Genomic DNA, 57,671 nt, shown 5'->3' on the forward strand with positions numbered 1-57,671 from the left:
TCTGATAATTGAATAAAATTAGGTAATGATTTCATATATGAGTGAGAATGTCGGCCAGAATAAATTATATCTTGCCATTGTTTTACCATACCTAGAGCGCTGTTATTTAAATTTAAAATTAGTATTGGTAGTGTATATTGCATCGCAGTAGATAATTCTTGTATATTCATTTGTATACTACCATCACCTGTGATACAAATAACAATTTCATCAGGAAACGCTAACTTAACGCCTAATGCTGCTGGTAATCCAAACCCCATAGTACCTAAACCGCCTGAATTGATCCACCTTCTTGGTTTATTAAATGGGTAGTATAATGCTGTAAACATTTGGTGTTGCCCAACATCAGATGTGATGTATGCATCACCTTTAGTTAAGTACCATAATGTTTCTATTACACATTGTGGTTTAATTTTTGTACTTTTTTTATCATATTTTAAACTATTTTGTTTTTTCCACTTATGAATACATTGCCACCATTTTTCTAAACGATGGTTTATAATAGACTTCTTATTTTGATATAAGAGTTTAAGCATATTTTTTAATATTTTTCTTGCATCACCGACAATTGGTACATCAGCTCTGACAGTTTTTGATATTGATGTTGGATCAATATCTATATGTAAAATTTTTGCGTTTGGACAATATTTATTTAAATTATTTGTAGTACGATCATCAAAACGGGCACCAATCGCAAAAATTACATCAGAGTGATGCATAGCCATATTAGCTTCATATGTTCCGTGCATACCTAACATATTTAAGTTTTGTGTATGTTTACCTGGGAATGCACCAAGTGCCATAAGTGATGTTGTGACTGGAATATTTAAAATTTCTGCTATTTTTGTTATCTCTTGCGAACTATTCGAAGATATAATACCTCCACCAATATATATAATTGGTTTTTTAGCATGTAATAAGATATTTATTATTTTTTTTATTTGACCTTGGTGGCCTTTTATTACTGGGTTGTATGATCGGATATAAACAGTTTTAGGCCAAGAATAAATTTTTTTATTATTTTTACTTAAAATATCTTTTGGTAGATCAATTACTATCGGTCCTGGACGACCGGTATTAGCTAACCAAAATGATTTTTTAAAAATTACAGGAATATCTTCAGTTTTTGTAACTAAAAAGCTATGTTTAACAATTGGTCTAGAAATGCCAAGCATATCGCATTCTTGGAATGCGTCATACCCAATTAATGCAGAATCTACTTGACCAGAAATAATTACCATAGGGATAGAATCCATGTAAGCTGTAGCAATTCCTGTAATTGCATTTGTCGCTCCAGGTCCTGATGTAACTAATACGACCCCTGTTTTTCCTGTTGATCGCGCATATCCATCAGCCATATGTGTTGCGCCTTGTTCATGTCGAACTAATATATGCTTGATATAAGCATTGTTTTTTAATGCGTCATAAATATCTAATACTGCTCCTCCAGGATATCCAAAAATATATTCTATTCCTTGATCAATTAATGAACGAATTACCATTTCTGATCCTGATAATAATTCCATTATATCTCCTTCTATTATAGAAATTAATATGTAATATTACGTATCGTATATTAATATTTTTTTTATAATTATAATAAATTTTTTATCTTCCTTGATTGTAGGGAATATTTTAATTGTTCAGATCCATTATTTTTTTCGGATCTGAATATATGTATGAATTTTATTTAAGGTCACGTAATAATTGATTGATTTCTATTTTTTTTAAAGTTTTAGTATTGACTTGTTTTACAATAACGGCGCAGTATAAGTTATATTTTTTGTTTTTAGCTGGTAATGTACCTGGTACAACTACAGATCCTGCGGGAACTCTACCATATATTATTTCATCTGTTTTTCGATTGTAAATTTTTGTACTTTGTCCAATATATACACCCATTGAAATTACTGATCCTTCTTCTATAATAACTCCTTCAACAATTTCTGATCTTGCTCCAATAAAACAATTATCCTCAATAATAGTAGGATTATTTTGTATAGGTTCTAATACCCCGCCTATTCCAACTCCTCCAGATAAGTGTACATTTTTACCGATATATGCACAAGATCCTACAGTACTCCATGTATCGATCATAGTTCCTTCATTTACATATGCACCAATATTAATATAGGACGGCATGAGTACAGTATTTTTAGCGATAAACGCACCTTTTCGTATTGTTGCTGGTGGTACAATACGAATATTGTTTTTTTTTAATTCTTCTTTAGAGGTATTTTGATATTTTAAATCAATTTTATCGTAAAAAGTATTTTTTAAACCGGTAGTGATTTTATTTTTTTTGATACAGAAATATAATAAAATAGCTTTTTTTAACCATTGATGTGTTATCCAAGTGCCGGCGCTTTTTTCTGATATTTTTAATATTCCACAGTCAAGAAGATTAATCGCTTGTTCGATTGCATTATAAGTTTTAGTATCAATATTTTTATTATTAAGTTGATTTTTTTTTTCAAATGCTTGCTCAATAATTCGTTTCAATTCTTCCATAAATATTTGCTCTATTTGTATTTAACCGTGATATAAAAAGATATATAATAATTTTTTATTTTTTTTTATTAAAATATATTTTTTGTATTTTTTCATTTTTTCTTTTTGTTAATATTTCACAACCATTTTCAGTTACAAGTACAGTATGTTCATATTGTGCAGATAAACTGTAGTCTTTTGTACAAATTGTCCAATTATCGTCCATACAAAATACTTCTTTATTTCCAGCATTAATAATCGGTTCTATAGTAAATATCATACCTGGTTTAAAAAAAACTTTATTTTCATGATAATTATAATGTAAAATGTACGGTTGTTCATGAAATGTCGTACCAATACCATGCCCGCAATATTCTTTAACAATGGAAAATGGTGTTGTATTGACATAGTTTTGTATTGTTTGTCCAATAATACTAATTGGTAGACCGGGTCTAATTACTGGAAATGTTCTATATAGACTTTTCTTTGCAACTTGACATAATTCATATGCTATCTTGTGTGTTTTTCCTACAATAAACATTTTTGCTGTATCAGCATAATATTGATTTTTTATTACTGTTACGTCGATATTGACAATATCTCCGTTATTTAGTTTTTTATTTTTATTTGGAATACCATGACAAGCGATTTCATTTACTGAAATACAAATAGAACTTGGAAAACCAAGATAACCTAAACAACCTGGTATTGCTTTTTTTTGAATGATATAATTATGACAAATTTGATTTAATTTTTCAGTTGTGGTACCAGGTATAACGTATGGTTCTATTTTTCTTAATACTTCACCTGCTAAATAGCCAGATATTCGCATTTTGTTAATTTCTTGCTGATTTTTAATATGAATATTCATTTTTTTTGCTATATTGGTTTATTCAAGTATATTTGTATCGTTAAAATATTAAAATTGTTTTACTATCTGTGATAAAATATAATTTATAATAAAATATATATTCAATAAATTAATTTTTTATCATGTATTCTAAATATATTCATTTCTATTTATTATGATTAGATTATTGATAATAATATATTATTAATATAAAATATATATTATTATTTTTTTTTGATCAATCTATTATAACTACAATATCTATATTTTTAAACTTATAGGAGCGAGAATCGTTAAGATGATTTCTATTCATGATATGATAAAAGCGGGTGTGCATTTTGGACATCAAACACGTTATTGGAATCCTAAAATGAAACCATTCATTTTTGGTGTGCGTAATAAAATACACATTATTAATTTAGAAAAAACAATGTCTATGTTTTATACTGCTTTATTAGAATTACGGAAAATTCATTCTCGTCAAGGTAAGATTTTATTTATTGGGACAAAAAAATTTGCTAGTGATATTATTAAAAATATAGCAATTAATTGTGATCAGTTTTATGTTAATAAAAGATGGTTGGGTGGTATGCTGACAAATTGGAAAACTGTTCGTCAGTCTATTCAGCGTTTGAAGGATTTAGAAGGACAAGTACAAGATGGTACATTATCCAAGTTAACTAAAAAAGAAGGTTTAATTAGAATGCGAGAATTACTAAAACTAGAAAATAGTTTAGGTGGTATTAAACATATGGGCGGATTACCTGATGTAATTTTTATTATTGATGCACATCATGAACGCATTGCAATTCAAGAAGCAAATAATTTAGGTATTCCAGTTTTTTCTGTTGTAGATACCAATTCTAATCCGGATGGTATTGACTTTGTAATTCCTGGTAATGATGATGCAATGCGTGCTATAACCTTGTATTTAAAAACAGTGTTTAATTTTATATCTACTAAACATGAACAACGTAATAATAATACTTCAATTGAATATATAGATTAGTCTGAAATATCATGATTTAGTATTTTTATTCTATATTGGATTAGATATTTGATTTATAATACATGTGTTTTAATGTTAATAAAAAGGAAATATGTTATGCATATTACTACTGATCTTGTAAAAGAATTAAGATTAAAATCAGGAATTGGTATTATGGAGTGTAAAAAAGCTTTAATTGCTGCTCATGGCGATATTAAAAAAGCTATTATTATTTTAAAAAAAAATGGACAGATTAAAGCAGAAAATAAAATTACGAATATTGCTTCTCGAGGTGTAGTTGCGACATATGTTATAAAAAACAAATATGCATATATGATAGAATTGAATTGTGAAACAGATTTTGTTGAAAAACATCCGGATTTTTTAAATTTTTCTTCAGAAGCGTTACTTTATATACATAAAAATAAGATTAAAGATATATCTATATTACAGGCATTATTAGAAGAAAAGCGTATTATGTTGGTTTCCAAGTTTGGTGAAAATATTTTAATTCGGAGATTTTGTTTTATTGTCGGTAAATATATTGAATGTTATGTGCATAGAAATAAAATTGGTGTATTAGTACAATCAAACTCTAAAAAAGTGGATGTTATTAAAAAAGTTGCTATGCATATTGCAGCTAATAATCCTGACTACTTATCGCGTCATGATATACCTGATGCAATTATAGAAAAAGAGCGTAATATACAATCAGAAATTACTGCACGTTTAGGTAAACCGTTATCTATAGCAAAAAAAATTGTTAATGGCCAAATAGAGAAATTTATTGATAATATATGTTTATTAGAACAAAATTGTGTGTTTGAAGTTAATCAGAAAATTAAAGATTTTATTAGTATACATGATACAAAAATTTTACAGTTTATTCGATTTGAATTAGGTGAAATGATTTAAATATATTTTTTAAATACATTATTATAATGATCAATTTTAAAATTACAATTTATAAATATGAAATTTATATATAGACGTATTGTACTTAAGATTAGTGGTGAGGTTATTAAAAGTTTTAATAATAATCAATTTTCAACTTGCATTATACGTGATATTATTCAAGATATTCAGTATTTAGTGAAGCATGGTATTCAGATTAGTATTGTAATTGGGGGAGGTAATTTATTTAGGGGTGCTACTTTATCGAAATTTGGTATTAATAGAGTAACAGCAGATTATATTGGTATGTTATCAACAGTAATTAATGGACTATTTTTGAAAGAACTTTTTAATAAAGTCAACATATCTTCTTGTTTAATGTCATCTCTATGTATCAATAGTATTTGTCAACCGTACAATTTAGATCAAGCATTAGAGCATTTATCGAATTCGGTAGTAATGATTTTTTGTGGCGGAATTGGTCAACCTTGTTTTACAACAGATTCTGTTGCATGTTTAAAAGCTATTGAAACTCGATCTGAAATTATTATTAAAGGGACAAAAGTAAATGGTATATATTCAAAAGATCCAGAATATAATCAAGATAGTATTTTATATCACCAATTAAATTATAATGATGTTTTGAGATATGAGTTTAAAGTGATGGATTTGACAGCATTTATATTAGCTAGGGATTATAAGATTCCTATTTATATATTTAATATTGGACATAATCGAGCATTAAGACGGATTTTACGTGGATGTAATGAAGGTACTATTATTAATGATAGTATGAAAGATATATCATGATGTAATATATTAATTTTATAAGATAATAAAAATATAATAAATTTTTAGGTGAATGTTATGCATAATAGTATATTACATGATACAAGAAATCGTATGGAGAAATGTTTATCAATTTTTCAGAACAATATTAATAATATGCGCATTGGTCGTGCATCTACTGGTTTGGTAGATAACATTTGTATAGAATATTATGGTGTAAAAACACCATTAAAAGAACTGGCGAATATTACAATTGAAAATTCCAATACATTAAAAATTGCTGTTTTTGATAGAAATATTTTAAATGTTGTGGAAAAAGAAATTTTTCATTCAAAATTAGAAGTTACACCATTAGTGCATGATCATGTTATTAGAATCATTATACCATCTTTAACTGAAGAAAGGCGGAAGAAACTTTGTAAACATCTTCAATCTGATGCAGAACATACGCGCATTAGTATACGTAACATGCGTCGTGATGCAAATGATAACTTAAAAAATCTTGTTAAACAAAAAGTTATTACAATTGATATTGAACGTATGACACAACATGAAATACAAGCCTTAACAGATAAATATATTAAGCAAATTAATAATTTCTTTATTAAAAAGAAAACTGAAATTATGCGCGTGTAACATGAGGTATTAACGCATTATCATAATTTTATTTTGTATTATGAAAAATAAATTATTATAATAAATTTTATTTGTTATTTTAAATATTATACTACTTGATATGTAATTGTATCATGAAAATATTTATAATGAGAATGTTATTAGCATTTGTATTGTGTTTTTATAGTGCGGTTGGTATTGCTGAAAATAAAAATAGTATTAAAATAATACAATTTGTAGGTTTACATAATATTTCAAAATCTGAAGTATTACATAACATGCAGATAAATCAAGACCATACAATGACTGCAAACGAGATTCAAGATAATACTGCTAAGTTACTTGCTATGGGGGTTTTTAGTGATGTTATAGTTTCTGAATTAAATGATAGTATTGTATTTAAGTGTGAAGAAAATCCAATAATTTCTAAGATTACTTGTATTGGTAATATGCAAATTAATCAAAATATTATTTTTGATCAGTGTAAAAAAAATAATATAAAAATTAACCATATATTTAATAAAAATTCGTTAAATATATTGCAGAATAGTTTACAGAAATTATATGAGAAATCTGGTATTGATGGTACTAAAATTAATATTTCGTATCAATTAGTAAGTAGCAACACAATGATTTTACAAATTCAGATTTTAGAAGGTGTGTCAAAATTATTAGATACTATTAATATCATAGGCAATAATCATTTTTCTAGTTATAAAATTATATCCTTATTTACATCTTATCCAAGCTTTTTTCAAAGACATATACTTCATAATAAAAAATTTGATAATGCGATTTTTTCTAGAGATTTAGAGGCGTTAAAACATTTTTATTATGAAAATGGCTATATTGATTTTAATATTACAGATGTGAAATTTTTACCTTCGAAAAATAAGAAAAATATTGTAATTAATATTACAATTGATGAAGGAGAACAATATGTTTTATCGTCTTGTAGAACTCGTGGAAATATAGAACATTATGATTCTATCTTTAAAGATGAATTAGTTAGTATAAAGCTGGATTCAAAATATAATTTGTACGATATTATTGATATTAAAAATCGCATTCAAAATACATTTTTTAATCTTGGTTTTTTAAAATGTCAAATTGTAATACATACTGTTGTAGATAAACAAAATAAATGTGTTAATCTATATTTTGATACTGACTTAGGTTCAAGGTTTATTATTAATAAAATTGATATTCAAGGTAATACATTTACAAAAACTGAATTTTTACATCATATTGTCAATAAAATATCATTAGGTCAGTATGCTAATTTACAGTTAATTAATCAAGGTAAATATGATCTTGAAAATACCGGTTATGTTCAAAACGTTACTATAAATTATAAAATCTTGCCTAATTCTATCGATAAAGTTGATATCATATACATAGTACAAGAAAAGAAAACGAATAGTTATCATGTAAATACAGGTTATAATATTACTGATGGTATGCATTTAAAGTTACAGTTTAGACATAATAATTGGTTTGGGTGTGGTATTGATACTATTTCGAATCTTTTTCATAGTCATCATAAGAATAATATTGATTTCATACTTCAACATCCAAATATAGTGCATGATGTTATTTTGAGTCATCGTATTTTTTATAATACGATTAATATTCCTGATAAAAAATATTTTGATTTATTAAAAAAGAATTATGGATTTGAAGAAAATATTACGTTTTTGAAATTAAAAAACCATATTATTACAGTGAACGTCAATTATAATCAAGATGATTTTGCGCATGTACAGAATGCTATATCCAAAAAACAGGTTTATGTTTATAAACTACATCATAGTGTTCACAAAACACATTATTCATCAAATTCACATATGATTATTTCATATTCTTGGTTATATAATACTATACCGAATGTACATTTCTCACATTGTGGTAAGAAAGTTTTATTTTCAGGAAAATTTGTATTTGAGAATAATAATAGAAATTTTCATCAAGAGTTGTTTACTTATGAGGAATATTTTAAGGTATTTCATAGTGTAAAATATGTATTACATACTTATTTGAGTAGTGGAATTGAGTTTCCAATGAATACCACATGTGCACCATATTATGAAGGTTTTCATATGCAAGGTGTAAATAATATACGTGGATTTGTTGATAATAGTATTGGATATAAAGCTATTCTTATATGTAAAAATCACGATGTCAATTATCATGGTGATAATACCATAAAACATGATAACAGTATTCTTTTTGGAGGAAATAGTTTTATTATAGGAAAATTAGATTTAATTGTACCAAATTTTTTTATTTTTATTGACAAGTATGATAAGTTTTTCCAAACTTCTTTATTTCTTGATGTTGGTAGTATTAAGAATATTGTTTTGAAAAATTCTTTAGATAATATTTTTAAGCAATTTTATCATTATCATAATATTGATAATAATTTGCATGCTTCAACAGGTATAGAAATAGTTTGGGATTCTGTTTTTGGTCCTATAGATTTTTCGTATTCATATCCACTGATTTATAATATTGGTGATTTATTGAAATCTTTTCAATGTCATATGCATTATCGACAATAAAACAATTATCATATTATAAATTTTTTTATAATGATTAAAAATTTATAAAATATATTGATCAATATGAAACAAATTTTAAAGTTAATACCGCATAGGTATCCATTTTTATTAATTGATCGTATTAAATCATATAAATATGATAATAGAATTAAAGTTATTAAAAATATTACTGTAAATGATCCTTGGTTACAAGGTCATTTTCCTAATAAATTTATTTTTCCAGGAGTTTTAATGTTAGAATCAATCGCGCAGTCTGCTATTATTCTAGCATTACTTCAACATCCCGAGCATCAAAATAGTAACGGATTATATTGTATGACAGGTATTAATACTGTAAAATTTAGAAAAATAGTTATTCCAGGTGATCAATTATTGATCACCGTTCATATCCTGAAAGAATATAAAGGTATGATTTTTTTTCATGGTACTATTTATGTAAAAAATAATCTTGTTTGTTGTGCAGACATTACATGTAAATATATTTTGAATATGTAATACAAATAATTAATATGCATATAAATATGTATTTTTTACAAATTTATTGTTTGTATTGAAATTTAATGATATTAATTGTAGATGTATAGCTATTATGAAACCAAAATTTATTCATTTAAGTACTCGTAGTGATTATTCAATTACGAGTGGTTTAAATAAACCACAAGAACTAATTAAACAGGCTTATAAATTAAAAATGCCTGCTTTAGGTATGATTGATGATGGTAATTTTTATGGTGTAATAAAATTTTATCAATGTGCTTTGAAATATGGTATTAAACCAATTATTGGAGTAAAGTTTAAAATTAAATTTAATTTTACTAGTAGTCAAGATTCGGTAATTAATATTTTAGCGGCGGATGATATAGGTTATAAAAATCTTATTATTTTAATATCTAAAGCGCAATTTAAAAAAAACAAAGATATTAATGTACGTAATAATGATATTACAATATATCAGCATTGGCTCGTTCGGTATAAAAAAGGTTTAATTATTTTGTCTGGAGGGTATTATGGTGATTTTGGAAAATATATTATTCAAAAAGATCAGCATACTATAAATTTATTTTTAGATTTTTATAATACTTATTTCGATAATTTTTATTATTTAGAGGTACATCGAAGTAAAAGAATATATGAAGAACAGTATATACAATATGCAATACAAATTTCAAAAAAAAGAAATATCCCTATTGTTGCCACTAATGATGTTTGTTTTATTCATCAAAATGATTTTGATACTCATAACATTCGATTAGCAATTGACCAAAAAGTAACAATAAATACTAAAAAAAATGATTTTTTTTATAGCTCACATCAATATTTAAAAAATGAAGATGAGATGTGTGCTTTATTTAGTGATATTCCTGAAGCGTTGCAAAATAGTGTAGAAATTGCTAAACGCTGTAATGTTGTTATTTCTACTGGAAAATATTTTTTACCCAGTTATCCAACTGGTAACATGTCTGAAAAAGATTTTTTAGTTCTAACGAGTGTAACAGGTTTAAAAGATCGATTACGTATTTTATATCCAGATATACAACAAAGATCTATTATGTTTGCTAAATATAAAAAACGGTTGTTAATGGAATTAAAAATTATCAATGATATGAATTTTCCGGGATATTTTCTAATTGTTATGGAGTTTGTACAGTGGGCTAAAGATAATAATATACCCGTGGGTCCTGGTAGAGGTTCTGGGGCGGGTTCTTTAGTTGCTTATGCTTTAAAAATCACTGAAATTGATCCTTTAAAGTTTGATTTAATTTTTGAACGATTTTTGAATCCTGATAGAAAATCAATGCCGGATTTTGATATCGATTTTTGTATGGATAAAAGAGATTTGGTAATCGAGCATGTTTCTACGTTATATGGATCAGATAAAGTATCGCAAATTATTACATTTGGTACAATGTCTGCTAGAGCAGTAATTAGAGATGTCGGTCGTGCTTTAGGTTATCCTTACGGTTTTGTAAATAAAATTTCTCAATTAATACCATTAGATATTGGTATTACTTTAAAAAAATCTTTATCTAAAAAATTAAATTTAATTAAATTATATAAGAGTAATGTTGAAGTTAAACGTTTAGTAGATATCGCTCAGACATTAGAAGGTGTCATTAGAAATACCGGAAAACATGCTGGTGGTGTTGTTATTTCGCCAAATAAATTAATTAATTTTACTCCTTTAGAATCTGATAATAATGTTTGTATTACTCAATTGGATAAAAATGATATTAATTATGTAGGATTATTAAAATTTGATTTTTTAGGGTTAAAGACATTAACTGTCATGTATGCAGCTATTAAGTTGATTAATACGTTTTTAAAACGTAATAATACTAATCGTATCAGTCTGGACATGATTCCCTTAAATGATAAAAACAGTTTTCAATTATTGCAGACTGGAAATACTATTGCAGTATTTCAATTAGAATCATATGGTATGAGAGATTTAATTATAAAATTAAAACCAGACTGTTTTGAAGATATTATTTCGTTAATTGCGTTATTTAGACCTGGTCCTTTACAGTCTGGAATGGTAGAAAATTTTATTAATCGTAAACATGGAATAGAACCTATTTTTTATCCTGATGAAAATTGGCAACATATTTTACTAAAACCAATTTTAGAATCAACATACGGTGTTATCTTATATCAAGAACAAGTAATAAAAATTGCACAAGTATTATCAGGTTATAAATTATCTAAGGCGGATATTTTACAACGAGCTATGTCTAAAAAAAACACTCAAGAAATGGCAGAACAGAGATTAGATTTTCAAAAAAATGCTAAAAATAATGGTATATCTTATGAATTTTCAAATAAAATATTTGATTTATTAGAGAAATTTTCAGGGTATGGTTTTAATAAATCACATTCAGCGGCATACGCTTTAATTTCTTATCAAACTTTATGGATGAAAGCAAATTATCCCCCAGAATTTATGGCAGCGGTTATGAGTGCTGATTTGGATAACATCAAAAAAATAAATATATATATTCAAGAATGCTTACGTATGAATATAAAAATTATTTTTCCAAATATTAATATTAGCAAATATTCTTTTATAGTGAATGAAAATCGTAATATTGTGTATGGTTTAGGAGCTATTAAAGGCGTTGGTAAATCTGTTGTAAAAGCAGTACTTGATGCTAGGAAACGTATTGGAAAATTTAATAGTTTTTTTGAGTTTTGTGCTAGTATACATTCAAAATTTATTAATAAACGAGTGTTAGAAAAATTGATTTTATCTGGTTGTTTTGATTGTTTTGAAGTTAAACGATATAAATTAATGCAATTTGTTTCACAAGTAATTAAGTTTTCTGATCAATATGATAATTTTAAGAGTATTTATCAATTAAATTTATTACACTCAATTGAACAAGAACGCATATTTTTAGAGCGTGCTTTTAAAAAAACAAAAATATGTTCATGGTCTGATAAAGAAACATTAGATCGTGAAAAAGATGTGTTAGGTTTTTATTTAACTGGGCATCCTATCAATACGTATCTTAAGGAATTAAATTATTATATTCATGGATTTGAAATAAAAAATAGTTCAAATAATAATTTTAGTTTAGTAAAAGTATTTGGTATAATATCTGCTATTAGATTCAAATTAACTAGAAAAAATAAAAATATTATGTTTGCAGAAATTAGTCATCCAATATATGATATTGAGGTGATAATTTTTGATAATTTAATGAAATTATATATTAAACATATGCATAAAGGGAATATTGTTATTGTATTCGGAAAATTACTTTTAAATAATTCAATAAGAAAAATTCGGTTAATTGCTAATTCTATTATGAGTTTAGATGAAGCCAGGAATCATTATGTGAAAAAATTAGTATTAGTGATTCATCAGGATATTTTTCACGAACGTATTTTAGATAATATTAAAAACTATATTATACCTTGTGTAGGTGGTCATATCCCGATTTATATTCGTTATAATATCAAAAATAATCAATCAAATTTTAAATTACATAATCGGTGGAATGTTGTTATTAGTGAAGTTTTAATATACAAATTAAAATCTGTATTAGGTAAAAAAAATGTTTATTTTTGTTTTTAATATTTATTGTATTGAGTATTGTAAATTTTATTAATAATAAAATTTTTTATTTGATTGATATGTATAATAATTTTATTTTTAATATTCTTACGTTGTTGATATTCAACGGTATTATACTTGATAGTATTATTATTAATAATAATTATATTAGGAATACCAATTAAATTAATATCAGAAAATATAATACCTGTTTGTTCGTGCCGATCTTCTAATAATACATCTATATCAGTTTTGAAGTCATAATATAGTTTTTCAGATATTGTTTTTATTTTTTTACATTTATTGATGAAAATTGGTATAATTACTACTTGAAATGGAGCAAGTGCATCTGGCCAAATAATGCCGTATTTATCATGGTTTTGTTCGATAATAGCGGCAATTAATCTACTGACACCAATACCATAACAACCCATATGTACTAATTTATTGATTTTAGTTTTATTTAGTATTTTTAAATCAAAAATTTTAGAATATTTTACACCTATCTGAAATATATGTCCTATTTCAATACAATTTTTGATTTTATAATTCTTTTTTATAGTTTTATTATGATGTATAATATCTTGTACTTGTATATATGTGATATTTTGGTTGATGAAATCTCTTGTATAATATATTTCATTAATTAAGGTAATAGGTATAATTTTTTTTAAATATAGAATATGAGTATCTATAATGATTGGAAGAAATGTTTTTTGTAGTTTTATTTTTCTAATAATTTTTTGTATTTCTAATTTATCTGGAAATATTATTTTTTTTATTTTATTATTGAAAATATTTTTTTTAATAATTTTTTTTATATTGATTGTATGATCTCCTCTAATTATGTATCCAATAAATTTATTTTTTTGATCATCAGGATTCTTTATAATATACATTTTTATACATTTTTTTTTCATTAAATAAAAAATTTTATTTAATTCATGTATATTTTTTTGATACATATGTTTGATATATATATTTTTTTTATAAAAAAAATTTTTTATAATATAATTTTTTGAAAGCAGAGTCATATTTTTTATACAATTGTGTTGTTTATGTAATATAATTTTGTCTTCTCCAAATTTTGATAGTGCTTGAAATTCGTGTGAGAAACTACCTCCTATAATTCCACATTCTGCTTGAACAGCATGAAATTTTATATGCATTTTATTAAAAATTTTTTCATATGTTGCATACATGCGTTGGTATACTTTTTTTAACGAATTAGAATTTTTATGAAAAGAATACGCATCTTTCATAATAAATTCTCGAGATCGGATAATTCCAAATCTAGGTCTAACTTCATCTCTAAATTTTGTTTGTATTTGATATAATACTATTGGTAGTTTTTTATATGATAAAATTTCTTTTTTAACAAATTCTGTTGCTATTTCTTCATATGTTGGACTTAATATAAATTGATTATTATGTCTATCATGTAATTGAACTAATTCTTTTCCGTATTGGGAGAATCGATTGCTTTTTTTCCATAATGTTGCTGGTTGTAATATCGGAAAACATATTTCTATAGCTCCTGCAAGATTCATTTCATATCGGATAATTTTTTTAATATTTTGTAATACTTTCAATCCGTTTGGTAACCAGATATATAATCCGGTATTTACTTGTCGTATTAATCCTGCTTTTAACATGAGTTGATGACTAATAGTATCAATATTTTTTGGAATTTCTTTTAATGTATATAATACATACTTACTTGTGCGCATATTTTCATAACGTGTTGAGTTTAGTTTATTAAGGTTAAAGTATAATTTATTTTTTTTATGTAATTAAAGTTATTATTATTTGAAAAACATATTTTGTAATAAGAGGCATTAAAAAATGCAATCAGATGTACAAGAAAAAACTGAAAAACCAACAGATTATCGCATACAACAAGCTAAGAAAAATGGTTTGATTAATTATTCTCGTGAATTTAGTTCTTTTTTAATATTCATTTCTGGAATGAGTATTAGTTATGTTTATGGTTGGAATATTGTCATGTTGTTTATTAAATTAGTAATTTTTCATTTATCGTTTAGTCATTCTATTATCCAAAATAATTTTTTTTTTCAACCTATTATTACATTAAATATCATTGTTCATATTATTGTTTATTTTTTTTATATATATTTTATTGCACTGGTTATTACTTATATTATATTTAATGGTTTTGTATTAAAATTAAAATTTATTAAATTACGTATTTTGAATATTAATATTTATCGCTGTATAAATAATATTTTTTCATATGATTTATATATTAATTTTTTAACAATATTTTTTAAGATAGTAATAATTTGTTTAATATATTTTTTTTATTTAAAATATTTTTTTTTAAAAATTATGAATTTAATTTTTTTACCTAATGATTTATTTTTCCAAATGAGTTTAAATATTATATTAAGTTTTATTCTATTTGTATTAATTGGTTTTATTCCCATCGTTGTTTTTGATATTTTAAGGAATAAATTTAGATATTATAATCATTTACATATGACTTATCAAGAAATTAAAGATGAATATAAAGACAATGAAAGTAAAAAAGATATTATTAATATCATAAAGAATAATATTCATCGATAATATAGAATATATTTTATAATTTTTGATATAACACTTATTTCGTATTTTATGATATACATTATATTAGTAATCATAATGTCATTCTATATTGATAATATTTGGCGTAATTATCATTTTTAATGATGCGTATAAGATTAAATGTTACTTAATGAGTATTAACATTATGCTTAATATTTTCAGTTTTGTTAGAACAGTTTATGTTTTATTGAAAATAAAATGGCAGGCGTGGATTGGACCTGTTATGATTTTTATGATTTTATCTATGATGATCTTACCCCTGCCTGCATTTATATTAGATTTATTATTTACATTTAATATTACGATGTCAATCGTAGTATTAATGGTATCATTATTTATACATAATACTTTAGAATTTTCAGTATTTCCCACATTATTATTATTTTTAACTTTATTACGTTTATCCTTAAATATTGCTTCAACCAGGATTATTTTATTAAAAGGGCATACAGGATTATACTCTGCTGGTCATGTAATTGAATCATTTGGTTATTTTTTAGTAGAAGGAAATTTTTCAGTTGGAATAATCATATTTATGATTTTAGTAATTATTAATTTTATTGTTATTACAAAAGGCGCGGGTCGTGTTGCAGAAGTAAGTGCGCGATTTATGTTAGATGGTATGCCTGGTAAACAAATGGCAATTGATTCTGATTTAAATACTGGTTTAATTAATGCACAACAAGCAAAAATACGTCGCATACAAATAGCACAAGAAGCAAATTTTTATGGTGCAATGGATGGGGCAAGTAAATTTGTTAGAGGGGATGCTATTGCTGGAATTTTAATTATGATTATCAATATTGTAGGTGGATTAATTATTGGTATGATTGAACATAATATGAAATTTTATGAAGCAAGTAAAATTTATACTTTATTAACTATTGGAGATGGATTAGTTGCACAAATACCAGCATTAATGATTTCAATAGCATCCGGGGTGATTGTAACTCGAGTTAGCACCAATCAAAATGTTAGTGAACAAATGATTGAACAAATTTTTTATCATCCCCAAGTTTTTATTTTAAGTAGTTTGTTTTTAGTGATTTTTGGATTAATTCCAGGTATGCCTAATTTAATATTTTTATTATTTTCTTTTATATTAATGATTGTTGCATGTTTTGTATATTATTTAAAATATATAGTATTACATTCATCTATTTCATATCAAACAGAAGATACTGCTCGCCAAAGCATAAAAAATATATCTTGGAATAAAGTTAGATTAGAACATGTAATAAAAGTTGAATTAGGTTTATTATTATCTGCAATGATTAATATTGATAATCGTAATAATTTATTTATTCATATGATAGAATTACGAAAAAAATTTTCAAAAAATATTGGTTTTTTACCTGATATTATATATATTACTAATAATAATTTACCTAACTGTAATTATCGAATTTTAATTAAAGGCGTGGAATATGGTACAGGACATGTATTTCTATATAAATTTATCGCTTTTGGCACAAAATATGTGACTAACGTTATAACGGGTTTACCAATTGTGAATTCGATATTTACGGAACAGGTGCTATGGATATCACCTAATATGTATCATATAGCAAAAAAAGAGAAATATAATATCATGTATCCACAATATATAATTATTATACATTTAGAACGTATTATGTTAACTTATACTCAGGATTTATTTGGCAGAAATGAAGTGCAAAAATTATTAGAGTGTATGACTTTAAAAATGCCAAAATTAATCGAAGAATTAATACCAAAAACTATAAGTATAACTTGCTTACAAAAAATATTACAAAATTTGTTGTTAGAACGTATACCAATCCGTGATATGAGAACTATTTTAGAAACGTTAATTGAACATTCTACACTTTATAAAAGTGCAGATGAGTTAACTAGTGTAGTACGTGTATCTTTAAGAAAATTTATTACACAACATTTTTTTACTAATCAAGATGAAATATATGTTATAGGATTAGACAGTGAGTTTGAAAATTCATTAGTTAAAATGATGCAATCTGGAAAAAGTTTTATTGAACCTATAAATATCATGTTTTTTAATAATGTTAGTCAAGCTATTGAAAAACAAAATTCTATTCATGCTCCGTTAATTGTCTTGGTAAAAAATATTATTCGTTGTTTTGTATCATCTAGTTTTCGTAAATACTTTCCAAATCTGATTATATTATCTGATTTAGAAATATCAGATGATAAAAAAATAATCATTACTTATTTAATTAAATCAGATAAATAATATATGATACAGAATTTATATACAATTAACAGTTTTAATACCTAAAATTTTTAAACCCAATTTAATTGTTTTTGCTACTAAAAAAGATATTTTAATTCTACTTTTCTGAATTGCGATTGTTTTTGCATGAATAATAGAATATTTTTCATAAAATATTGAAAATAACGAAGCTAGTTGAAAGAGATATGAACATAAAACATGTGGTGTACCATATTTCTTAATATGTTTAATAATATCTGTAAATTGTAATATTTTAATTGCTAAATTAGTTTCAACCTCTGTTGTTAATATTATTGTTGTGTAAATTTTTAATGGAGAAAATCTTGATTTTTTTATAATTGATTGAATTCGAGTGTAGGTATATTGTATGTAAAGCGCTGTATTCCCTTGAAAAGATAACATACAATCCCAATCAAATATGTAATTTTTTTCTCTATTTTTTGAAAGATCAGCATATTTAATTGCGCTAATTCCAATAATTTGTGATAAATATGATACTTTATTTTTTCTAAGATGGGGTTTTTTTTGTTTGATTATTATTTTTGATTTTTTAATTGCTTTTTGTATAAGTGTATTTAATTTAATTAGTTTTCCATTTCTTGTTTTAAAGGGTTTATTTTCTTTTGTTAGAACCATACCGAATGCATGATGCTCTAATGTAGAGTTTTCTGTTATATATCCAGCTTGTTTCCCAATTAATAAAATTTGATTAAAATGTTGTCTTTGCCGGATATCTGTGTAATAAATTATTCTATTTGCAAGTAATGTATTAATACGGTATCTTAGACATGCTAAATCAATCGTGGCGTATAAAAAAGTAGTATTTTTATTTTGTATAATTACTCCCATGGGTTTTCCATGCTTATTTTGAATATTATTTAAATATATAATAATTTTTCCATTTTTTTCATGCGCTATATTTTTTTTTTTTAGTTCTAATATCATTTCTGGTAAAAATTTAATATAAAAACTTTCACCGATAATATGTTTGTCATTTAATTGTACATTTAATAATTTATATATTTTATTATTTTCTTTTATTGTAATTTTTATAATTGTTTTCCATATTTTAATATATTTTTTATAGTTCTGTTGTAATAATAGTAAACATTGATTTGATTTTTTTTGAAATTCAGGATTTTCATCATATAATTTTTTAGATTCTTGATAAAATTTTTCTAAATTTTTTAATGATATATTGATATTGTTATATTGTTTATATTTTTTTTTTAAAAATGCAATTAACATACCAAATTGAGCGCCCCAATCACCTATATGATTTACACGTATTACATTATGTCCTAAAATCTCTAAAACACGTGCCATAACATCGCCTAAAATTGTTGATCTTAGATGTCCAACGTGCATTTCTTTGGCCATATTTGGAGATGAATAGTCAATAACAATATTTTTTTTTTTTTCTTTTAGTAATCCCATATTTTGAGAGTATATAATATCTTCTAATTTTTCTGATAACCATTCCTGTTTTAAAAAAATATTAATAAATCCTGGATGTGAGTATTGTATATCTTGATATATTGTATTTTTTTTTATAAAAAATATTATTTTATTTGATAAGTTTTTGATATCATGGTTTAAAATCTTGGCAATATTCATCATGCCATTAATTTGATAATGCGCCATCTTAGATTTTAAGCTAATTTTAATGTTATAAAGGTATTTTTTTGGTATATTAGCATGTAATGCGGATTGCATAATATCCTTTTTTATAATTTTTGTAATATTCATATTCGATTTACTAAAAATTTATTCAATAATTTAATTGTAATACATGTAATAAAATATTATGTTTAAATAAATTAAATAATGATTTTTATAATATTATTATATTAATATGTGACTTAATCTGTTTTATATATATGTTTAATAAAAAATATAATAAATGTGTTGACATATTTTTGTAATCATGTAATATGTATCTTATAAGTTAGTTGAAGACGCTCTTTAAAAATTAATCAGATAATTCATGTGGGCACAAAAAATTAGTTGCCAAATGTAATTTTACCAAAATTTTTGGTAAAATACCATGTTTTTCAAGTTTCAAACTACTATTTAATAATGGTAGTTACGAATTGAAGAGTTTGATCATGGCTCAGATTGAACGCTGGCGGCAAGCCTAACACATGCAAGTTGAGCGGCAGCGAGAGAAAGTTTACTTTCTTGTCGGCGAGCAGCAAACGGGTGAGTAATATCTGGGGATCTACCTAAAAGAGGGGGATAACTATTGGAAACGATAGCTAATACCGCATAATGTTGAGAAACCAAAGTAGGGGACTAAAATTTTTTAAAATTAGCCTTACACTTTTAGATGAACCCAGACGAGATTAGCTTGATGGTAGGGTAATGGCCTACCAAGGCAACGATCTCTAGCTGGTCTGAGAGGACAACCAGCCACACTGGAACTGAGACACGGTCCAGACTCCTACGGGAGGCAGCAGTGGGGAATCTTGCACAATGGGCGAAAGCCTGATGCAGCTATGCCGCGTGTATGAAGAAGGCCTTCGGGTTGTAAAGTACTTTCGTCAGGGAAGAAAGAAAAATAGCTAATAACTGTTTTTTTTGACGTTACCTGAAAAAGAAGCACCGGCTAACTCCGTGCCAGCAGCCGCGGTAATACGGGGGGTGCAAGCGTTAATCGGAATTACTGGGCGTAAAGAGCGCGTAGGCGGATTATTAAGTTAGGTGTGAAATCCCTGAGCTCAACTTAGGAACTGCATTTAAAACTAATATTCTAGAGTCTCGTAGAGGGAGGTAGAATTCCAGGTGTAGCGGTGAAATGCGTAGATATCTGGAGGAATACCCGTGGCGAAAGCGACCTCCTGGACGAATACTGACGCTGAGGCGCGAAAGCATGGGTAGCAAACAGGATTAGATACCCTGGTAGTCCATGCCGTAAACGATGTCAACTTGGAGGTTGTTTCCTTGAGAAATGGCTTCCGAAGCTAACGCATTAAGTTGACCGCCTGGGAAGTACGGTCGCAAGGCTAAAACTCAAATGAATTGACGGGGGCCCGCACAAGCGGTGGAGCATGTGGTTTAATTCGATGCAACGCGAAAAACCTTACCTGGTCTTGACATCCATAGAATTCTTTAGAAATAAGGAAGTGCCTTAGGGAACTATGAGACAGGTGCTGCATGGCTGTCGTCAGCTCGTGTTGTGAAATGTTGGGTTAAGTCCCGCAACGAGCGCAACCCTTATCCTTTTTTGCCATCGGTTCGGCCGGGAACTCAAAGGAGACTGCCAGTTATAAACTGGAGGAAGGTGGGGACGACGTCAAGTCATCATGGCCCTTACGACCAGGGCTACACACGTGCTACAATGGTACATACAAAGAGAAGCTACTCTGCAAAGACAAGCAAATCTCATAAAGTGTATCTTAGTCCGGACTGGAGTCTGCAACTCGACTCCACGAAGTCGGAATCGCTAGTAATCGTGAATCAGAATGTCACGGTGAATACGTTCCCGGGCCTTGTACACACCGCCCGTCACACCATGGAAGTGAATTGCAAAAGAAGTGAGTAGTTTAACCTGTAATGGAGAACGCTTACCACTTTGTGGTTCATAACTGGGGTGAAGTCGTAACAAGGTAACTGTAGGGGAACCTGCGGTTGGATCACCTCCTTAAATAAAATTGTAACTTATTTTTATGTGCCCACATGAATTACTTGATTAAAACAGCTAAAACAGGCTTATAGCTCAGTTGGTTAGAGCGCACCCCTGATAAGGGTGAGGTCAGTGGTTCAAATCCACTTAAGCCTAATTAATCGGGGCTGTAGCTCAGCTGGGAGAGCGCCTGCCTTGCACGCAGGAGGTCAGCGGTTCAATCCCGCTTAGCTCCAAAAATATCTTTTTACAATATAATATGAATAATAAAATTGATCGAAAAATAGCTTTAGATATTGAAACAACTGGATTAAACCATTCAGGAGTTTTATATAAAAACCATAAGATAATAGAAATTGGTGCTATAGAAATAATTAATAGAAAAATTACAAATAATAAATTTCATGTTTATTTAAATCCTAAAAGGGATATAAGTACTGAAGCATTTAAAATTCATGGTATTTCCAGGTTTTTTTTGGAAAAAAAACCGATTTTTTCAGATATATATTTAAATTTTATGGAATATATTGCAAATTCAGACATTATTGCACATAATTCAAATTTTGATATTTCTTTTTTAAATTATGAAATAAAAACGTTAAATAAAATTTTTAAAAAAATTAACGAATCTTGTAAAATTATTGATACTCTTAAAATGGCTAGAAATATTTTTCCGGGTAAAAAAAATAGTTTAGATGCGTTATGTGATCGTTATCAAATAAAATATAAGAATAGAACGTTACATAGTGCCGTCATTGATGCCAATTTGGTTGCAAAGATATATTTAAGAATGACGTGTATACAAAAAAAAATTAATTTAAATAATGTAAACGATAAAATAGAATATTCATTGGAATATGATTCTAGTTTGAAATCGAAACTAAATATTTTACGCGCATCCTCTAAAGAGGAATACAAACATCAAAAATATCTGAATAATATGGAAAATTCGGGTAGTTGTTTATGGATGACATAATTTTTTTTATTCTGTGAAAGTTTTTTGGTGCGGTAGTTCAGTTGGTTAGAATATTGGCTTGTCACGCCAGAGGTCGCGGGTTCGAATCCCGTCCGCACCGTATTTTATTATTAATGTTATTTTTATTGATTTTATATGATATTATATAATTTCAAATCAAAATACTTTTTCATACAATTTTAGTTATAATAATTATGATTCTTATTAATTTCAATTTTTGTAATTTTGACAGGGTTGCTTATGAATAAGAAACATATCGTTACGTGGGATATGCTACACATATATACTAAAAAATTAGCTTATCAAATCATGAATATTAAAAAATGGGAAAATATAATTGCTGTCAGTAGAGGCGGATTAATTCCTGCGGCTTTATTAGCTCGAGAATTAAGTATTCGTCATGTTGATACTATTTGTATTTCTAGTTATAATTATAATTATTTAAAACAAATTAAATTAATTAAGAAATCAAATTTAACAGGATCAAATGTTATTATTATAGATGATTTAGTTGATACAGGGGGTACAGCGAAATTAATTCGAAAAATGTATCCAAACGCTTATTTTGTAACTATTTTTGCAAAACCCCAAGGTCGAACATTAGTTGATAATTATATTGTAGATATTCCACAAAATATCTGGATTGAGCAACCTTGGGATATGGAAATATCGTATATTGCTCCATTAATTGAAGAATCTAAAATTGTATAATTTTAATATTTACTTATATAATACTAAATAAAATAATGCGCTATGATGGTGTATTAAAAAATATATGTTTAATTATATATTATGATAAAAAAAACTGATTATTTAAAAAATTTAATATTAGATGAAAATAAAGACATTCTTTTTATTAAAAAAATTTCTAAAAAAAATGTTCATATTTTATTAAGTAGAATGAATAAAGATGTTAACAACGTTCATAAATATTCTTTATCAAATATTATCATTGATATCTTATCTGATATTGATAATTTGGAAAAGTCATTAATGTTGTCTTCACAAGATAAAACATTAGATCTTCTTACTGAAGAATTAAAAAATATTTTAAAATTATTTGATAATTTTTTTATAAAATACCATATCACTATCATTAATGATATTCATGTTGAATTTAATCCTGATATTCATCAAGCAATTGCTATATCAGATGTGCATGATATTAAACCAAATTATGTTATTCAAGTTATGCAAAAAGGGTATAAATTGCATGAACGTGTTTTGCGTCCGGCTATGGTAGTAGTATCAAAATAATATGTTATATAAATATATGGATTTTTCAAATTGCATGTATGGTTACGAGTAATATGATTAAAAAAAAAAAAACAGTCATTTATTAAATATTACCACAAACAAGAAAGCGTATTATAATTTTTTTATTGAAAATACATTTGAAGCAGGTTTAATCTTACATGGCTGGGAAGTAAAATCAATTAGAAAAAAAATGGTTGATATTAGTAGTAGTTATTTGTTTTTTAAAGAAAATGAAATTTACTTAATTGGTATAAATATACAACCTTGCCAACTTGTATCTATGACAGGAGTTAAAAAAAAACAACGTAATATCAAGATTTTATTAAAAAAAAAAGAAATACATTTTTTATATGGTAAATATAAAACTGAAGGTTATAGTATAGTTGCACTTGATTTATATTGGAAATACGCGTGGTGTAAATTAAAGATTGGGGTTTCAAAAGGTAAAACTAAACATGATAAGCGTTTACACATTAAGAATAAAGAATGGAATATACAAAAACTATCATTAAAAAAAATATTAAGATAATATATGTGTATTGATAATACGCAATATACTAGTGATTTAAATAGTAAAAAAGATCAATTATGGATGCAATATGCATTGATTTTAGCAAACCATGCTAAATTTAACGGTGAAGTTCCAGTAGGCGCTGTTTTGGTTTTTGATGGTTATATGATTGGTTCTGGATTTAATTGTTCTATTGCGAATCATGATCCAACAGCTCATGCTGAGATCTTTGCCTTAAAAGAAGGTGGAAAAATTTTAAAAAATTATCGTTTAAAAAATACTACATTGTATGTAACATTAGCACCATGTATTATGTGTTTAGGAGCTATTATACATAGTCGCATTAATAGGTTAGTAATAGGGACTAGACACACCTTTCAAAAAGAAAAAGAATATGATACAACATATATTTTTAAAAAATTACAGAATAAAATTATAGTTGATCAATCTTTTTTTTTAAAAAAGTGTACTACTTTAATAACAAATTTTTTTAAAAATAAAAGACATTAATTATTACATTCAATATGTGCATTTAATCTATTAATTTTCTAAAATTACTATAGCAAAAATATATTTTTTTTCGTCACTAATACTAACATGAATTGATTTAATATTTCTATTAATTAATATTTTTTTAGCTTGTTTTAAAAAAACAAGCTTTGGTTTTCCAAGAGTATTATGTGATAATGAAAAATTTTTAAATTGTATATTATATCTTATTCCAACCCCTAAAGCTTTAAATAGTGCCTCTTTAACAGCAAAACGCTTAGCAATAAAAACTTCTTGATATTTAATATTTATGTATTGATTGAATTCTTCAGGTGATAAAATTCGTTTTGCAAATTTAATACCAAAAATATTAATTATATTTTTTATCCTATTTAAATTAATAATATCACATCCAATTCCTATGATTGACATATTTTTTTTATTATTTTTTTATTGTTTTAATATTTACATTTAATTTAATTTTTTTTTTTATATATTTTTGTATATCTTTTGTAGCTAATGCAAGACAAAGGTTAATTTTTTCTCCATTTTTACCGATAATAATTTTTTTTTGTCTAATATTTTTTATAAAAATTGAAGCGTTAATTTGGTAAATACCAGCATGATTTATATAACACATATCAATATTAATTTTTATTAAATATGGAAGTTCTTGATTTAATAATCTAATTAATTTTTCTCTAATGATTTCCGATATAATAAATGTTGTTGATTCTGTTGTAATATTATTTTTGTCGAATATATATTGTGATCGTGGTAAATTTTTTTGTATGATATTCGATAATATATTAATATTTTTTCCAGTTTTAGCTGATACCGGTATGATTGATAAAAAATTATGTTTTTTATGTATTACATCAATAAAGGGTAATAATTGTCTTTTATGTTTAATGTGATCAATTTTATTAATTATTAAAATAGTTGGTATTAAAAATTTTTTTATCTGTTGTAGTATAATATCTTCTAATGTCAGCCATTTTGTTTTATTAATAACAAAAATTATTAATTGAATATAATTTTTTTTTTTAAAAAATATTTTTTTAAAATGCTGTTTAGAAATTTCTACCCCAGGAGTATCAATATATATACATTGATATTTTTTGACTGTGTGTATTCCAATAATATTTTTTTGTGTTGTTCCAGATTTACGTGATGTTATTGAAATTTTATGACCAATTAATTTATTTAAAATACTAGATTTTCCAGCATTTACTCTTCCAACAATACCAATTTTCCCACAATAGGTCGTATCTATATTCATATAATTCCTAATTTTATTAATGCTGTGTTTGCAGCATTTTTTTCTGCTTTTCTTTTACTAAAACCAAAACCAATTATATGATCTGTAATATCTAAAATTTTACATTGTATGGTAAATAATTGATTATGTGCTTCACCATATACCTGTGCTATAATATATTCTGGTAAAGGTGCATGTTTAGATTGTAAATATTCTTGTAATCTGGTTTTTGAATCTTTTTTTGTGTTATTTGGACTAATATGTTTCAATCTGGATGCATACCATTTTAGTATTAAAGTTTCTGTAGTATGAATATTACTGTCTATAAAAATACTACCAATTAAAGCTTCAATAGTGTTTGCTAAGATTGATTCTCGTTGCGAACCTCCATTTTTTATCTCTCCGGGTCCTAAAATCAAATATTGTCCTAATTGAAATTCAAAAGCAATTTTTGACAAAGTATTACCTTGAACTAATTTTGCGCGCATTCTACTCATATCACCTTCGTTAATAGTTGGAAAATATTTATACAATGTATTTGAAATTATAAAACTTAAAATTGAATCTCCTAAAAATTCTAATCTTTCATTATGTTTATTACTTGCACTGCAATGAGTTAAAGCTTGCTTTAAAATTTCTTTTTTTTTAAAAGTATAACCCAGTATTTTTTGTAGTTTTTTTATCACGATATAACTCATATTAAGTCAAAATTTTTATTTTAGATTAATTAATTTTACCAATACGATGTAAATTAACATCAGTTGGCCATTTTCCTTCTTGTTTTTCTAAACTCATCCATATATAATCTACTTTGCCGATAATTTTATTTTCTGGTACAAAACCCCAATAACGACTATCACAACTATTATCTCGATTATCACCTAAAACAAAATAATTTTTCGGTGGTATAATCCACGTTCCTGTTGGTTGTTCAAATTGGTGAAAATATGTTTGGGGTACGTTTTTATTTGCATGTGATATAAATATATTATATTTATAATGATCAAGCACTTCTTTATAAATCATGCAATTATAATGTAAAATATTACCATGATTATTAAGTTTTTCAACGTCTGATACAGTTTCTTGCATCTTTTTATTTTCTATAGCACTGTTAGTGTTATATTTTTCAAAAACATATTGTCGAAAAGATATTTTGTCTTTATTTTGCATTGTTTTATAGTTTGCATAAATTGTGATAATTTTATTCATTGAATCATATATTACTTTATCACCAGGTAAACCAATAATACGTTTTACAAAATTTTGACGTGAGTTTTTTGGATCTTTAAAAACAATAATATCCCCTCGTTTTGGTTTATGGTATTGTACTATCAAATTATTTGTAATTGGGTTTTTTATACCATAAAAATATTTTTTTACTATAATGTAATCTCCGGGTAATAATGTTGGCATCATAGATTCTGAAGGAATATAGAATGGTTCATATAAAAAACATCTTACTATAAATATTAATAGTAATATTGGAAATAATGATTTTATGTTTTTAAAAGTACAACCGTGTTTATATTTTTTATTATTATTTAAAATATAATTCTTTTTTTGTACTTGTATGTTTTCTTGAAATATTTGTTTTTTTTTTTTAAAATTATAAATTTTTTCATAAAACCATAATAGTCCTGTAAACACTACTGATATTGATAAAATATCTAAAAATATGTTATCCATCTTATTTTATCCTATTTATATGAATATTAAATATCTTAATTTGATAATATCGAAAAAAATGTTTCTTTTGGTATATTAATATTACCGATTTTTTTCATCTTTTTTTTTCCTATTTTTTGCTTCTGTAATAATTTTTTTTTTCTACTAACATCCCCCCCATAACATTTTGATAGTACGTTTTTTCTTAGTTGCTTGACAGTAGATCTAGCAATAACATTATTTCCAATAGCAGCTTGTACTGATATATTAAATTGTTGCCTTGGTAATAATAATTTAATTCGTTTTACAATGTCTTGTGCTTGGTTATATACATTACTACGATGAAATATTAAGGATAACGCATCTATTTTTAAAGAGTTAATTAATATATTTAAACAAACTATATCAGTTTTTTGAAAATATTTAAAATTATATTCTAAAGATGCGTATCCACTAGAAATAGATTTTAATTGATCAAAAAAATTTATAATAATTTCTGCAGTGGGTATTTCATATTGTACTAAAACTTGATATCCATGATAAATAATATTTTTCTGTATGCCTCTTTTTTGTAAACATAAAGTTATTATTTTACCCACGTATTTTTCTGGTGTTAAAATATTGCATTCTGCTATTGGTTCTCTACATTCTTTTAGATTATATATTTTAGATAAATGATTTGGGTTATTTAAGTACATAGTTTTGCCGTCTGTAGTTTTTATTTCATACATGACAGTTGGTGTTGTAGATATTATATTTAAATTATATTCTCTTTCTAATCTAGCTTGTATAATTTCCATATGTAATATCCCTAAAAAGCCGCACTTAAAGCCAAAACCTAAAGCGTTAGAATTTTCAGGTTCATAAAATAATGCAGAATCATTTAAACTTAATTTACTTAAAGCAATTCTAAAAGTATCATATTGTTCGGTATCAATTGGAAATAATCCAGCAAATATTTTAGGATGTATTTTTTTAAATCCTGGAATCATATCTGTTGCGGGATTATCTGCTGTAGTAATAGTATCACCAACATAAAATGCTGTAATATCTTTAATACCACATGTAATCCAGCCGATTTCTCCACAAGTTAATTTATTTTTATTATATGATTTTGGTGTAAATATTCCTATTTTCTGTACAAAATAATTTTTTTTTGTACTAATAATTTTAATTTTAGTACCTAATGATAATATTCCATTTTTAATACGTACTAAAGATATTACACCTAAGTAGTTATCAAACCAAGAATCAATAATTAACGCTTGTAATATAGATGTAGACGATCCTTTTGGAGGTGCAATATCTGTAATAATTTTATTTAATACATTAATCACGCCTTTACCGGTTTTTGCAGAACATTGTACTACATTTTTTCGGTCAAGTCCAATGATATCCTCAATTTCTTGTATAACCCGATTTGGATTTGCTGTTGGTAAATCTATTTTATTTAATATCGGAATCACATTAAGATTCATATTTAATGCCATATTACATGTAGCTAATGTTTGTGCTTCAATACCTTGAGAAGCGTCAATAATTAATAAAGCTCCTTCGCATGCATTTAATGATCGTGAAACTTCATATGAAAAATCTACATGTCCCGGAGTATCAATAAAATTTAAATTAAATTTTTTTTTGTTTTGATACACATATTGAATTGCTACACTTTGTGCCTTAATTGTAATACCGCGTTCTTTTTCTAAATCCATAGAATCTAATACTTGATTTGACATTTCTCTTGGAGTTAAGCCACCGCATATTTGAATGAAACGATCTGACAATGTTGATTTTCCGTGATCAACATGTGCAATGATAGCAAAGTTTCTTATATTTTGCATAATTTTAATTTTTTATTTTAATAAAATATATAATACAATATTTTTTATAATATTATTCATTATTATAATATTTTTACGTATGTCGCGTAAAAAGATCAATATATTATCATGCAATTCATTGTACTAATATTTTTTAATTTATTTAATTTATATTTATACAATTATACTTAATATAAAATTATAAATTTATGATAAGGGAAAAAGTTATTCTTGCAATGTCTGGTGGTGTAGATTCATCGGTATCAGCATATGTATTATTACAACAAGGATATGATGTATCAGGGATTTTTATGAAAAACTGGGAAGAAGATGATACATTAGATTATTGTGCATCTTCTCAAGATTTAAACGATGTAAGAAAAGTATGTCAAAAATTGAATATTTATTTACATGAAGTAAATTTTTCTACAGAGTATTGGGATCATGTGTTTGAAAATTTTTTATTAGTACATAAACAAGGAAAAACACCTAATCCTGATATTTTATGTAATAAAAAAATAAAATTTGGTGTTTTATTTGATTTTGTAATTAATCAATTAAAAGCAGACTATCTTGCAACAGGACATTATGCACAAGTTAAATTTTTTAATAAAAAACCTATGTTAATGCGAAGTGTGGATAGTAATAAAGATCAAAGTTATTTTTTATATACATTAAGTTTTAAGAAATTAAAAAAAATACTGTTTCCAATTGGTCATTTAACAAAACAACAAGTTCGTAATATTGCAATAAAAATTAAATTACATAATGCACAAAAAAAAGATTCTATCGGTATTTGTTTTATAGGACCGAATAAAACCTCTGTTTTTTTAAGACGATTTATATATAGTCGCCCGGGTAATATTGTAACTCAAAAAGGTTATATTATTGGAGTGCATGATGGTTTAATTAATTATACTATTGGACAAAGAAAAAAAATAGGTATTGGGGGAAAATTTGATAAAAAAAATACTCCATGGTATGTTATTAATAAAAATTTAATGAAAAATAGTTTAATAGTAGCTCAAGGACATAAAAATATTCAATTATTATCAATTGGAGTTATTGTATCAAACGTACATTGGATTCATAAAGTTAATATTGTAAATAATCTATTATGTACTGTTAAAACTAGATATCGCCAACAAGATATATCTTGTCAAATATTTTTTATTAGCTTATATTCAATAAAGATTATTTTTCATCAATCAGTATCGTCTATTACACCTGGTCAATCAGTGGTATTGTATTCTGAAAATATTTGTTTAGGAGGGGGTATAATTGCCCGGGCAATACCATTAATTTAAGATATAAATATGGCTACAATAACACGTATTCTGTAATGTAGGATGTTTACATATGAATAATTTTTTTTTATCAGCAATTTCGCCAATCGACGGTAGATATCATCAAAATACATTAATGTTAAAAAATATATTTAGTGAATATGGTTTTTTAAAATTTCGATTAAAAATTGAAATACGTTGGTTACAGAAATTATCTATGATTGAGGATATTATTGAATTGCCGCGTTTTGATAATCATGTAAATAAAATATTAAATGATATAATCAAAAATTTCAATTACGAAGATGCTTTAGAAATTAAAAATATTGAAAAAACTACACAACATGATGTAAAAGCTATTGAATATTTTTTAAAAAAAAAAATTTCTTTTAAAATACGTAATTATGAATCTATAGTTAATTTTATACATTTTGCTTGCACATCAGATGATATTAATAATTTAGCATATGCATGCATGATTAAAAAAACTATATTTGAAATTTTAATACCATATTGGAAAAAAATTTTATCTTCTATTAAATCATTAGCATATGATTGTAAAAATATTAGCATGTTATCCAGAACACATGGGCAACCTGCAACACCGTCTACCTTGGGTAAAATTATAAGTAATTTTTACTATCGATTAAAACGGCAATTACTACAATTAAACAATATTACTATTTTAGGAAAAATAAATGGTGCAACTGGGGGTTATAATGCTCATATAGCTGCTTATCAGAATATAGATTGGCATAAAATTAGTCAAAATTTTGTTACTAGTTTAAATTTGCAATGGAATCCATATACTACACAAATAGAACCGCATGATTATATTTCTGAAATATTTAGTTGTATCATACGTTTTAATACAATTTTAATTAATTTTAATCAAGATATATGGGGGTATATTACACTAAATTATTTTAATCAAAAAGTTATAGAATCTGAAATCGGATCTTCTACTATGCCTCATAAAATTAACCCAATTCATTTTGAGAAATCCGAAGGTAATCTTGGCTTATCAAATGCGATTATGAACCATATGATATTAAAATTGCCAATATCAAGATGGCAACGTGATCTTAGTGATTCAACAATATTACGAAATATGGGTGTAGTATTTGGTTATTCATGTGTTGCTTATGATTCTATATTATTAGGTTTAAAAAAAATAGACGTAAATTATAAAAATATTAAAAAAGATTTATGTGATAAATGGCAATTATTAGCTGAACCAATTCAAACCGTTATGCGTCGTTTTGGTATTCCAGATTCATATGAAAAATTAAAAAAATTAACAAGACAACAAATTATTACTAGAGATCATATTTATCAATATATCAATCAATTAAATATTCCAGAATTTGAAAAAGAAAAATTAAAAAAAATTAATCCTAATAATTATATTGGTTATTCAAGTACGTTAGTTGAAAAATTATATTAATAAAATATATGTTATTAAATTTTAGACAGTATAATTCATTATATATATAAATATCATTTATAGTAAGGAGCGGCATGGGATTTTTAAAAAATAAAAAATTTTTAATTACCGGTCTTTTAAATAAATTTTCTATTGCATATGGCATAGCTAAGGCAATGAATCAACAACGTGCATCTTTAGCATTCACTTGTTTAAATAAAAAGAATAAAAACAAAATTCAAAAAATTGCTGAAAGTTTTAATTCAAATATTGTTATAACGTGTAATTTTTTGAATCAATATAATATTAAAAAATTATTTATAAATTTATTTAAATATTGGGATCATTTTGATGGTTTTGTACATGCTATTGCATACGCTCCAAAAAAACAATTCTCAAATAATTATATACATTCAATTAATAAAAAAGATTTTATTAAAACAAACTATATGACTTCATATAGTTTAGTTGCTATGATACAAGAATGTCATAATAGATTAAACCCTAGCTCTGCAATTGTTACATTAACATATTTAGGATCAACAATAGCAATACCGTATTATAATGTTATGGGTGTTGCAAAAGCGTCTTTAGAATCTAATGTAAAATACATAGCAAATAGTGTTATTAAAAATAAATTTAGAATTAATGCAATTTCTGCTGGACCCGTACAAACAATTTCTTCTTATAGTATTCCAAATTTTAAAAAAATATTAACAAATGCAAAAAATTTTTCTCCTATTAAGAGATTAGTCACAATTGATGAAATTGGAAATACTGCTGCTTTTTTATGTTCTAATTTATCTAGCGGAATTACCGGTCAAGTAATTTATGTTGATGGAGGTTTTAGTATATCCACTATGAATCACTTATATTAATGTATGATGAATAGATAGTTTTTATTCTTAAATATTGTGGAATTATTATATGTTGAAAATAAAAAATACAATTAGTACATTAACAAACAAAAAAAACATACATTCAACAGATATTATTGGAATTGTAAAGAAATATAATAAAAAATTTGGTTTTTTACGAGCGCAGAATAAAGGGCATTATTTTATTCCTGAAAAATATATTCATCGTGTTATGCATGGAGACAAAATTTTAGTTAGACTTGTTAAAAAAAAGGATAAATATTTTGCTAAACCGTTAGGATTAATTAAAGCATTTTTAAACATTTTTATTGGAAATATCAAACAAATAGGATTAAATTTTTTTATTCAACCTAACTATCCTTTTTTAAATGAATTAATTCGATGTAATTTTGATAGTATTACATTACCAAATATTAAACATGGTAATTGGTTTTTTGCAAAATTATTACATCATAAATTACAATCTTATCAAGAATTTCATGCAAAATTACTGACATTTATTGTTTCGAAAGATGATAAACGTTTACCCTGGAAAGTAATTTTATCACATTATAATATAGAATATAAATTGCCTAAGATACCATCTTATGACACATGTTTTAATAATAAAATCTTTAGAAAGGATTTAACACATTTAAAATTTATTACTATTGATGATGAAAATACTAAAGATATAGATGATGCTTTATTTTTAAAAAAAAGTAATAATCAAGAAATTAAAATGATTATTGCAATTGCAGATCCTACTGCTTATATTAGTCCAGGTAGTACGTTAGATATTCTTGCTTCTAAACGGTTGTTTACAAATTATTTACCTGGTTTTAATATTCCTATGTTACCTAAAGAATTATCAGAAGATATATTTGCTTTACATCCAAATAAAAAAAAACCAGTTTTAGCCTGTAAAGTCAGTATTAATAAATTTGGATATATTAATGAGAATATTATTTTTTTTTTAGCTTGGATCCGTTCTCATGCAAAATTAAATTATAATCACGTATCAAATTGGATACAAGGTATGGTAGTTAGGAAACCCAATACAATAGATATTGCGAATCAATTAAATTTACTACATCAATTATGTTTAAGAAGAATATTATGGCGAAAAAAATATGCAGTAATATTTAAAGATAATCCGGAATACAAGTTTCATTTTTCAAATAATCAGGATATTATAAAAATTTCTATCAAATACAGAAATATTGCGCATAAAATGATTGAGGAAGCTATGCTTATTGCAAATATTAGCGCGGCTAAATTTTTGTCAAAAAATTTAGGGTTTGGTATTTATAATATTCATTCTGGTTTTAATGTTATTAATTCAAAGCATGTTGCGTTAATTTTGAAAAATCATGGCATTAATATGCATGATAAAAAAATTACTACACTAATAGGTTTCTGTGAATTACATCGTATATTAAATACTTTACCAAACTGTTATATTGATAACAGAATTCGAAGATACCAGTCTTTAGGAACTTTGAGTATAACACCAAAACCACATTTTTCTTTAGGATTAGAAGAATATTTAACATGGACATCTCCAATACGTAAATATAGTGATATGATTAATCATAGATTATTAAAAAATGTTATTTTAGGAACTCCTTCTATTAAACCGAGTCAAAATACTATATTAAATATAGTACATTGTAAGCGTTTACATAAAGTGATTAAAAATAATATCGAGAATTGGTTATACATAATTTTTTTTCAAAAAAATAATCATATAAATCAAATTTTTAAAGCAAAAATTTTTGATATTTTACCATCTGGTATAAAAGCTCGAATATTAATTAATGGTGCAAAAGTATTTATTCCAATAATGTATATTTCCAATATTAAAAAAGAATTAATTTGTGATCAAAAAAATGGAATCTTATATTTAAATAATAAAGAAGTATATCGTGTTTCGAATATTATTACAGTTATAATTACTGAGCTAAAGATTGAAGAACGTCTTATTATAGCAAAACCATGTGTTTAAATGATATTATAACAAATGTTTGTATTATTTTATGTAATAACGTCATTATTTAACATTTTAATTATATTGAAGGAAATAATATATAATTTTATGAAAAATTCATATAATTTAGGAGATTGTTTTGGAGAGTTTACATACAAATTTTTCAATTTATTTGCATTTTTTTGTAGGATTATTTGCTATAATTAATCCTATTGGTATGATTCCTATTTTTATAGGAATGACTGGTTTTTATTCAAATCAAGAAAGAAATAAAATAAATACCATGGCAAATATTACTGCTGCGTGTATTTTAGTGATTTCATTATCTATTGGTCATATTATTTTGAATCTTTTTGATATTTCTATAGAATCTTTTCGTATTGCTGGCGGGGTATTAATTATTAGTATTGCAATTGATATGATTAATGGAACGTTAATAAATAATTTAATAAAAAAAAAAAATAAAAATAAAGTTTTATATAATAAAGAAAATATTAGTATTATACCTTTAGCTATGCCATTAATTGCTGGTCCTGGAGCGATTAGTTCAACTATTATATGGAGTACTCATCACTCTAATTGGAATAATATTATTGGCTGTGTTGTAGTAATAGTATTATTTGCATTCTTATGTTGGTTCCTATTTAAAATGGCACCATACTTCATTAAAGTACTTGGATCTACCGGTATTAATATTTTAACAAAAATTATGGGTTTATTATTAATGTCACTTGGTATTGAATTTATTATTGCAAGCATGAAAATTATTTTTACTAAAATTTTATAAAAAGTGATATTATTTTCACATAAAATATTTTTATATTATATATGAATATTTTTAATAGTAATTTTAAAAAACCATATATTATTATCAAATTTTTACCTAAATCTTCATGGCAAGATGTTTTTCATCGTATGTGTGAGTTTACTAATTTACGTACAAAAAATACAATAGATGAAATTTGGTTTGTAGAACATGATCCAATTTATACACAAGGATTAATTCGTCATAATAATATAAAATGCATTAATAATATTCCAGTTGTATGTACTAATCGTGGTGGAAAAATTACATATCATGGTCCAGGACAACAAATTGTATATTTGTTATTAAATTTAAAAAGATTAAACATGCATATTAGAAAACTTCTATTATTAATTGAACACGTAGTCTTAAATACATTATATACTTTGAAAATTATTGGTAGTAGTAAAAAATCAGGGATTTTTGTAGAACATAAAAAAATTTGTTCGATTGGATTACGTATTATAAAATATTATTCTTTACATGGATTTGCTTTAAATGTTAAAATGGATTTAACACCATTTCAATATATTCATCCATGTGGTGATAGTACGATTATTATGACTCAAATATGTCAAATAAAACATAATATATCTATGAATGAAGTTAAAAATATTTTAATTAAAAATTTTTATTCATTCTTTAATATAAAATTGATTTAGCATATTACATAGTTTTTAATGAATTAAAAGATAGTATTCGATATTATATTGTATTAATACAATTGGAAATTTTATGGCTTACAATTACGAAAAACAAAAATATTATAATCAGGAATATATATTACCTAAACCAAAATGGATTAAAATTAAATTACCAAAATCATTTCATGATATTAATCGCTTAAAATATATTATTCGAGAAAATAATTTAAACACTGTTTGTGAAGAAGCCTGTTGCCCAAATATCACTGAGTGTTTTAATAATCATACTGCAACATTTATGATTTTAGGTAATATTTGTACTAGAAAATGTCCTTTTTGTGCTGTTAAAAAAGGTAGACCTAATATTATTGATTTTGATGAACCGAAAAAAATATCAGAAACAGTATTAAAATTAGGTATTAAATATATCGTACTGACTTCAGTTAATAGAGATGATTTAAAAGATGGTGGGGCAAATCATTTTTTAAAATGTATACAATATTTACGTAATAATAATAAAATTCAAATTGAAATTTTAGTTCCAGATTTTCGACAATCGTTAACACAATCTATTGATATTATATCTAATCATCCTCCTGATGTTTTTAATCATAATTTAGAGAACGTTCCTCGATTATATAAAATTATTAGACCTGGAGCAAATTATAAAAAATCATTATATTTATTAAATTATTTTAAAAAAAAAAATTCTACCGTCCCCACTAAATCTGGTTTAATGTTAGGATTAGGAGAAACAGAGAAAGAGATTTTACAAGTATTACGTGATTTACGATCAAATGGTGTGACTATGTTAACCTTAGGTCAATATTTACAACCTAGTAAGCAACATTTACAAGTACAACGATATATTCCGCCATTGGAATTTCAACAGTATCATAATGAAGCTTTATCAATGGGTTTTCATAAAGCTTTTTGCGGTCCTTTAGTACGATCTTCATATCATGCAAATTTACAAATAAAATAATATTTATTGTATGATGATATTACCAATTATATAACACATAAGATTTAATCTTATTTAGGAATAATATGTCAAAAATTAATTGCAATAAGAAAAATCCTGGCATTATTATAGCATTAGATTATGACAATAAAAAATCTATTTTTGAATTAATCGATAAAATTGACCCAAATATTTTTAAGTTAAAAATTGGACATTGTATGTTTGTTAAATTTGGGATACAGTTAATAAAAGAAATAAAAAAATTACATTTTGATATTTTTGTTGATTTAAAATTATATGATATTCCAAATATTGTTTTTAAATCCTTAATATCAATTGCAGAATTAGGGGTATGGATGACAAGCATTCATGCATCTGGAGGTAGTAATATGATGGAACATGCACGATTAGCATTAAATAATTTTGTTAATCCACCTTTGTTAATTGCGATTACTGCATTAACTAGTTTTACAAATTTTAATTTATCACAAATTGGTATATCGCTCTCTTTATCAAATTATATTGTAAAATTAGCAGAATTAGCTCAATTACATAAATTAAATGGAATTGTATGTCCTGGTTATGTATCAAAAAAAATAAAAAAAATTTTAGGTAATGATTTTAAAATTATTGTCCCTGGTGTAAGATTGATCCAGAATGATAAAAATGATCAGAATTTAATTACATATATTGAAGAAATTAAAAATTATGAAATTGATTATATTGTTTTAGGCCGAGCTATTACAAATACACCTAATCCTGTTCAGGCATTACATAAAATACTAAACTATATTCATTCTCAGTAATAATATAATTATTTCAGTCGAGCAAATATGAAAATTGAACGTATACAAGATGCTATTTTACCCACTATATGGGGCGAATTTAAGATTATTGGTTTTAAAGAAAAAATTAATGATAAAAATCATGTGGTATTAACCTATGGTAAAATAGATAATACAAAACCAGTTTTAGTGAGAATTCATTCAGAATGTTTAACCGGGGATGCCTTATTTAGTTTAAGATGTGATTGTGGAGAACAATTGAAAACCTCATTAATGTTAATTGCTAAGCTAGGTAGTGGTATATTAATATATCATCGACAAGAAGGTAGGAATATAGGTTTATTAAATAAAATTAAAGCATATAATTTACAAGATCATGGACTAGATACAGTTGAAGCAAATCATAAATTGGGATTTTCAGCAGATGAACGAGATTTTACCATATGTTCAGATATATTAAAATTAATGCATATTTATCAAATACACTTATTAACAAATAATCCGATAAAAGTAAAAATTTTAAATGATTCTGGGATTAATGTTGTAAAACGAATTAATTTAATTGTACCGCATAATCCTAAAAATGAAAAATACTTAAATACTAAGATTAATAAAATGGGTCATATCATGCCAAAAAAAAATTTTTAAAAAAATTATTTTTGTATGATTTGTAATTTTATAATATATTATAAGAATCATATCACAATAATTATTAAACACTCTTAAATATATGTCTCATATTTTTTATAAAACAGATTTTTAATCATATGATTGTATAGTTTTATATACTTTTTTTAATAAAATTAAATAAATAAAAATATATTTTTTATATTTAAAACGTTATGATATATATGTTATTAATATTAAAGAATATGTGTGTTTTAAGAATATTATAATTTAAATAAATTGCATATTTTAACTAATATGCTAAAAAAATTATAAACAATTTATGTACATATTTTAAAAAATATTTTTAAGACTAAATATAATATTATAGCATAACACATGTATAAGATACTAGTTATAATATATGATAATATTATGTAAAAATAAGATAATTGTTTTAAATTAATGAATATAAAACATATTATAAATGTTAAAAAAAAAACTATTTTTATATTTTTAAAATTATTAAATTTTAATATTTCATAAATTTTTACTTTTTTTAAAAAACGTATTATAAATAATATTAAACATAATATAATAGGAAAAATCACAGTTATAACAAAGATTTTAATGCAATTTATCAAAATAAATAAAAATATTACTATATTTAGTATCGTGATGATTGTTGTATTATTCATAATATTTGTAAAATTTATATTGTGAAATTTACTATATAAATAATTATTAGTAAAATAAAAATTTTTATAATTTGAGTGAAAAATTATTAATATTACATAATTGTAATATTAAAACTAATTATTTTATAAATACAGGATTTTTTGTAGCATTTTTTAATTTTCTTGATAATTCTGAAATTTTGTTTATTAAAATATTATTATTCTGATATTTATCAATTAATGCAATAATAATTGATCCGCAAATTACGCCACTTGTACCTAATGATAACGATTTTTTAATTTGTGATGTTTTTGAAATACCAAAACCATGTAAAATAGGTGCAGCATGATATTTTTTTAATTGTTTGATAATATTAATATTTGGATCATATGTTTGTTGTACGTGACCTGTTACTCCAGAACGTGAAATTAAATAAACATATTCATCGCTTTGTTCTGCTATTTTTTTAATTAAATTTATGTTAGCATTCGGCGGACAAATAAAAACCGAAGAGATATTATTTTCTTGTGCGTATTTTTTAAATATTTTACATTCTTCTATTGGAACATCTGGTATTAATACGGAATCTATATCAACATATTTACAATTTTCATAAAATTTTTTAATACCTTGCTTAAAAATAATATTTGCATAAACTAATATACCAATTGGTATAGTGGGATATTTACTTCGTAATACATGTAAGATTTCAAAACACTGTAGAATCGTTATATTATTAGATAATGCACGTAAATTTGCATTTTGTACAATAATACCATCTGCTAATGGATCTGAGAATGGTATTCCTAATTCTAATGCATTGGCCCCGGATTCAATCAGGGTATCAATAATACGATAAAAAATACTAATTGAAGGATCTCCTATCGTAACAAATGGTACAAAACAACCTTCATTTAATAATTTCATTTTTTGAAACATATGACTATATCTTAACATGATTAATCCTTTTATTTAAAATATTTTCATGTATTGTATTTATATCCTTATCGCCTCTGCCAGATAAATTCACAATAATACTTTGTTTTTTACTCGGGTTTTGACGTATAATTTTTAGTGCATAAGCAATAGCATGTGCAGATTCTAACGCTGGAATTATACCTTCAAATTTACATAAATCAATAAATGCATTTAATGCTTCTTGATCTGTTACTGTAAAGTATTGTACTCGACCTATAGAATGCAGCCAGGCATGTTCTGGGCCAACAGATGGAAAATCTAATCCTGCAGAAATAGAATGTGATTTTTGAATTTGTCCATCTTGATTTTGCATAATTGCAGATTTCATCCCAAAGTAAATTCCAGTCTGTCCATATTGTAATGGTGCGCCATGTTGACCTGTTAGAGGACCTGTACCACCTGGTTCAATACCAATCAATTGAACTTTATCATCTATAAATTCATGAAATATGCCTATGGCGTTTGAACCCCCGCCCACACAAGCGATAATTTTATCCGGCAAGTTTGATGATTCGTGTAAAATTTGTTGTTTTGTTTCTATTCCGATAATTTTTTGAAATTCACGTACCATAATAGGATACGGATGTGGTCCTGCTACAGTTCCGAGCATATAATGACTATGTGTATAATTTTCAGACCAATCTCGTAAAGCTTCATTACAAGCATCTTTTAGCGTACCTGATCCATTATATACTGGAATAACTTCTGCACCCATTAATTTCATTTTTAATACGTTAATAGATTGTCGTTTAATATCTTTACTGCCCATATAAATACGACATTTTAAATTTAATAACGCACAAGCAAATGCAGTTGCTATACCATGTTGTCCTGCTCCGGTTTCTGCAAGAACACTTGTTTTATTCATTTGTTTGGCTAATAACGCTTGTCCCAATACTTGATTAGTTTTATGAGCTCCACCATGTAATAAATCTTCTCGTTTTAAATATAATTGTGTTTTTGTATTTTTAGTAATATTCTGACATAATGTTAATGGTGTTGGTCGACCTGCATAGTTTTTTAATAAGTGTGCTAATTGGTTTTGAAACGATACATCATTTTGTGATTTAACGAAATAATGCTCTAATTGTTGTAGTGCTGGTACTAAAATTTGGGGTACATACATACCACCAAAATCTCCAAAATATGGGTTTAATAAATTCATTTAAAACTGTTTCCTATGTTATAAACTTATATCATATAATATAAATACTGTTATTTATTTATAATAATTTTAATTTTTGAAATAAAATTTTTAGTTTATGATAATCTTTAATACCAGGTTTTTTTTCCAATTTGGAGTTAAAATCTAATCCAAAACAATGTAATTTAGATGCTTCTATACAATTGTTATGTGATAACCCCCCAGATAAAAAGACTTTATCTAGATTATATTGTTTTGTTTTTTCCCAATTAAAACAAGTACCGCTACCTCCATATAAATTATCAAATAAATAATAATTAATATCTGTAAAATCTAGTTTCTGTACATTATTTTCAATACATACCGCTTTCCAAATTTGAATATTGCATGATATTTTTTTTCGTAACACGCGAATATATTCTGCATTTTCATGACCATGTAATTGTATTGCATATAAATTATATTTTTGAGATAAATATTGAACTTTTTCGATATTTTCGTTTTGAAAAACTCCTACATATTTTAATTTTGTTGATTCAATTATAGTTTGTGCAGTATGATCTTGAATATTTCGTGGTGAATTTGGAATAAATATTAAACCTCCATATACAGCACCTAATTTTTGTGATCTATTAGCATCTTTTGGTCGTGTTAAACCGCAAACTTTATTTTTTCCAAACAAAAGACTATTGACTTTTAAATCGATATTTTTAGCTTTCATGATTGAAGATCCAATTAAAAAACCATGTACTATTTTTTTTAGTTTTTTAATTTGTCTATTATGATAAAAACCAGACTCACTAATGATTATTTTATCCTTTGGTACCAATGGAGCAAGTTCATATGTTGTATTAATATCAATATTTAAAGTACGTAAATTGCGATTATTAATACCAATAACTTGAGCTTTTAAATTAATTGCGCGTTTTAATTCAACAATATTGTTAATTTCAGTTAAAATACCCATTTTCATTGTATGAGCAAGATTAGCAAGTAATGTATATTGCGAATCATCTAATACTGATAACATTAATAAAACAGCATCAGCATTATAATATCGTGCTAAATATATTTGATATGAGTCAATAAAAAAATCTTTACATAATATCGGTTGTTTGACAAGTGTACTAATTTTATGCATACGTTCAAATGTACCGGAAAAGTATTTTTTATCAGTTAAAACAGAAATTATTGTGGCATGTCGTTTATAACATTTTACAATATTTTCGATATTAATATTAGTGTTAATTATACCCTTTGATGGAGAAGCTTTTTTAATTTCTAAAATAAAATTTGGATATTGTGTTTGTAATGATTGGTAAAAACTGCGTTTTGAGGTAATAATATTATTTTTTATATTTTTTAATGGTTGCATATTTTTCTGATACTTTAACCATTCTATTTTATCATATAATATATCTTGTAATATGTTTTTTTTCATAATAGATCTCTTGTAGATATTATTTTTATATGTTGATCAATGGCTCCGCTTTGTATTTTTTGAAGGGCTATTTTTGTATTAATTTTAAGATTTTCATACCCGAAAAGTTTCAATAAAATAGCTGTATTAATTGCGATTAAATATTGATATTCAATATCACCAAAACCTTTGCTTACATTATGAAAAAGATGACAATTTTCTGTAATCGTATTTTTCTGAATTGAAGATTTTAATATTCTATTAATACCAAAGTCTTCTGGATATAATGTATACGTAATAATTTTGCCGCAATTTATTTCAGCTATATGCGTAATATCATGTAATGTAATTTCATCCATGCCGCCACTATGTAAAATAATTGCTCGTTCATAATTTAATTGATTTAAAATTTTTGCGAATGGCAATATTAAATGTGGAGAATATACTCCAATAACAGAAAAATTAGGTTTAGATGGATTTAATAATGGCCCCAATAAATTAAATATAGTTCTAGTATGTAATTCTTTTCTTATTTGTGTGACTTTCTGAAAACCTGGGTGATATTGTGGTGCATATAAAAAACAAATATTCAAATCATCTAATTGTTTTTTAGAATTCTGAGCATTAATGTTGATATTAATATTATTTTTTTTTAGAATATCTGCAGAACCAAGGTTACTCGATATGCCATGATTACAATGTTTAATAATTTTACATCCAAGAGAAGCGGCTAATATAGCACTTGCTGTAGATATATTGATTGTATTAGCATTATCTCCTCCAGTACCTGCAATATCAGCAAATGGATATTTAGGTTTTAAGAATGGTCTTGCATATTTATGACATGCTTTTACAGCACCTATAATTTCATTTATAGATACTGTACGTACTTTCATTGCAATTAATATTGCTGTTAATTTGATTGTAGATATTTTATTTTTTATAATTTTTTTAAATAAATAATAACTTTCATATTCATTTAATTGTTGTAAAGAATATAATTTTTGTAATATTTTTCTCATATTTATAATCAATCATGATTATATGATTTTTTATCATAATCATATTGTCTGGGTAAACTTTTATGATTAATTTTTTAATAAAAAAAAAATTAAAAATTTATTATTAATATAAAAATAATATAAAAAAAATATATTTACAATTATTTTATTTATATTATTATATTTACTTAATTTATAATAAAACGGAAGATAACTTATATATTATAATATATATATTGTATTGATTTAATTTACTTTTTTATATAAAAGTAATAATAATTGTTATGTTTTTGTCTATTTTTTGAAAGATATAAAAGTTATTGTTTAAATAGTCAGACTACATATAATTTTTATCAATCTATTTAAATGCAGTAAAATATTCTATAAAAATATTTTTCTTATTACTAATATATGAATATATTATTATTATAATAACCAAGTAAAAATATGTAGTACATGGATATATTGTATGTATAAAAACCGTATATATTATATGCATTATTGTCAGTATAAATAATAATATAATTTTATAAAAGACATTATTAATAATAATATTAAAAATATTGAATTTTACTATAAAAATATAAAAAAATGAATAACATATATTATATAAAAATACAACTTATCAGTTGTATAAATTATTATTTAAAATAATATATTTAATTTAATAATAAATTTATACAATTAATATTTATGAATGATTATTTAATAAATAAATTATATACAATATTATATATTACTTAAAATATATAAAATATGTTAATATATCATATTTTTTAACGGAAATTATAATTAGTATATTATTTCAAATTATTTTTTAATTAGTGTAATACATTGATTTTTAGATATGTCAGGTGTTAATAACCAATAATGATAGTTATTATATAAATTTAAAGCTTAATTTATACAATTAATAAGTCAATATATTTAATATAAAATTTCAAATCTTGTATAAAAAATTTGAAAAATTGAGATACATAAGTTATCCTGCTTTTGAATAAAAATATTATTAATTAAAATTGATACTTATTATATAGTCTTTTATGATAATTTTAAAAATTTTTTATGTTATCGTATATCACTTTAAAATTTTAATATTATGTTTGTATATTGGATGTTATTTGATACATTATAGTTTTAATAACAACAATGTGATAATGTTTATTACCTTATTTAACAGAATAATTGTAATATTTTATATATAAGATATAAAAATTATTTAATATATTTTCATATTTATATTATATTTAATATATGAAAAATTTTATAATAAGTTTTAAAAAAAATAATTATATTAATTATGAATATTGATGCATATGATCCAAATATTAAAAAAGTAAATTTATTAAATCTGGACCGTACTAAAATGCGAAATTTTATGCATACAATAAATGAAAAAAATTTTAGAGCGGATCAAATAATGCATTGGATCTATCAACGTTTTTGTTCCAATTTTGATCATATGACTAATCTAACAACCATGTTGCGATGTAAGTTAAAAGAAGTAAGTTGTATAGAATTTCCGTATATAATCAAAGAAATAATATCTGAAGATTATACAATTAAATGGTTAATTTCTGTACCGAATGGAGTGATTGAAACAATATATATTCCTGAAAAAAAAAGAGGTACGTTATGTATTTCATCGCAAGTAGGATGTGCTTTAAAATGTCAGTTTTGTGCAACTGGTATAAATGGATTTACACGCAATTTATTAGTTTCAGAAATTGTTGGTCAAATTTGGTTAGCATATCAAAAAATTAATAATAATATACATTGTATACATTATCCCATTACTAATATAGTATTTATGGGTATGGGTGAACCGTTATTAAATTTACATAACGTAATTACTGCATTAAATATTATATCTGATTCATGTGGGTTTCGTATTTCAAAAAAAAAAATCGTCATATCAACAGCAGGGATAGTACCGGCTTTAGACCAATTATCTAAATCATATGATGTAAAATTAGCTATTTCATTACATGCATCAAATGATATGATTAGAAATCAATTAATGCCGATTAATAAAAAATATAATATTGCAGCTTTGTTAGAATCAGTATTGAAATTTTTTAAACAATCACAATTGAATAAGCATGGTATAACTATTGAATATATTATGTTACATAATATAAATGATTCCATTATACATGCTAAGGAATTAGTTAAAATTTTACATAAAATACCGAGTAAAATTAATTTAATTCCTTGGAATTACTTACCAAATAGTGATTTACAATGTAGTAGTATTAATACAATACATTCATTTTCTAAATATTTAATAAATAAAGGTTTGATTACTACTATACGTAAAACAAGAGGTCAAGATATTCAAGCTGCATGCGGGCAATTAACAGGCAGTAATCGTACAATCGAATAAATATATGATTTTTTATATCAAAAAAATATTTTAATTATTTATATATCTATAGGAATATTTTGTGAATTATTTTTTTCAATCTATCAAAGGTATGCATGATTATCTTCCAGAACATACGATTATATGGAATAAAATAGAAAATATATTTAAAAAAATACTATATAGTTATGGTTATTTTGAAATTAAGCTACCTATATTAGAAAAAACAACTTTGTTTCAAGCGTCAATAGGAGATATGACTGATATTGTTAGTAAAGAAATGTATTCATTTAATGATAAAAATAATCATAGCATGACTTTACGTCCAGAAGCAACAACAAGTTGTGTACGATCGGTGATTCAAAATAAACTGTTATATCATCAAAAACAAAAATTATGGTATTATGGACCTATGTTTAGGTATGAACGTCCTCAAAAAGGGCGATATCGTCAATTTTACCAATTTGGTTTAGAAACTTTTGGATTTTTAAATTTAGATATTGAATTGGAATTAATTATATTAATAAATAAATTGTGGATACAATTAGGTATTACACATGCTATTACATTAGAGATTAATTCTATTGGTTTATTTTCTGAAAGAACAAGATATCAAATAGAACTACTAAATTTTTTAAAACAACATACATCTATTTGTGATAAAAATTTAGTTAAGCAATATCATAAAAATCCTTTAAGGATTTTAGATAGCAAAAATGAAAATATACAACGTATGTTATTAAAAGCACCCAACCTAATCGACTTTATTAATAAAAAATCAAGATCGCGTTTTGAGAAATTATGTAATTTAATGATCGAATTGAATATTCCATACACTATAAATTATAAATTAATTCGTGGATTAGATTATTATAATGATACAGTATTTGAATGGAAATCCAATTGTATAGGATCACAAAACGCAATATGCGCAGGTGGTCGGTATGATACATTAGTAAAACGATTATTTGGTCCAGATACCCCAGCTGTTGGTTTAGCAATCGGTATGGATCGTTTAGTTTTGTTAGTAAAATCATTGAATATTTTTTCTATAAACAATATAACGACTGATATTTATATTTTTTTTAATAACCAATCTATTATAAATCGTGTAATATTTATATCTGAAAAAATTAGACATGAATTTCCTAAATTAAAAATATTATTAGAATTTCAATCTAAACAAATAAACAAAATATTGAATAATATGAAAAAATATTCTACTAAGATAATATTATTTATTTACGGGCATGATACAATTAATATATATAATGTTATTAATCATCAACATAACACAGCAAACGAAAGTAACATTATTTGTATAATAAAAAAATTTTTTAATTTTCATATTAAATAGTATTATGAAAAATATATAATTATTATAAATTAAATATCAATTTTATATTTTTATATAAATATATAAAATATTATTATTGTTTAAGGATTTTACATGTTACAATATAAAACGTTAAATTTACAATCTGACACAGAATTATGGTATTATATTAAACAGGAAATTTTACGACAGGAACAAAATATAGCATTAATTGCTTCAGAAAATTATGCTAGTTTATCAGTGATGCAAGCGCAAGGATCCCAATTAACTAATAAATATGCTGAAGGATATCCTGGAAAAAGATATTATGGAGGTTGTAATTTTGTTGATCATATTGAAATATTAGCAATAAATCGTGCCAAGAAATTATTTCAAGCAGATTATGCGAATGTGCAACCACATTCTGGATCTCAAGCAAATTTTGCAGTATATTCGGCTTTATTAAAACCTGGTGACCTAATTTTAGGCATGGATTTATCTCATGGAGGGCATTTAACACATGGCGCAAAAATAAATAATTCGGGTAAAATTTATAATGCAATTACATATGGTTTAAATAAATCGGGTAATATTGATTATGAAAATTTGGCATATCTTGCTAAAAAACATAGACCTAAAATGATTATTGGAGGATTTTCTTCTTTTTCAAGATATGTAGATTGGAAAAAAATGCGCGAAATATCTAATAATATTGGAGCGTATTTATTAATTGATATGGCGCATGTAGCTGGATTAGTTGCAGCAAATTTGTATCCTAATCCTATACAACATGCTCATGTAGTTACAACAACTACACATAAAACACTATCTGGACCAAGAGGGGGTTTAATTCTTTCAGCTAATCAAGATGAAATGTTTTATAAAAAATTAAATTCTGCAGTTTTTCCAGGTATGCAAGGTGGTCCCTTGATGCATGTTATTGCTGCTAAAGCAGTAGCATTTCAAGAAGCATTACAACCAGATTTCAAAATTTATCAAACGCAAATATTAAAGAATGCAAAAATTATGGTTGAAACGTTTATAAAACAAAACTTTAATATTATTTCCAATGGTACAGATAATCATCTTTTTTTAATAAATTTACATAATAAAAACATAACTGGTAAAAAAGCAGAGGATATTTTACAATTAGCAAATATTACAGTAAATAAAAATAGTATTCCTAATGATAAAAATAATCCTTTTGTTACATCAGGTATTCGTATTGGTACACCGGCTATTACTAGAAGAGGTTTGAAAGAATATGAATCGCAAATTATCGCAAAATGGATTATTGATATTATTCATGATTATGATAACCTTAAAAAAATATTAAATATTAAAAACCAAGTTCTTGAATTATGTAAACAATATCCTGTATATAAATAATTGTTGCATATAGTTATGAATTTACATACATAACTATATTTATTATATTTTAGTATTATTCGGGAAGTAAAATATTATTATTATTTACATTTATATTATTAATATTATTAATATGGGGAATCATACCTAAAAAAGGTGCTTTTATATACTGTTTTATTGTATATATATAATTTAAAAAATATTTTTCATAATGTGCGCAATTTGCAAACCAGCCTGCAAATTTTAAACCAGATTTAACAATAGATTCGGATGTTAAAATAGCATGATTAATACAACCTAATTTTATCGCAATAACTAACATAACAGGAATATTTTCTTTTTTAATCCATTCAGATAAAGTAATATTTCGAAATATTGGTGTAGCCCATCCCCCTATCCCTTCGATAAGAATCCAATTTGCTTTTTTTTGAATACTTTGTAATGTATGGGATAGTTTTTTAAAGCTAATATTATTTTTTTTACAATTAATAAAATTAGGAGGTATACTATTATAAAAAGTATATGGATTAATTTCTTGATATTGTAATGTAGAAACACTATATTTTTGTAACAGTATCGCATCACTATTCTGTAATCCATACATTGTGTGTATACAACCGCTAGACACTGGTTTATATCCAGCTGAATGAAATCCTAGTGTTGCAGCTTTTTTTAATAAAAATATTGATACTATTGTTTTTCCTACATTTGTATCCGTTCCAGTAATAAACCATTTTTTTATCATATTTAATATTATATGTTTTAAATAAATCAATCCTGTATACTACCTATTTAAAATAGGTAGAATTATAATTATAAAAATATAATATAAAATTATTTTGATAAAGCATTATAATAATTTTTTGTTTGTTGAGCATGTTTATGTATTATTTTATCATTTTTAATACTATGTTTTTTGGCATACAAACCTAATTTATGAAACAATTTTAAATCTTTTTCTTCAGTTGGATTTGGTGTAGTTAATAATTTACATCCATAAAATATAGAATTCGCTCCTGCAATAAAACATAATGCCTGCATATTTTGACTCATATTTTCACGTCCAGCTGATAATCTAATATACGATTTAGGCATCATAATTCTAGTGACTGCAATTGTTTTAATAAAATCAAAATCTTCAATATTTTGATTACGTTCTAAAGGTGTACCTGGGATTTTAACTAGCATGTTCATTGGAATACTTTCAGGAGCTTTAGTTAAATTAGATAATTGTATTAGTAATTCAGCTCGGTCATTAAGATTTTCTCCTAAACCTAATATACCTCCCGAACAAACTTTAATACCTGAATTTCTAACAATATTTAATGTATCTAATCGTTCCTGATATGTACGTGTTGTAATAATTTTACTATAAAATCGTGGCGAAGTATCTAAATTATGATTATAAAAATCTAATCCTGCAGAAAATAATCTTTCTGCTTGACTTTGATTAATACTTCCTAATGTCATGCATGTTTCTAAACCCATGTCTTTAATTTTTTTAATAATTTTAATTAAGTACGGCATATCTCGTTCTTTAGGGTTTTTCCATGCAGCTCCCATACAAAATCGGTTTGAACCGGATTTTTTTGCTTTTTTGGCTGCGTCCAATACTTTTGAAATTTCTAAAAGTTTTTCATTTTTTACATTGGTTTTATATCGTGAACTTTGTGCACAATATTTACAATCTTCAGGACATAAACCAGTTTTTATAGATAATAAAGTACTAATTTGAATTTCGTTTGGATTAAAATATTTACGGTGTACTGTTTGAGCGTTAAATATTAAATCTAAAAATGGCATTTCAAATAACATGTTAACTTCTTCAATTTTCCATATTTTTTTCATATTTAATTCCAAAAAATTATATTTTATATAAATGATTATTTATAATAAGATATCTAATATTTCAATACAATATCATGCTATGAAACAAAATAATTTACAATTTAATACAAAACATATTTGGCATCCATATGATTCTATAATAAAACCGCTACCATGTTATATGATTCAATCAGCATATGGAGTATATTTGCATTTACAATCTGGTGTAAAAATTATTGATGGTATGTCATCTTGGTGGTCTGTAATACATGGATATAATCATCCTATTTTAAAAAATAGTTTAATTACACAAATTAATCATATTACGCACATTATGTTTGGTGGTATAATACATAAACCGGCTATATTGTTATGTCAAGAATTATTAAAAATTTTACCTAAAAAACTAGAATGTATTTTTTTATGTGATTCAGGGTCTGTAGCAATTGAAGTAGCTATGAAAATGGCATTACAGTATTACAGTAAAAGTAAAAATAATAAAAAAATATTTTTAACAATACGTAATGGATATCATGGTGATACATTTTCTGCAATTTCAGTTTGTGACCCTAAAAATTCTATGCATACATTATATAAGACAATATTACCCAAACACTTCTTTGCAGATACGCCAAATATATTTTTTCAAGAACATTGGCATAATTATGATATTTTTTCTTTTCTTAACCTAATTGTGAATCATTCCTATAAAATTGCTGGCGTGATTTTAGAACCAATATTACAAGGCATTGGAGGCATGAAATTTTATCATGTAGAATATTTAAAACAAATACGATTGTTATGTAATATATATAAAATTCCATTAATTATCGACGAAATAGCAACAGGATTTGGACGAACTGGTAAAATGTTTGCTTACGAATATGCTAATATTATCCCAGATATATTATGTATAGGTAAAGCATTAACTGGTGGTATGATGAGTTTAGCTGCTACGATTACTACAAAAAATATCGCTCATCGTATTAGCAAAAATTACCCATACAAATTTATGCATGGGCCAACATTCATGGGTAATCCATTAGCATGTTTTGTTGCACAAAAAAATATTTCTTTATTAAGGAAAAATATATGGAAAAAACAAGTATATTATATTGAACAATATTTTAAAAACCAATTATTTTTATTATTAAATCATCCTAGAGTTTATACAGTCAGAGTATTGGGTGCAATTGCTGTTATTGAATGTTATCATAATATTAATCTGAAATTAATACAAAAATTTTTTGTTAATTACGGTGTATGGATTAGACCTTTTAAAAAAATAATTTATTTAACCCCTCCGTATATTATTAAAAAAACACAATTATATAAATTAATATATTCAATTAAGTTAGCGATTCAAAATAATACTTTATTTATTTGTTAAATATATAATTCATTTGTGATATTACTATATCTAGTATATAGCGGATATAGTAACATGTTTAATAAAAATAATCACTTTACTTATATATTATATTGCATAACTTATTATCCATGTTGGATTTATACCTGTGGGGTATTTATATAATAAATATAATAAACCATTCTCCATAGAAATATTATATACTGCAATAGTATTATCTTGTTGTCCAACTACAATTAAATATTGGTTATCATGGTTTATAAGAAATGATTTTGGTTGTTTAACTGTGTTAATTTGACTGATATAACTTAATGTATAATTAATATTAACTTTAAAAATCGTAATTGTACTGTACATCCTATCAGAAGCATATAAATATTTTCCACATGATGTCATATGAATATCTGCAGACCAAAAAGAATTATTGTTTATTTTTTTATTCAATAAGTTAATATTTTGTATATTTTGTATGTTGTTTTTATCATTATTTATTTTCCAAACATCAATTGTACCATTTAATTCATTAATACTATAACAATAATCTTTTTTGTTATGAAAAATAATATGTCTAGGTCCAGATTGTATAGAACATGTAATATATTTCAAAAATTTTAATGGCAACACTGCATGTTTTAATAATTGAAATAAATAAATACGATTATTTAATAAAGATGGCACAATAACTAATTTCTGTGATAAATTTAATTTTACTGAATGACAACCCTTAATATGTTCAATAATTTGTATAGGTGCTGTAGGTATATGTTTTTGATCAATTTTACTAATACTTAAACAACCATCATGATAGTAACTACAAAATAAAAAATTTTCGTTTTGATCAAAAGTCAAATAATTTGGACTATATGGAATATTTTGTGAACCTATTTTATTTAATATACCATTAGGTAAAATATCATAAACTAATATTTGATACTGTGGTCGTATACCAATATATAGTTTATTACGTGTTTTCGAAATAATAATTGGTTGTCCCTCATTTCCTGCAGTATCTATTACTTGTATTAAATACATTTCACCTGTATATGATAATTCCCAAACCTCAATTGATTGATTACCAGCTGTGACTATATAAAGAAATTGTTTCATAATATGGTGGTCCACTATAATTTTTTATAAAATTATTACTATCTAAATTAATATTTTTTGGATTTTTTTAAGAGTATTTATTATCCATTTAATTCTTTGTAAATTATCTTCAAAATAACAAAAAACTTTTAAAGAATATTGGTCATTAAATTTCCACTTATGAAATTCTGTTGTACACATTTTAAATAATTTCGTAGTATTAATAGTTTGATCTGTTTGATCAAATATAATTGTACTACTATCATGATTAGATTCAATTTTAATAATACTTAATTTACTGGCTAAAATTTGAATTTCAGTAGCAAAAATTAAATTTTCAGCTTCTGGAGGTAAATGGCCAAAATTATTAATTAAATGATTTTTTATTTTTAATAATTGTGATTGTGTATGTATAGAAAAAATTTTTTTATACCATACCAATCTTACATCTACATCTTTAATGTATTGATTTGGTAATATTGTTGGTACAGATAATTTAATTTCAGGTTTTTCTTTTTCTAACTGCTTTAATGAAAGAGTTTTATTATTTTTAATATATGTAATTGTTTTATTTAAAAATTCCATATACAATGATAATTCAATGTTTTTGGCATGTCCACTTTGATTTTTACCTAAAACTTCTCCAACTCCTCTAATTTTTAAATCATGTTGTGATAATTCAAAACCGGATACCAACTTTTTAATATTATTAATAACATTCAATCTTTTTTTACCATTTAATGAAACTACTTTTTTATTTCTAATGAGTAACCAAGCATAGGCTTGTATATTAGAACGACCAACTCGACCTCGCATTTGATGTAACTGTGCTAATCCAAATAATTCAGCATTTTCAATAATAATTGAGTTTACTGTAGGTATATCAATACCTGTTTCAATAATGGTAGTACATATTAAAACATGGAATTTTTTTTTCGAGAAATCATGCATAATTTTTTTTAGAGTATTACCGTTCATCTGCCCATGACCTATTTGAAATGTTGCTTCAGGAATATTTCTTTGTAATGTATTGAATTTGTCTTGTAAATCTTGTATTTTATTACAAATATAATATAATTGTCCATTCCGAGCAATTTCGAATAAAATAATTTTTTTAATTAGAGTTTCACTATATGTTTTAACAAATGTTTTAATTGGTACACGGTTCTCAGGAGGTGTTGTAATAATTGACAGATCACGTATACCATGCACGGCCATATTCAATGTTCTTGGAATAGGTGTAGCAGTTAATGTTAAAATATCAATATTAGAAAATTGTTTTTTAATTTTTTCTTTTTGATGTACTCCAAATCTATGTTCTTCGTCAATAATTAATAAACCTAAATTAAACCACTGAATATGATTAAATAAAATTTTATGGGTTCCAATCACAATATTTGTATGCCCAGTGTGAATTTTATTCATAGCAATTACTTCTTGAGATTTTTTTTGAAAACGCGATAAAATATCAATTTTTATATTATTATTAATAAATCGATCTTTAAAAGTTTTATAGTGTTGTTGAGCTAATAAGGTGGTTGGTACTAAAATTACCACTTGTTTATTATTGGTTACGGCAACGAATGCTGCTCGGATTGCAATTTCTGTTTTTCCAAATCCGACATCTCCGCATACAAGTCGATCCATTGGTATTGGTTTATACATATCTGATAATACCGATTGCATAACTTTTTTTTGATCGTCTGTCATCTTATATGGGAAATTTAAACAAAATGATTTATATTCTAGATCATGTAATTGAAATGAAAAACCAGTTTTTATCATACGTTGTGCATGATTTTCTAATATTTGAACAGCATAATCATGAATATTTTTAAAAATTTTTTTTCTTTCTTTTGTCCATTTTTTACATCCTAATTTATTTAATAATATTGTCTTATCAGTAATATTCATATTATATTTTTTAATTAAATATAAATGCGTAATTGGTACATATAATTTTGCGTTATTTGCATAAATAATAGTTAAATATTCTGCATCAATATTATTATGTTTGATAATACTTAATCCTTGATATTTTCCTAAACCATGTTTTAAATGAATAACAAATTCATTTTTTATTAATTTAAATACATTATTTTGATTCATAAACAAGCAAGTATAATTATTATATATGATAGTTTCTATTATGAACTAATGATACAAATAACAAATAGAATATTTTATTATAATGACATAAATAAACATTTTATTGTATTTTTCAAAAAAATATTTTTGATATATTAAGATATATGTTATACCATATTATAAATAATTTTATTAATATAAGGTAAATATTATGACTATTAAAATTGGTATAAATGGATTTGGCAGAATTGGTAGAATAGTATTTAGAATGGCACAGAGTAGGTCTGATCTTGAAGTAGTTGCTATAAATGATTTACTTAGCGTAGAATATATAGCATATATGTTAAAATTTGATTCTACGCATGGCAAATTTCCAGGATCAGTATATGTCAAAAATAATCACCTTTTTGTAAATGATAAAAAAATTCAAATATTCTCAGAACGTGATCCATCCTATATTACGTGGAACAAATTAAATACAGATGTTGTAATCGAATCAACAGGTATATTTTTAACAACTGAAACCGCAAAAAAACATATATTATCAGGTGCAAAAAAAGTTATTATTACCGCCCCTCCAAAAGATGATACTCCAATGTTTGTTAATGGTGTCAACTTTAATAAATATGCTAGTGAAAATATTGTTTCTAATGCATCTTGTACTACAAATTGTTTAGCTCCGTTAGCAAAAGTTATGCATGAAAATTTTGGAATTCTCGAAGGATTAATGACAACTGTACATGCTACAACTGCTACTCAAAAAACTGTTGATTCTCCATCACAAAAAGATTGGCGTGGCGGAAGGGGAGTATTGCAAAATATTATACCGGCATCAACCGGAGCTGCTATAGCAGTTGGAAAGGTGTTACCAGAATTATTTGGAAAATTAACAGGTATTGCATTTCGTGTACCTACACCAAATGTTTCAGTTGTAGATCTAACAATACGATTAAAAATTTCCGTAAAGTATGATCAAATCTGTGCAGTAATTAAAAATGCTTCTCAAACATATATGAAAAATATTATTCGATATGTGGATGAAGATGTTGTATCTAGTGACTTTAATGGTTGTCATGAAACATCAATTTTTGATGCAAAAGCAGGATTATGTTTAAATGATAATTTTGTTAAGTTAATTGCTTGGTATGATAATGAAACAGGTTATTCAAGCAAAGTATTAGATTTAGTACGTTTAATCGCATAAATATTATCTTATTATTAGTCATTAAACAGCATGTGTAATTTTTTTAAAGAAATTATTACATGCTGTATTATGTTTTATGACATTTAATGTAATTACTATTAGACATATAATTATTATATTAATATATAATATTTACAGAGATTTCATTACTTACATATATTGTATTATTTAAAAACATTAAATTTTTAATTCTTGAAATATCTGCTTTAACCAAGTTTTAATTCTATCTTGTGTATACTCTTCTTGTCGATCTTCGTCAATTACCAAACCGACAAAATGATTTTTATCTATTAACGCCTTAGAAGCTTCAAATTGATAGCCTTGTATCGGCCATTTACCAATGAACTCTGCATGTTGTGCTTTTAAAATATTGTATATAATACCTAACCCGTCACAAAAATATTCACTATAATCTTCTTGATCACCACAACCAAATAATGCAACTACTTTATTTGCAAAATTTATTTTTTTTAATTCAGGTATAAATTCATCCCAATCACATTGCAATTCACCATAATACCAAGTTGGTATCCCAAAAATTAAAATGTTAAATTTATTAATATCATTGACGGTAGCGTTAGCAATATCATAAATTTCCGCATCTTTTGATCCAATATGACTATAAATTTTTTTTGCAATTTTCTCTGTGTTACCGGTATCACTACCAAAAAAAATACCTATTTTTTTCATTTTATCTCCCAAAATATGTTAAAATTTATCTAGTTATAACCAGTACATTGATACTGAATACTTTTAAAAAAGTAGTATTATGTTATA

47 protein-coding genes, 3 tRNA genes and 1 rRNA gene (1 of these 51 cut by a window edge) are annotated in these 57,671 nt (G+C 24.9%); 32 read left to right on the plus strand and 19 right to left on the minus strand.

Annotated features, from left to right (window positions below):
• From RJT54_RS00775 to map, 3 genes are all read right to left on the minus strand, one after another.
• Positions 1-1,526: the 5' portion of an acetolactate synthase 3 large subunit gene (locus tag RJT54_RS00775; RefSeq protein WP_343128329.1), read on the minus strand. It extends 187 nt beyond the left edge of the window; only the first 1,526 of its 1,713 coding nucleotides appear in the window; its start codon is at positions 1,524-1,526; its stop codon lies off the left edge, out of view.
• Positions 1,527-1,686: 160 nt separating this feature from the next.
• Complete coding sequence (gene dapD, locus RJT54_RS00780; RefSeq protein ID WP_343128330.1) at positions 1,687-2,511, minus strand: 2,3,4,5-tetrahydropyridine-2,6-dicarboxylate N-succinyltransferase; 825 nt, start codon at positions 2,509-2,511, stop codon at positions 1,687-1,689.
• Between the two features lie 55 nt (positions 2,512-2,566).
• Complete coding sequence (map, locus tag RJT54_RS00785) at positions 2,567-3,361, minus strand: type I methionyl aminopeptidase (protein WP_343128331.1); 795 nt, start codon at positions 3,359-3,361, stop codon at positions 2,567-2,569.
• Between the two features lie 277 nt (positions 3,362-3,638).
• On the opposite strand from map, the gene rpsB reads away from it, so the two are divergent.
• The 7 genes from rpsB to dnaE all read left to right on the plus strand — a co-directional run bounded on the left by rpsB (position 3,639) and on the right by dnaE (position 13,265).
• The gene (rpsB, locus tag RJT54_RS00790) at positions 3,639-4,349 is read left to right on the plus strand and encodes a 30S ribosomal protein S2 (protein WP_343128332.1); all 711 of its coding nucleotides are present in this window, start codon (positions 3,639-3,641) and stop codon (positions 4,347-4,349) included.
• 96 nt (positions 4,350-4,445) lie between these two features.
• Entirely contained in the window at positions 4,446-5,243 is a 798-nt protein-coding gene (tsf, locus tag RJT54_RS00795; RefSeq protein ID WP_343128333.1) for a translation elongation factor Ts, read from the plus strand.
• Between the two features lie 57 nt (positions 5,244-5,300).
• Entirely contained in the window at positions 5,301-6,032 is a 732-nt protein-coding gene (gene pyrH, locus RJT54_RS00800; RefSeq protein WP_343128334.1) for a UMP kinase, read from the plus strand.
• 57 nt (positions 6,033-6,089) lie between these two features.
• Positions 6,090-6,647, plus strand: coding sequence for a ribosome recycling factor (gene frr / locus RJT54_RS00805; protein WP_343128335.1), 558 nt, complete (start codon positions 6,090-6,092; stop codon positions 6,645-6,647).
• A 113-nt stretch (positions 6,648-6,760) separates the two neighbouring features.
• The gene (bamA, locus tag RJT54_RS00810; RefSeq protein WP_343128336.1) at positions 6,761-9,187 is read left to right on the plus strand and encodes an outer membrane protein assembly factor BamA; all 2,427 of its coding nucleotides are present in this window, start codon (positions 6,761-6,763) and stop codon (positions 9,185-9,187) included.
• 63 nt (positions 9,188-9,250) lie between these two features.
• Positions 9,251-9,682 (plus strand): 3-hydroxyacyl-ACP dehydratase FabZ, encoded by a 432-nt coding sequence (fabZ, locus tag RJT54_RS00815; RefSeq protein ID WP_343128337.1) that lies wholly within the window; start codon positions 9,251-9,253, stop codon positions 9,680-9,682.
• A gap of 94 nt (positions 9,683-9,776) precedes the next feature.
• Positions 9,777-13,265, plus strand: a complete 3,489-nt coding sequence (gene dnaE / locus RJT54_RS00820) for a DNA polymerase III subunit alpha (RefSeq protein WP_343128338.1) — start codon at positions 9,777-9,779, stop codon at positions 13,263-13,265.
• Here the strand turns inward: dnaE and RJT54_RS00825 are convergent.
• Complete coding sequence (locus RJT54_RS00825) at positions 13,262-14,974, minus strand: proline--tRNA ligase (protein WP_343128339.1); 1,713 nt, start codon at positions 14,972-14,974, stop codon at positions 13,262-13,264. The genes dnaE and RJT54_RS00825 overlap by 4 nt on opposite strands.
• A gap of 115 nt (positions 14,975-15,089) precedes the next feature.
• On the opposite strand from RJT54_RS00825, the gene RJT54_RS00830 reads away from it, so the two are divergent.
• Complete coding sequence (locus RJT54_RS00830; RefSeq protein WP_343128340.1) at positions 15,090-15,833, plus strand: EscU/YscU/HrcU family type III secretion system export apparatus switch protein; 744 nt, start codon at positions 15,090-15,092, stop codon at positions 15,831-15,833.
• Between the two features lie 163 nt (positions 15,834-15,996).
• Entirely contained in the window at positions 15,997-18,081 is a 2,085-nt protein-coding gene (locus tag RJT54_RS00835; protein WP_343128341.1) for a flagellar biosynthesis protein FlhA, read from the plus strand.
• Positions 18,082-18,096: 15 nt separating this feature from the next.
• Here the strand turns inward: RJT54_RS00835 and argS are convergent, their stop codons facing one another.
• A complete protein-coding gene (gene argS / locus RJT54_RS00840) occupies positions 18,097-19,830 on the minus strand; it encodes an arginine--tRNA ligase (RefSeq protein ID WP_343128342.1) in 1,734 nt (577 codons plus the stop codon).
• 341 nt (positions 19,831-20,171) lie between these two features.
• Between argS and RJT54_RS00845 the strand changes: the two genes are divergently transcribed.
• The 9 genes from RJT54_RS00845 (at position 20,172) to tadA (ending at position 24,960) form a co-directional block, all read left to right on the plus strand.
• Positions 20,172-21,727: ribosomal RNA gene (locus RJT54_RS00845) — 16S ribosomal RNA — on the plus strand.
• A gap of 61 nt (positions 21,728-21,788) precedes the next feature.
• Positions 21,789-21,862: transfer RNA gene (locus RJT54_RS00850), tRNA-Ile, on the plus strand.
• Positions 21,863-21,869: 7 nt separating this feature from the next.
• Positions 21,870-21,942 (plus strand) — tRNA-Ala (locus RJT54_RS00855).
• 23 nt (positions 21,943-21,965) lie between these two features.
• A complete protein-coding gene (gene dnaQ / locus RJT54_RS00860; RefSeq protein WP_343128343.1) occupies positions 21,966-22,682 on the plus strand; it encodes a DNA polymerase III subunit epsilon in 717 nt (238 codons plus the stop codon).
• 26 nt (positions 22,683-22,708) lie between these two features.
• Positions 22,709-22,782: transfer RNA gene (locus tag RJT54_RS00865), tRNA-Asp, on the plus strand.
• Between the two features lie 140 nt (positions 22,783-22,922).
• Entirely contained in the window at positions 22,923-23,393 is a 471-nt protein-coding gene (gene gpt / locus RJT54_RS00870) for a xanthine phosphoribosyltransferase (protein WP_343128344.1), read from the plus strand.
• 81 nt (positions 23,394-23,474) lie between these two features.
• Entirely contained in the window at positions 23,475-23,939 is a 465-nt protein-coding gene (locus RJT54_RS00875; protein ID WP_343128345.1) for a nucleotide exchange factor GrpE, read from the plus strand.
• Between the two features lie 124 nt (positions 23,940-24,063).
• On the plus strand, positions 24,064-24,468 hold the full coding sequence (smpB, locus tag RJT54_RS00880) for an SsrA-binding protein SmpB (RefSeq protein WP_428994178.1): 405 nt from the start codon (positions 24,064-24,066) through the stop codon (positions 24,466-24,468).
• A gap of 3 nt (positions 24,469-24,471) precedes the next feature.
• Positions 24,472-24,960, plus strand: coding sequence for a tRNA adenosine(34) deaminase TadA (tadA, locus tag RJT54_RS00885; RefSeq protein WP_343128346.1), 489 nt, complete (start codon positions 24,472-24,474; stop codon positions 24,958-24,960).
• Between the two features lie 30 nt (positions 24,961-24,990).
• Here the strand turns inward: tadA and acpS are convergent, their stop codons facing one another.
• Genes acpS through lepA form a run of 5 tightly spaced genes read right to left on the minus strand, consistent with a single transcriptional unit; the run spans position 24,991 to position 29,709 of the window.
• Positions 24,991-25,371, minus strand: coding sequence for a holo-ACP synthase (acpS, locus tag RJT54_RS00890; RefSeq protein WP_343128347.1), 381 nt, complete (start codon positions 25,369-25,371; stop codon positions 24,991-24,993).
• 10 nt (positions 25,372-25,381) lie between these two features.
• Positions 25,382-26,221: a GTPase Era gene (era, locus tag RJT54_RS00895; protein WP_343128348.1), complete on the minus strand. Its 840-nt coding sequence runs from the start codon at positions 26,219-26,221 to the stop codon at positions 25,382-25,384.
• Positions 26,218-26,898, minus strand: coding sequence for a ribonuclease III (rnc, locus tag RJT54_RS00900; RefSeq protein ID WP_343128349.1), 681 nt, complete (start codon positions 26,896-26,898; stop codon positions 26,218-26,220). Before rnc ends, era begins: the two co-directional genes overlap by 4 nt.
• Before the next feature lie 25 nt (positions 26,899-26,923).
• Positions 26,924-27,889, minus strand: coding sequence for a signal peptidase I (gene lepB / locus RJT54_RS00905; protein ID WP_343128350.1), 966 nt, complete (start codon positions 27,887-27,889; stop codon positions 26,924-26,926).
• Positions 27,890-27,924: 35 nt separating this feature from the next.
• A complete protein-coding gene (gene lepA, locus RJT54_RS00910; protein WP_343128351.1) occupies positions 27,925-29,709 on the minus strand; it encodes a translation elongation factor 4 in 1,785 nt (594 codons plus the stop codon).
• Positions 29,710-29,897: 188 nt separating this feature from the next.
• Here lepA and mnmA point away from each other — a divergent pair, with 188 nt between their 5' ends.
• The 9 genes from mnmA (at position 29,898) to ribA (ending at position 39,093) form a co-directional block, all read left to right on the plus strand.
• Positions 29,898-30,995 (plus strand): tRNA 2-thiouridine(34) synthase MnmA, encoded by a 1,098-nt coding sequence (gene mnmA, locus RJT54_RS00915; RefSeq protein ID WP_343128352.1) that lies wholly within the window; start codon positions 29,898-29,900, stop codon positions 30,993-30,995.
• 52 nt (positions 30,996-31,047) lie between these two features.
• Positions 31,048-32,421 (plus strand): adenylosuccinate lyase, encoded by a 1,374-nt coding sequence (gene purB / locus RJT54_RS00920; protein WP_343128353.1) that lies wholly within the window; start codon positions 31,048-31,050, stop codon positions 32,419-32,421.
• Between the two features lie 74 nt (positions 32,422-32,495).
• Entirely contained in the window at positions 32,496-33,278 is a 783-nt protein-coding gene (locus tag RJT54_RS00925) for an enoyl-ACP reductase FabI (protein ID WP_343128354.1), read from the plus strand.
• Between the two features lie 49 nt (positions 33,279-33,327).
• Entirely contained in the window at positions 33,328-35,265 is a 1,938-nt protein-coding gene (locus tag RJT54_RS00930) for an exoribonuclease II (protein WP_343128355.1), read from the plus strand.
• Between the two features lie 121 nt (positions 35,266-35,386).
• Entirely contained in the window at positions 35,387-36,034 is a 648-nt protein-coding gene (locus RJT54_RS00935; RefSeq protein WP_428994176.1) for a YchE family NAAT transporter, read from the plus strand.
• A 41-nt stretch (positions 36,035-36,075) separates the two neighbouring features.
• Positions 36,076-36,714, plus strand: a complete 639-nt coding sequence (gene lipB, locus RJT54_RS00940) for a lipoyl(octanoyl) transferase LipB (protein ID WP_343128356.1) — start codon at positions 36,076-36,078, stop codon at positions 36,712-36,714.
• A 73-nt stretch (positions 36,715-36,787) separates the two neighbouring features.
• Complete coding sequence (gene lipA / locus RJT54_RS00945) at positions 36,788-37,681, plus strand: lipoyl synthase (RefSeq protein WP_343128357.1); 894 nt, start codon at positions 36,788-36,790, stop codon at positions 37,679-37,681.
• Positions 37,682-37,746: 65 nt separating this feature from the next.
• Positions 37,747-38,466 carry an orotidine-5'-phosphate decarboxylase gene (pyrF, locus tag RJT54_RS00950; RefSeq protein WP_343128358.1) on the plus strand — a complete coding sequence of 240 codons (720 nt, stop codon included), beginning with the start codon at positions 37,747-37,749 and terminating at the stop codon, positions 38,464-38,466.
• Positions 38,467-38,493: 27 nt separating this feature from the next.
• Complete coding sequence (gene ribA, locus RJT54_RS00955) at positions 38,494-39,093, plus strand: GTP cyclohydrolase II (protein ID WP_343128359.1); 600 nt, start codon at positions 38,494-38,496, stop codon at positions 39,091-39,093.
• Positions 39,094-39,867: 774 nt separating this feature from the next.
• Here the strand turns inward: ribA and trpA are convergent.
• Genes trpA through trpD form a run of 4 tightly spaced genes read right to left on the minus strand, consistent with a single transcriptional unit; the run spans position 39,868 to position 44,293 of the window.
• The gene (gene trpA / locus RJT54_RS00960; protein WP_343128360.1) at positions 39,868-40,686 is read right to left on the minus strand and encodes a tryptophan synthase subunit alpha; all 819 of its coding nucleotides are present in this window, start codon (positions 40,684-40,686) and stop codon (positions 39,868-39,870) included.
• Positions 40,673-41,872: a tryptophan synthase subunit beta gene (gene trpB / locus RJT54_RS00965; RefSeq protein ID WP_343128361.1), complete on the minus strand. Its 1,200-nt coding sequence runs from the start codon at positions 41,870-41,872 to the stop codon at positions 40,673-40,675. Before trpB ends, trpA begins: the two co-directional genes overlap by 14 nt.
• Before the next feature lie 58 nt (positions 41,873-41,930).
• Entirely contained in the window at positions 41,931-43,292 is a 1,362-nt protein-coding gene (trpCF, locus tag RJT54_RS00970) for a bifunctional indole-3-glycerol-phosphate synthase TrpC/phosphoribosylanthranilate isomerase TrpF (RefSeq protein ID WP_343128362.1), read from the minus strand.
• The gene (trpD, locus tag RJT54_RS00975; protein ID WP_343128363.1) at positions 43,289-44,293 is read right to left on the minus strand and encodes an anthranilate phosphoribosyltransferase; all 1,005 of its coding nucleotides are present in this window, start codon (positions 44,291-44,293) and stop codon (positions 43,289-43,291) included. The genes trpCF and trpD overlap by 4 nt, the downstream gene beginning before the upstream one ends.
• A 1,279-nt stretch (positions 44,294-45,572) precedes the next feature.
• Between trpD and rlmN the strand changes: the two genes are divergently transcribed.
• The 3 genes from rlmN (at position 45,573) to glyA (ending at position 49,341) form a co-directional block, all read left to right on the plus strand.
• A complete protein-coding gene (rlmN, locus tag RJT54_RS00980; protein ID WP_343128000.1) occupies positions 45,573-46,658 on the plus strand; it encodes a 23S rRNA (adenine(2503)-C(2))-methyltransferase RlmN in 1,086 nt (361 codons plus the stop codon).
• 61 nt (positions 46,659-46,719) lie between these two features.
• Positions 46,720-47,994 (plus strand): histidine--tRNA ligase, encoded by a 1,275-nt coding sequence (gene hisS, locus RJT54_RS00985; protein WP_343128001.1) that lies wholly within the window; start codon positions 46,720-46,722, stop codon positions 47,992-47,994.
• Positions 47,995-48,087: 93 nt separating this feature from the next.
• Positions 48,088-49,341, plus strand: a complete 1,254-nt coding sequence (gene glyA / locus RJT54_RS00990; protein WP_343128002.1) for a serine hydroxymethyltransferase — start codon at positions 48,088-48,090, stop codon at positions 49,339-49,341.
• A gap of 55 nt (positions 49,342-49,396) precedes the next feature.
• Here glyA and bioD read toward each other — a convergent pair whose 3' ends face one another.
• The gene (gene bioD / locus RJT54_RS00995; protein WP_343128003.1) at positions 49,397-50,065 is read right to left on the minus strand and encodes a dethiobiotin synthase; all 669 of its coding nucleotides are present in this window, start codon (positions 50,063-50,065) and stop codon (positions 49,397-49,399) included.
• 89 nt (positions 50,066-50,154) lie between these two features.
• Complete coding sequence (bioB, locus tag RJT54_RS01000) at positions 50,155-51,168, minus strand: biotin synthase BioB (RefSeq protein WP_428994164.1); 1,014 nt, start codon at positions 51,166-51,168, stop codon at positions 50,155-50,157.
• A gap of 79 nt (positions 51,169-51,247) precedes the next feature.
• Between bioB and bioA the strand changes: the two genes are divergently transcribed.
• A complete protein-coding gene (gene bioA / locus RJT54_RS01005; protein ID WP_343128371.1) occupies positions 51,248-52,537 on the plus strand; it encodes an adenosylmethionine--8-amino-7-oxononanoate transaminase in 1,290 nt (429 codons plus the stop codon).
• 87 nt (positions 52,538-52,624) lie between these two features.
• On the opposite strand, the gene RJT54_RS01010 is transcribed toward bioA, so the two are convergent.
• Positions 52,625-53,623 carry a beta-propeller fold lactonase family protein gene (locus tag RJT54_RS01010; RefSeq protein ID WP_343128004.1) on the minus strand — a complete coding sequence of 333 codons (999 nt, stop codon included), beginning with the start codon at positions 53,621-53,623 and terminating at the stop codon, positions 52,625-52,627.
• A gap of 42 nt (positions 53,624-53,665) precedes the next feature.
• Positions 53,666-55,711 carry a DEAD/DEAH box helicase gene (locus RJT54_RS01015; RefSeq protein ID WP_343128005.1) on the minus strand — a complete coding sequence of 682 codons (2,046 nt, stop codon included), beginning with the start codon at positions 55,709-55,711 and terminating at the stop codon, positions 53,666-53,668.
• 190 nt (positions 55,712-55,901) lie between these two features.
• Here RJT54_RS01015 and gap point away from each other — a divergent pair, with 190 nt between their 5' ends.
• Complete coding sequence (gap, locus tag RJT54_RS01020) at positions 55,902-56,894, plus strand: type I glyceraldehyde-3-phosphate dehydrogenase (protein ID WP_343128006.1); 993 nt, start codon at positions 55,902-55,904, stop codon at positions 56,892-56,894.
• 177 nt (positions 56,895-57,071) lie between these two features.
• Here gap and fldA read toward each other — a convergent pair whose 3' ends face one another.
• On the minus strand, positions 57,072-57,584 hold the full coding sequence (fldA, locus tag RJT54_RS01025; protein WP_343128007.1) for a flavodoxin FldA: 513 nt from the start codon (positions 57,582-57,584) through the stop codon (positions 57,072-57,074).
• Positions 57,585-57,671: the final 87 nt, after the last annotated feature.

Origin of the sequence: Buchnera aphidicola (Takecallis taiwana), assembly GCF_039355125.1 — a bacterium.
Taxonomy (GTDB): Bacteria; Pseudomonadota; Gammaproteobacteria; order Enterobacterales; family Enterobacteriaceae; genus Buchnera_L; species Buchnera_L aphidicola_AG.

Bases quoted from the DNA above. Each gene is read 5' to 3' on its own strand.
- RJT54_RS00875 (WP_343128345.1), top strand. From the start codon at position 23,475: ATGATAAAAAAAACTGATTATTTAAAAAATTTAATATTAGATGAAAAT.
- ribA (WP_343128359.1), top strand. From the start codon at position 38,494: ATGAAAATTGAACGTATACAAGATGCTATTTTACCCACTATATGGGGC.
- bamA (WP_343128336.1), top strand. From the start codon at position 6,761: ATGAAAATATTTATAATGAGAATGTTATTAGCATTTGTATTGTGTTTT.
- gpt (WP_343128344.1), top strand. From the start codon at position 22,923: ATGAATAAGAAACATATCGTTACGTGGGATATGCTACACATATATACT.
- lipB (WP_343128356.1), top strand. From the start codon at position 36,076: ATGAATATTTTTAATAGTAATTTTAAAAAACCATATATTATTATCAAA.
- trpA (WP_343128360.1), bottom strand. From the start codon at position 40,686: ATGTTAAGATATAGTCATATGTTTCAAAAAATGAAATTATTAAATGAA.
- RJT54_RS00830 (WP_343128340.1), top strand. From the start codon at position 15,090: ATGCAATCAGATGTACAAGAAAAAACTGAAAAACCAACAGATTATCGC.
- rlmN (WP_343128000.1), top strand. From the start codon at position 45,573: ATGAATATTGATGCATATGATCCAAATATTAAAAAAGTAAATTTATTA.
- pyrH (WP_343128334.1), top strand. From the start codon at position 5,301: ATGAAATTTATATATAGACGTATTGTACTTAAGATTAGTGGTGAGGTT.
- RJT54_RS00925 (WP_343128354.1), top strand. From the start codon at position 32,496: ATGGGATTTTTAAAAAATAAAAAATTTTTAATTACCGGTCTTTTAAAT.
- dnaQ (WP_343128343.1), top strand. From the start codon at position 21,966: ATGAATAATAAAATTGATCGAAAAATAGCTTTAGATATTGAAACAACT.
- acpS (WP_343128347.1), bottom strand. From the start codon at position 25,371: ATGTCAATCATAGGAATTGGATGTGATATTATTAATTTAAATAGGATA.
- tadA (WP_343128346.1), top strand. From the start codon at position 24,472: ATGTGTATTGATAATACGCAATATACTAGTGATTTAAATAGTAAAAAA.
- era (WP_343128348.1), bottom strand. From the start codon at position 26,221: ATGAATATAGATACGACCTATTGTGGGAAAATTGGTATTGTTGGAAGA.
- RJT54_RS00835 (WP_343128341.1), top strand. From the start codon at position 15,997: ATGCTTAATATTTTCAGTTTTGTTAGAACAGTTTATGTTTTATTGAAA.
- RJT54_RS00825 (WP_343128339.1), bottom strand. From the start codon at position 14,974: ATGCGCACAAGTAAGTATGTATTATATACATTAAAAGAAATTCCAAAA.
- lepA (WP_343128351.1), bottom strand. From the start codon at position 29,709: ATGCAAAATATAAGAAACTTTGCTATCATTGCACATGTTGATCACGGA.
- bioD (WP_343128003.1), bottom strand. From the start codon at position 50,065: ATGATAAAAAAATGGTTTATTACTGGAACGGATACAAATGTAGGAAAA.
- RJT54_RS00930 (WP_343128355.1), top strand. From the start codon at position 33,328: ATGTTGAAAATAAAAAATACAATTAGTACATTAACAAACAAAAAAAAC.
- RJT54_RS01010 (WP_343128004.1), bottom strand. From the start codon at position 53,623: ATGAAACAATTTCTTTATATAGTCACAGCTGGTAATCAATCAATTGAG.
- map (WP_343128331.1), bottom strand. From the start codon at position 3,361: ATGAATATTCATATTAAAAATCAGCAAGAAATTAACAAAATGCGAATA.
- pyrF (WP_343128358.1), top strand. From the start codon at position 37,747: ATGTCAAAAATTAATTGCAATAAGAAAAATCCTGGCATTATTATAGCA.
- mnmA (WP_343128352.1), top strand. From the start codon at position 29,898: ATGATAAGGGAAAAAGTTATTCTTGCAATGTCTGGTGGTGTAGATTCA.
- trpCF (WP_343128362.1), bottom strand. From the start codon at position 43,292: ATGAAAAAAAACATATTACAAGATATATTATATGATAAAATAGAATGG.
- lipA (WP_343128357.1), top strand. From the start codon at position 36,788: ATGGCTTACAATTACGAAAAACAAAAATATTATAATCAGGAATATATA.
- trpD (WP_343128363.1), bottom strand. From the start codon at position 44,293: ATGAGAAAAATATTACAAAAATTATATTCTTTACAACAATTAAATGAA.
- lepB (WP_343128350.1), bottom strand. From the start codon at position 27,889: ATGGATAACATATTTTTAGATATTTTATCAATATCAGTAGTGTTTACA.
- bioA (WP_343128371.1), top strand. From the start codon at position 51,248: ATGAAACAAAATAATTTACAATTTAATACAAAACATATTTGGCATCCA.
- tsf (WP_343128333.1), top strand. From the start codon at position 4,446: ATGCATATTACTACTGATCTTGTAAAAGAATTAAGATTAAAATCAGGA.
- dnaE (WP_343128338.1), top strand. From the start codon at position 9,777: ATGAAACCAAAATTTATTCATTTAAGTACTCGTAGTGATTATTCAATT.
- dapD (WP_343128330.1), bottom strand. From the start codon at position 2,511: ATGGAAGAATTGAAACGAATTATTGAGCAAGCATTTGAAAAAAAAAAT.
- rpsB (WP_343128332.1), top strand. From the start codon at position 3,639: ATGATTTCTATTCATGATATGATAAAAGCGGGTGTGCATTTTGGACAT.
- RJT54_RS01015 (WP_343128005.1), bottom strand. From the start codon at position 55,711: ATGAATCAAAATAATGTATTTAAATTAATAAAAAATGAATTTGTTATT.
- trpB (WP_343128361.1), bottom strand. From the start codon at position 41,872: ATGAATTTATTAAACCCATATTTTGGAGATTTTGGTGGTATGTATGTA.
- bioB (WP_428994164.1), bottom strand. From the start codon at position 51,168: ATGAAAAAAATATGGAAAATTGAAGAAGTTAACATGTTATTTGAAATG.
- fldA (WP_343128007.1), bottom strand. From the start codon at position 57,584: ATGAAAAAAATAGGTATTTTTTTTGGTAGTGATACCGGTAACACAGAG.
- purB (WP_343128353.1), top strand. From the start codon at position 31,048: ATGAATAATTTTTTTTTATCAGCAATTTCGCCAATCGACGGTAGATAT.
- fabZ (WP_343128337.1), top strand. From the start codon at position 9,251: ATGAAACAAATTTTAAAGTTAATACCGCATAGGTATCCATTTTTATTA.
- frr (WP_343128335.1), top strand. From the start codon at position 6,090: ATGCATAATAGTATATTACATGATACAAGAAATCGTATGGAGAAATGT.
- glyA (WP_343128002.1), top strand. From the start codon at position 48,088: ATGTTACAATATAAAACGTTAAATTTACAATCTGACACAGAATTATGG.
- argS (WP_343128342.1), bottom strand. From the start codon at position 19,830: ATGAATATTACAAAAATTATAAAAAAGGATATTATGCAATCCGCATTA.
- gap (WP_343128006.1), top strand. From the start codon at position 55,902: ATGACTATTAAAATTGGTATAAATGGATTTGGCAGAATTGGTAGAATA.
- rnc (WP_343128349.1), bottom strand. From the start codon at position 26,898: ATGAGTTATATCGTGATAAAAAAACTACAAAAAATACTGGGTTATACT.